The 56,630-nt window shown below is 60.5% G+C and carries 53 protein-coding genes (1 of these 53 running past the window's edge); 28 read left to right on the top strand and 25 right to left on the bottom strand.

Annotation, left to right across the window (positions count from 1 at the left end; all coding sequences use genetic code 11):
* The 3 genes from AC6RA8_RS02945 to AC6RA8_RS02935 form a co-directional block, all read left to right on the top strand.
* Window positions 1-619, top strand: partial view of an acyl-CoA dehydrogenase family protein gene (locus AC6RA8_RS02945; RefSeq protein WP_500350634.1) — the 3' portion only. 542 nt of this gene lie to the left of the window's left edge; 619 of the gene's 1,161 nt are visible here — the last part of the coding sequence; the start codon falls outside the window, past its left edge; the stop codon is at window positions 617-619.
* Window positions 620-720: 101 nt separating this feature from the next.
* On the top strand, window positions 721-2,712 hold the full coding sequence (locus AC6RA8_RS02940; RefSeq protein ID WP_500350642.1) for an acetate--CoA ligase family protein: 1,992 nt from the start codon (window positions 721-723) through the stop codon (window positions 2,710-2,712).
* A gap of 3 nt (window positions 2,713-2,715) precedes the next feature.
* On the top strand, window positions 2,716-3,495 hold the full coding sequence (locus AC6RA8_RS02935) for a carnitinyl-CoA dehydratase (protein ID WP_500350633.1): 780 nt from the start codon (window positions 2,716-2,718) through the stop codon (window positions 3,493-3,495).
* Here AC6RA8_RS02935 and AC6RA8_RS02930 read toward each other — a convergent pair.
* Entirely contained in the window at window positions 3,492-4,799 is a 1,308-nt protein-coding gene (locus tag AC6RA8_RS02930; protein ID WP_500350641.1) for a cytochrome-c peroxidase, read from the bottom strand. The genes AC6RA8_RS02935 and AC6RA8_RS02930 overlap by 4 nt on opposite strands.
* 33 nt (window positions 4,800-4,832) lie before the next feature.
* Between AC6RA8_RS02930 and AC6RA8_RS02925 the strand changes: the two genes are divergently transcribed.
* Complete coding sequence (locus AC6RA8_RS02925; protein WP_500350632.1) at window positions 4,833-5,294, top strand: tetratricopeptide repeat protein; 462 nt, start codon at window positions 4,833-4,835, stop codon at window positions 5,292-5,294.
* Between the two features lie 299 nt (window positions 5,295-5,593).
* On the opposite strand, the gene AC6RA8_RS02920 is transcribed toward AC6RA8_RS02925, so the two are convergent.
* Window positions 5,594-6,358: an isocitrate lyase/PEP mutase family protein gene (locus AC6RA8_RS02920; protein WP_500350631.1), complete on the bottom strand. Its 765-nt coding sequence runs from the start codon at window positions 6,356-6,358 to the stop codon at window positions 5,594-5,596.
* 258 nt (window positions 6,359-6,616) lie between these two features.
* On the opposite strand from AC6RA8_RS02920, the gene AC6RA8_RS02915 reads away from it, so the two are divergent.
* Both AC6RA8_RS02915 and AC6RA8_RS02910 read left to right on the top strand, forming a co-directional pair.
* Window positions 6,617-7,240: a YHYH protein gene (locus AC6RA8_RS02915; protein ID WP_500350630.1), complete on the top strand. Its 624-nt coding sequence runs from the start codon at window positions 6,617-6,619 to the stop codon at window positions 7,238-7,240.
* Window positions 7,180-7,368, top strand: coding sequence for a YHYH protein (locus AC6RA8_RS02910; protein ID WP_500350629.1), 189 nt, complete (start codon window positions 7,180-7,182; stop codon window positions 7,366-7,368). The genes AC6RA8_RS02915 and AC6RA8_RS02910 overlap by 61 nt, the downstream gene beginning before the upstream one ends.
* 116 nt (window positions 7,369-7,484) lie before the next feature.
* Here the strand turns inward: AC6RA8_RS02910 and AC6RA8_RS02905 are convergent, their stop codons facing one another.
* From AC6RA8_RS02905 to AC6RA8_RS02880, 6 genes are all read right to left on the bottom strand, one after another.
* Window positions 7,485-8,543 (bottom strand): TRAP transporter substrate-binding protein, encoded by a 1,059-nt coding sequence (locus AC6RA8_RS02905; protein WP_500350628.1) that lies wholly within the window; start codon window positions 8,541-8,543, stop codon window positions 7,485-7,487.
* Between the two features lie 29 nt (window positions 8,544-8,572).
* Complete coding sequence (locus AC6RA8_RS02900) at window positions 8,573-10,045, bottom strand: TRAP transporter large permease (protein WP_500350627.1); 1,473 nt, start codon at window positions 10,043-10,045, stop codon at window positions 8,573-8,575.
* Between the two features lies 1 nt (window position 10,046).
* A complete protein-coding gene (locus tag AC6RA8_RS02895) occupies window positions 10,047-10,631 on the bottom strand; it encodes a TRAP transporter small permease (RefSeq protein WP_500350626.1) in 585 nt (194 codons plus the stop codon).
* 87 nt (window positions 10,632-10,718) lie between these two features.
* Window positions 10,719-11,228: a flavin reductase family protein gene (locus tag AC6RA8_RS02890; protein ID WP_500350625.1), complete on the bottom strand. Its 510-nt coding sequence runs from the start codon at window positions 11,226-11,228 to the stop codon at window positions 10,719-10,721.
* Window positions 11,228-12,118 (bottom strand): aldo/keto reductase, encoded by an 891-nt coding sequence (locus AC6RA8_RS02885; RefSeq protein WP_500350624.1) that lies wholly within the window; start codon window positions 12,116-12,118, stop codon window positions 11,228-11,230. The genes AC6RA8_RS02890 and AC6RA8_RS02885 overlap by 1 nt, the downstream gene beginning before the upstream one ends.
* Window positions 12,118-13,272 carry an LLM class flavin-dependent oxidoreductase gene (locus AC6RA8_RS02880; RefSeq protein WP_500350623.1) on the bottom strand — a complete coding sequence of 385 codons (1,155 nt, stop codon included), beginning with the start codon at window positions 13,270-13,272 and terminating at the stop codon, window positions 12,118-12,120. Before AC6RA8_RS02880 ends, AC6RA8_RS02885 begins: the two co-directional genes overlap by 1 nt.
* Window positions 13,273-13,373: 101 nt before the next feature.
* Between AC6RA8_RS02880 and AC6RA8_RS02875 the strand changes: the two genes are divergently transcribed.
* The 3 genes from AC6RA8_RS02875 to AC6RA8_RS02865 all read left to right on the top strand — a co-directional run bounded on the left by AC6RA8_RS02875 (window position 13,374) and on the right by AC6RA8_RS02865 (window position 16,142).
* Window positions 13,374-14,084, top strand: a complete 711-nt coding sequence (locus AC6RA8_RS02875; RefSeq protein ID WP_500350622.1) for a GntR family transcriptional regulator — start codon at window positions 13,374-13,376, stop codon at window positions 14,082-14,084.
* The gene (locus AC6RA8_RS02870) at window positions 14,039-15,196 is read left to right on the top strand and encodes a Gfo/Idh/MocA family protein (protein ID WP_500350621.1); all 1,158 of its coding nucleotides are present in this window, start codon (window positions 14,039-14,041) and stop codon (window positions 15,194-15,196) included. The genes AC6RA8_RS02875 and AC6RA8_RS02870 overlap by 46 nt, the downstream gene beginning before the upstream one ends.
* Before the next feature lie 88 nt (window positions 15,197-15,284).
* Window positions 15,285-16,142 (top strand): SDR family oxidoreductase, encoded by an 858-nt coding sequence (locus AC6RA8_RS02865; protein ID WP_500350620.1) that lies wholly within the window; start codon window positions 15,285-15,287, stop codon window positions 16,140-16,142.
* Here AC6RA8_RS02865 and AC6RA8_RS02860 read toward each other — a convergent pair.
* A complete protein-coding gene (locus tag AC6RA8_RS02860; RefSeq protein WP_500350619.1) occupies window positions 16,135-17,460 on the bottom strand; it encodes a GH1 family beta-glucosidase in 1,326 nt (441 codons plus the stop codon). The two genes, AC6RA8_RS02865 and AC6RA8_RS02860, sit on opposite strands and share 8 nt — an antisense overlap.
* Window positions 17,461-17,462: 2 nt before the next feature.
* Entirely contained in the window at window positions 17,463-18,500 is a 1,038-nt protein-coding gene (locus tag AC6RA8_RS02855; RefSeq protein WP_500350618.1) for a LacI family DNA-binding transcriptional regulator, read from the bottom strand.
* Between the two features lie 246 nt (window positions 18,501-18,746).
* On the opposite strand from AC6RA8_RS02855, the gene AC6RA8_RS02850 reads away from it, so the two are divergent.
* From AC6RA8_RS02850 to AC6RA8_RS02830, 5 genes are all read left to right on the top strand, one after another.
* Window positions 18,747-20,105: an ABC transporter substrate-binding protein gene (locus tag AC6RA8_RS02850; RefSeq protein WP_500350617.1), complete on the top strand. Its 1,359-nt coding sequence runs from the start codon at window positions 18,747-18,749 to the stop codon at window positions 20,103-20,105.
* Between the two features lie 120 nt (window positions 20,106-20,225).
* Entirely contained in the window at window positions 20,226-21,461 is a 1,236-nt protein-coding gene (locus AC6RA8_RS02845; protein WP_500350616.1) for a carbohydrate ABC transporter permease, read from the top strand.
* The gene (locus tag AC6RA8_RS02840) at window positions 21,461-22,615 is read left to right on the top strand and encodes a carbohydrate ABC transporter permease (protein ID WP_500350615.1); all 1,155 of its coding nucleotides are present in this window, start codon (window positions 21,461-21,463) and stop codon (window positions 22,613-22,615) included. Before AC6RA8_RS02845 ends, AC6RA8_RS02840 begins: the two co-directional genes overlap by 1 nt.
* Window positions 22,616-22,625: 10 nt before the next feature.
* On the top strand, window positions 22,626-24,281 hold the full coding sequence (locus AC6RA8_RS02835; protein WP_500350614.1) for an alpha-amylase family glycosyl hydrolase: 1,656 nt from the start codon (window positions 22,626-22,628) through the stop codon (window positions 24,279-24,281).
* A gap of 51 nt (window positions 24,282-24,332) precedes the next feature.
* A complete protein-coding gene (locus tag AC6RA8_RS02830; protein WP_500350613.1) occupies window positions 24,333-25,421 on the top strand; it encodes an ABC transporter ATP-binding protein in 1,089 nt (362 codons plus the stop codon).
* Between the two features lie 21 nt (window positions 25,422-25,442).
* Here the strand turns inward: AC6RA8_RS02830 and AC6RA8_RS02825 are convergent, their stop codons facing one another.
* Entirely contained in the window at window positions 25,443-26,645 is a 1,203-nt protein-coding gene (locus AC6RA8_RS02825; RefSeq protein ID WP_500350612.1) for an ROK family transcriptional regulator, read from the bottom strand.
* A 146-nt stretch (window positions 26,646-26,791) separates the two neighbouring features.
* Here AC6RA8_RS02825 and AC6RA8_RS02820 point away from each other — a divergent pair, with 146 nt between their 5' ends.
* The 6 genes from AC6RA8_RS02820 (at window position 26,792) to AC6RA8_RS02795 (ending at window position 31,974) form a co-directional block, all read left to right on the top strand.
* Window positions 26,792-27,811, top strand: coding sequence for a sugar ABC transporter substrate-binding protein (locus AC6RA8_RS02820; protein ID WP_500350611.1), 1,020 nt, complete (start codon window positions 26,792-26,794; stop codon window positions 27,809-27,811).
* 128 nt (window positions 27,812-27,939) lie between these two features.
* Complete coding sequence (locus AC6RA8_RS02815) at window positions 27,940-29,007, top strand: ABC transporter permease (RefSeq protein WP_500350610.1); 1,068 nt, start codon at window positions 27,940-27,942, stop codon at window positions 29,005-29,007.
* The gene (locus AC6RA8_RS02810; protein WP_189370161.1) at window positions 29,004-29,774 is read left to right on the top strand and encodes an ATP-binding cassette domain-containing protein; all 771 of its coding nucleotides are present in this window, start codon (window positions 29,004-29,006) and stop codon (window positions 29,772-29,774) included. Before AC6RA8_RS02815 ends, AC6RA8_RS02810 begins: the two co-directional genes overlap by 4 nt.
* Before the next feature lies 1 nt (window position 29,775).
* Window positions 29,776-30,393, top strand: a complete 618-nt coding sequence (locus AC6RA8_RS02805) for a nucleoside/nucleotide kinase family protein (protein WP_500350609.1) — start codon at window positions 29,776-29,778, stop codon at window positions 30,391-30,393.
* Window positions 30,390-31,304: a carbohydrate kinase family protein gene (locus tag AC6RA8_RS02800; RefSeq protein WP_500350608.1), complete on the top strand. Its 915-nt coding sequence runs from the start codon at window positions 30,390-30,392 to the stop codon at window positions 31,302-31,304. Before AC6RA8_RS02805 ends, AC6RA8_RS02800 begins: the two co-directional genes overlap by 4 nt.
* Before the next feature lie 4 nt (window positions 31,305-31,308).
* Complete coding sequence (locus AC6RA8_RS02795; protein ID WP_500350607.1) at window positions 31,309-31,974, top strand: D-lyxose/D-mannose family sugar isomerase; 666 nt, start codon at window positions 31,309-31,311, stop codon at window positions 31,972-31,974.
* Here AC6RA8_RS02795 and AC6RA8_RS02790 read toward each other — a convergent pair.
* On the bottom strand, window positions 31,961-35,365 hold the full coding sequence (locus tag AC6RA8_RS02790; protein ID WP_500350606.1) for an indolepyruvate ferredoxin oxidoreductase family protein: 3,405 nt from the start codon (window positions 35,363-35,365) through the stop codon (window positions 31,961-31,963). The two genes, AC6RA8_RS02795 and AC6RA8_RS02790, sit on opposite strands and share 14 nt — an antisense overlap.
* Before the next feature lie 124 nt (window positions 35,366-35,489).
* Between AC6RA8_RS02790 and AC6RA8_RS02785 the strand changes: the two genes are divergently transcribed.
* A complete protein-coding gene (locus AC6RA8_RS02785; RefSeq protein ID WP_500350605.1) occupies window positions 35,490-35,948 on the top strand; it encodes an Lrp/AsnC family transcriptional regulator in 459 nt (152 codons plus the stop codon).
* Here AC6RA8_RS02785 and AC6RA8_RS02780 read toward each other — a convergent pair.
* Window positions 35,945-36,835 carry a LysR family transcriptional regulator gene (locus AC6RA8_RS02780; protein WP_500350604.1) on the bottom strand — a complete coding sequence of 297 codons (891 nt, stop codon included), beginning with the start codon at window positions 36,833-36,835 and terminating at the stop codon, window positions 35,945-35,947. The two genes, AC6RA8_RS02785 and AC6RA8_RS02780, sit on opposite strands and share 4 nt — an antisense overlap.
* Before the next feature lie 101 nt (window positions 36,836-36,936).
* Here AC6RA8_RS02780 and AC6RA8_RS02775 point away from each other — a divergent pair, with 101 nt between their 5' ends.
* Together AC6RA8_RS02775 and AC6RA8_RS02770 are read left to right on the top strand one after the other, a co-directional pair.
* Window positions 36,937-37,572, top strand: a complete 636-nt coding sequence (locus AC6RA8_RS02775; protein ID WP_500350603.1) for a YceI family protein — start codon at window positions 36,937-36,939, stop codon at window positions 37,570-37,572.
* A gap of 3 nt (window positions 37,573-37,575) precedes the next feature.
* On the top strand, window positions 37,576-38,316 hold the full coding sequence (locus AC6RA8_RS02770) for an SDR family oxidoreductase (protein ID WP_500350602.1): 741 nt from the start codon (window positions 37,576-37,578) through the stop codon (window positions 38,314-38,316).
* A 127-nt stretch (window positions 38,317-38,443) separates the two neighbouring features.
* On the opposite strand, the gene AC6RA8_RS02765 is transcribed toward AC6RA8_RS02770, so the two are convergent.
* From AC6RA8_RS02765 to AC6RA8_RS02730, 8 genes are read right to left on the bottom strand one after another with little or no spacing between them, the layout of a single operon-like run.
* Window positions 38,444-39,712 (bottom strand): type I glutamate--ammonia ligase, encoded by a 1,269-nt coding sequence (locus AC6RA8_RS02765; protein WP_500350601.1) that lies wholly within the window; start codon window positions 39,710-39,712, stop codon window positions 38,444-38,446.
* 5 nt (window positions 39,713-39,717) lie between these two features.
* The gene (locus tag AC6RA8_RS02760; RefSeq protein ID WP_500350600.1) at window positions 39,718-40,938 is read right to left on the bottom strand and encodes a cytochrome P450; all 1,221 of its coding nucleotides are present in this window, start codon (window positions 40,936-40,938) and stop codon (window positions 39,718-39,720) included.
* Window positions 40,935-41,648: a type 1 glutamine amidotransferase gene (locus tag AC6RA8_RS02755; protein ID WP_500350599.1), complete on the bottom strand. Its 714-nt coding sequence runs from the start codon at window positions 41,646-41,648 to the stop codon at window positions 40,935-40,937. Before AC6RA8_RS02755 ends, AC6RA8_RS02760 begins: the two co-directional genes overlap by 4 nt.
* Before the next feature lie 48 nt (window positions 41,649-41,696).
* Window positions 41,697-42,629, bottom strand: coding sequence for a Bug family tripartite tricarboxylate transporter substrate binding protein (locus AC6RA8_RS02750; RefSeq protein WP_500350598.1), 933 nt, complete (start codon window positions 42,627-42,629; stop codon window positions 41,697-41,699).
* A 35-nt stretch (window positions 42,630-42,664) separates the two neighbouring features.
* Window positions 42,665-44,155 carry a tripartite tricarboxylate transporter permease gene (locus AC6RA8_RS02745; protein WP_500350597.1) on the bottom strand — a complete coding sequence of 497 codons (1,491 nt, stop codon included), beginning with the start codon at window positions 44,153-44,155 and terminating at the stop codon, window positions 42,665-42,667.
* Window positions 44,155-44,895, bottom strand: a complete 741-nt coding sequence (locus tag AC6RA8_RS02740; RefSeq protein ID WP_500350596.1) for a tripartite tricarboxylate transporter TctB family protein — start codon at window positions 44,893-44,895, stop codon at window positions 44,155-44,157. Before AC6RA8_RS02740 ends, AC6RA8_RS02745 begins: the two co-directional genes overlap by 1 nt.
* Window positions 44,892-46,253, bottom strand: coding sequence for an aminotransferase class III-fold pyridoxal phosphate-dependent enzyme (locus tag AC6RA8_RS02735; protein WP_500350595.1), 1,362 nt, complete (start codon window positions 46,251-46,253; stop codon window positions 44,892-44,894). Before AC6RA8_RS02735 ends, AC6RA8_RS02740 begins: the two co-directional genes overlap by 4 nt.
* Window positions 46,250-47,050: an IclR family transcriptional regulator gene (locus AC6RA8_RS02730; RefSeq protein WP_500350594.1), complete on the bottom strand. Its 801-nt coding sequence runs from the start codon at window positions 47,048-47,050 to the stop codon at window positions 46,250-46,252. The genes AC6RA8_RS02735 and AC6RA8_RS02730 overlap by 4 nt, the downstream gene beginning before the upstream one ends.
* An 89-nt stretch (window positions 47,051-47,139) precedes the next feature.
* On the opposite strand from AC6RA8_RS02730, the gene hpaE reads away from it, so the two are divergent.
* From hpaE to hpaH, 5 genes are all read left to right on the top strand, one after another.
* The gene (gene hpaE / locus AC6RA8_RS02725) at window positions 47,140-48,651 is read left to right on the top strand and encodes a 5-carboxymethyl-2-hydroxymuconate semialdehyde dehydrogenase (protein ID WP_500350593.1); all 1,512 of its coding nucleotides are present in this window, start codon (window positions 47,140-47,142) and stop codon (window positions 48,649-48,651) included.
* A gap of 103 nt (window positions 48,652-48,754) precedes the next feature.
* The gene (hpaD, locus tag AC6RA8_RS02720; protein WP_500350592.1) at window positions 48,755-49,735 is read left to right on the top strand and encodes a 3,4-dihydroxyphenylacetate 2,3-dioxygenase; all 981 of its coding nucleotides are present in this window, start codon (window positions 48,755-48,757) and stop codon (window positions 49,733-49,735) included.
* 74 nt (window positions 49,736-49,809) lie between these two features.
* The gene (locus AC6RA8_RS02715; RefSeq protein WP_500350591.1) at window positions 49,810-51,207 is read left to right on the top strand and encodes a pyridoxal phosphate-dependent decarboxylase family protein; all 1,398 of its coding nucleotides are present in this window, start codon (window positions 49,810-49,812) and stop codon (window positions 51,205-51,207) included.
* Window positions 51,204-52,055 (top strand): fumarylacetoacetate hydrolase family protein, encoded by an 852-nt coding sequence (locus AC6RA8_RS02710; protein WP_500350590.1) that lies wholly within the window; start codon window positions 51,204-51,206, stop codon window positions 52,053-52,055. Before AC6RA8_RS02715 ends, AC6RA8_RS02710 begins: the two co-directional genes overlap by 4 nt.
* Window positions 52,045-52,839, top strand: a complete 795-nt coding sequence (gene hpaH, locus AC6RA8_RS02705; protein WP_500350589.1) for a 2-oxo-hept-4-ene-1,7-dioate hydratase — start codon at window positions 52,045-52,047, stop codon at window positions 52,837-52,839. The genes AC6RA8_RS02710 and hpaH overlap by 11 nt, the downstream gene beginning before the upstream one ends.
* Here the strand turns inward: hpaH and AC6RA8_RS02700 are convergent.
* From AC6RA8_RS02700 to AC6RA8_RS02685, 4 genes are all read right to left on the bottom strand, one after another.
* Complete coding sequence (locus AC6RA8_RS02700; RefSeq protein WP_500350588.1) at window positions 52,832-53,767, bottom strand: glucokinase; 936 nt, start codon at window positions 53,765-53,767, stop codon at window positions 52,832-52,834. The genes hpaH and AC6RA8_RS02700 overlap by 8 nt on opposite strands.
* Entirely contained in the window at window positions 53,767-54,513 is a 747-nt protein-coding gene (locus AC6RA8_RS02695) for an ATP-binding cassette domain-containing protein (protein WP_500350587.1), read from the bottom strand. The genes AC6RA8_RS02700 and AC6RA8_RS02695 overlap by 1 nt, the downstream gene beginning before the upstream one ends.
* A gap of 14 nt (window positions 54,514-54,527) precedes the next feature.
* Window positions 54,528-55,793: a sugar ABC transporter permease gene (locus tag AC6RA8_RS02690; protein ID WP_500350586.1), complete on the bottom strand. Its 1,266-nt coding sequence runs from the start codon at window positions 55,791-55,793 to the stop codon at window positions 54,528-54,530.
* 148 nt (window positions 55,794-55,941) lie between these two features.
* On the bottom strand, window positions 55,942-56,630 hold a 689-nt coding region (locus AC6RA8_RS02685), incomplete at its 5' end, for a substrate-binding domain-containing protein (RefSeq protein ID WP_500350585.1).

The following is a 56,630-nucleotide window of genomic DNA, read 5'->3' as shown; positions in this document are numbered from 1 at the left end:
AAAGCGGATCACCACGTTCCTCGTGGATCGGGGTATGCCGGGGTTCGAGGTACGCGATGGATACAACTCGGTCAGCCACAAGGGGTACAAGAACTGCATCCTGTACTTCGATGATTGTCGCCTGCCCGATACGCAGGTTCTGGGTGAAGTCGATGGCGGCTTTGCCGTCATGAACGAATGGCTTTACGCCACGCGCCTGACAGTCGCCGCCTTTAGCGTGGGCCGTGCGCGCCGGTGCTTTGACTATGCCCTGAACTACGCAGCAGATCGCAAGCAGTTCGGCCAGCCCATCGGCAAGTTCCAGGGTGTCAGTTTCCAAATCGCGGACATGATTACCGAGATTGACGCCGCGGACTGGCTAACCCTCGCTGCCGCGTGGCGACTGGATCAAGGGCTGCCGTCGAACCGCGAGATCGCTTCGGCCAAGCTCTACGCCTCCGAAGCCTTGGCGCGCGTGACGGACACCACATTGCAGATCTACGGCGGCATGGGCCTGATGGACGATTTCCCGATCGAGCGGTTCTGGCGCGATGCGCGGGTTGAACGCATCTGGGACGGCACGAGCGAAATCCAACGTCACATCATCAGCCGCGATCTGTTGCGGCCCTTGGGGGCCTGAACTTGGTTTCGTATGAGCAAGGCCCATCCGACCGCGGCGAAGGGTCAGTCCCTCACACTCCACGGGCTTCTTTTCGAACGGAGAAGAAGAATCTCTCGCGACTGTTGCGTCCCAAAACCATTGCCATTGTCGGCGGTGGCCAGTGGTGCGCGTCCGTTATCGAACAGGCCGAGCGCTTCGGTTTTGACGGTGCAATCTGGCCGGTGCACCCGACAAAGCCAATGTTAGCAAACCACGGCGCTTTCCCATCGATCAAAGAATTGCCTGCGGCCCCTGATGCCACATTCATCGGCGTGAACCGCACTGCGACCGTTGACGTTGTGTCCGCCCTGTCCCGCCTTGATGCGGGCGGGGCCGTTTGTTTCGCCTCGGGCTTCGCGGAAGCAAAGGTCGAGGACGAAAGCGCTGCTGACTTGCAGAAACGGTTGGTTCGCGCGGCGGGCGACATGCCCATCCTTGGCCCGAACTGCTACGGTTTCGTCAACGCACTGGACCAGGCCGTTCTTTGGCCGGACCAGCACGGGTGCACGCCGGTAGACAGCGGTGTTGCCATCCTCACCCAGAGTTCAAACATCGCGATAAATCTGACGATGCAACAACGGGCATTGCCGATCGCCTATGCCATCACCTCAGGGAACATGGCGCAAACGAGCCAAGCCGAAATCGCGCTGTCATTGCTTGATGATCAACGCGTCACTGCCATCGGACTGCATATTGAAGGCTTCGGTGATCTGCGCCAGTGGGAAGCTTTGGCCGCAAAGGCATATGACCACGGCGTTCCAATGGTCGCATTGAAAGTGGGCGCGTCAGACCAGGCTCGGCAAGCAGCCATTTCTCACACCGCGTCCTTGGCCGGATCGGATGCGGGCGCGCAGGCTTTTCTCGACCGTCTGGGCATTGCGCGCGTCACCGCTCTGCCCGACTTTCTGGAAACCCTGAAACTGCTGCATCTCCACGGCCCGATGTCAGGAAACGGGATTGCCTCCATCAGCTGTTCGGGTGGTGAGGCCAGCTTGATCGCAGACATGGCGCTGGACACAGACCTGACGTTCCCGGCCCTGACCGACGAACAACAAACCAAGCTGCGCGCATCCCTCGGTCCCATGGTCGCGCTCGCAAACCCATTGGACTACCACACGTATATCTGGCGGGACTCCGACACGATGGCCGATGCCTGGTCAGCCATGACTGGCGAGGGGATAAATATGACCCTGTCGATCGTGGACTACCCATCAACCGATCACTCTGATTGGAACTGCGCAACTGATGCCGCTTTGAAAGTACGTGCGAACACCAAAGCACCCTTTGGCGTCGTGGCCACCCTGCCGGAACTGATGCCTGACCAGACGGCACGGCAACTGGCCGAAGGCGGCATCGTTCCCTTTTTTGGTCTGCGAGAAGCACTGGCCGCCATTGACGCCGCACACCACATTCACGCACCACATGCGTCGCCGGTTTATGAGCCCGGCAAGTCAGAAGCGACCGTAACTCTGACCGAGGTCGAGGCGAAGGCCGTGCTTGCACAGCATGGATTACACGTTCCCAACAATCGTCTTGTCCCAGCCAGAAACGTTGAGCATGAAGCCAGCGACCTCGACGGGCCTCTGGTTATCAAGGGCGTCGGGCTGGCGCACAAGACAGAAGCAAATGCTGTCCATCTCAACGTTGCGATGCCTGACATTGGCACCGTCGCCGATAGCATTGGAACCGAGAGCATCCTGATCGAGGAAATGGTGACGGATGGTGTCGCAGAGTTGCTGGTTGGGATTGTTCGCGATCCAGCGCATGGGTTTGTCTTGACACTTGGCGCAGGCGGAGTGCTTACGGAGCTGATGCAAGATACGCAATCGCTGCTCTTGCCCGTCACTGAGACAGACATTGATACTGCTCTGTCACATTTGCGTTGTGCCGCCCTGCTGCACGGCTATCGCGGCAAGCCACCTGCTAATTGGACCACAATCCGCGACGCTGTACTCGCGATACAATCCTACGTCCTTGCACATGCTGAAACTGTCAGCGAGGTTGAAGTGAACCCGCTGATCTGTACCCCGACACGCGCCGTCGCCGTTGATACGCTGATACGAAAGGCCTGAGCCATGAGCCCCATAAAAATAAGGCGCGAAGGCGCGATACTGGAAGTCACATTGGACCGCCCCAAGGCCAACGCCATCGACCTCGCGACCAGCCGGATCATGGGCGAAACCTTTCTGGCGTTTCGCGATGATCCCGAGTTGCGCGTCGCAATCATTACAGGCACAGGGGAAAAGTTCTTTTCCCCTGGTTGGGATCTCAAGGCAGCCGCTGACGGGGATGCGGTAGATGGTGACTATGGCGTCGGGGGCTTTGGCGGCTTGCAGGAATTGCGTGGTCTCAACAAGCCAGTTATCGCGGCAGTGAACGGCATTGCCTGTGGTGGGGGCCTGGAATTGGCATTGAGTGCGGACATGATCTTGGCCGCCGACCATGCAACATTTGCCTTGCCGGAAATCCGGTCCGGCACCGTTGCTGATGCAGCCAGTATCAAACTTCCCAAGCGCATCCCGTACCACATTGCCATGGAACTGTTGTTGACCGGCCGCTGGTTCGATGCCGAAGAGGGGCATCGCTGGGGATTGATAAACGAAGTTGTCCCCGCGGGGACACTTTTGGATCGCGCCTGGGAACTGGCACACTTGATCGCGTCAGGCCCGCCGCTTGTCTATGCAGCGATCAAGGAAGTCGTGCGCGATGCTGAGGATTCCAAGTTCCAAGACGCCATGAACCGCATCACCAATAGCCAGTTGCCGACCGTCGAAACACTGTACCGATCCGAAGATCAGCTAGAGGGTGCCCGTGCCTTTGCAGAGAAGCGTGACCCGGTTTGGAAAGGTCGCTAGGGGCGGATCCGGGGGTCGACGGGCAAGCCACTTGGGACGGTCTCTGGCACACCAAGCCTATCATCATTCGCAGTTTCGCCTGTCAGGGCATGGAGTAACGCGACGATCTGATCGACTTCACCATTGGTCAGGGGATTGGCCTCAATCTCAACGGCGGCGCGTTGACGGGCCATTTCCCGGCTGTCTTGCCAGACCATGAAATCAATCGCTGCAAGCCATGGGACGGGCGGCAGGGCTGCGGTCTGGGGTGTCCATTTGTCCAATGATGTCAGGGGGTCCAAGTGGTGCCGCACGATCCCTTCCAGCGTTGGGTATGCGCCGTTGTGTCCATAGGGGGCAGTCAGCGCAACGTTTCTGAGCATTGGCGTTTTGAAGGCATAGGCATCTTCGAGCGCATCGCTTTCCCCCATCCGTCCAACATCTCGCACCATCGGATCAAAGCGGCGCGTGCGACCGGGGCCGAAAGGCGGCAAACCCAGAGCATGGAACGCCTGATCCGTCATCAGCGGGCCGCTATGGCAGGTGCTGCACTTCGCCTTACCGTAGAATAGCTCAAGCCCCTGTTTCTGTTGCGTGTTCAAGGCCTCGGCGTCACCTGCAATATAGGCGTCGAAAGGGCTGTCAAAACTGGTCCATTCCCAAATCATGAACGCGCTGAGCGCGTTTGCGATATCGGCAATCGTGATGTCGCTGCCGGTCGTGATATGGTTATAGGCTTCCGTGAATCCCTCCGCGTAAGCAGGGATGTGACGGACCCGATCCGCGAGGATCGGCCATGCGTAGTCCATACGCTGGTGGATGGCGCCTGCAACCTCGTTTTCCTTGGGGTTTCCGGCCATTTCAAACTGCGCGACCAGTGGGAAAATTGCTTGTGCTGCCAACAGGTTATTCAAACCTTCGGGCAACCACTCCTCGGCCGGGGAGTTGAAGTCATTCTCGTAAGTGTCTGCAACGCTGAGACGCCCATCGTGGAAGATGGTGTGCAGATCCTTGGCCCCGAGGTTCCACAGTCCGGGCGCATTGCGGGGGATGCGTTTGCGGATGCGGTCATCGCCCGTCCCAGCAGTGCGTTGAGGACCCAAACCTTCGCCCCCTTCACCGATGCCGAGGCTTAGCCCATCGGCGGTACCAAGGTCCGGGTGATGGCAGGTGGAACAGGCGATGTTGCGGTTGCCCGACAGGATGCGATCATAGAACAGAAGCTGGCCGAGTTTGGCTTGCGCCGGGTCCACGGCGATGAAATCATCCGGCCCAAGAGGACGCGGTACGCCGTCGGCAAAAGCGGGCGTCGCGGCGAGGAGGATGAGATGCGCAAACTTGCGATAGCCCTTGTTTTTATGGCCTTTCCGTTTGGTTTTGCCGCCGTTCCGGCGGGGGCCGAGATCGAGGAAGCGCGCGACCTGATGGAGGCCGGCGCGTACAAAGCGGCCTATGATGCGTTGTGGCCTGCGGCCCGGTCGGGCAATGCGGATGCCGAGGAACTGATCGGTGTCATGTACGCCCTGGGCCTTGGGGTCGAGCGCGACGACGAGCGAGCCTTTGAGTGGTATTTGCGGTCCTCGATGAAGGGGCATCCGGGCGCGCAGTCCGGTGTCGGATGGTATTACGAGGTGGGTCGCGGGATGCCTGCGCCGGACCTTGTCCGCGCCTATATGTGGTACACGTTGAGCGCCATTGGCGGTGACCCCGACGCGGCGATTTCGCTGGAAGAGGTGGTCAAGAAAATGACTCAAGATCAGATTGATCGGGCGCATATTCTGGTCGCTGATTACAAGGTCTGGATGTATCCGTTCCGGTGAGTTTGGCACCGGATTTCGGACTTGGGAAGCCTGATCACCGTACGGTCGCGTTAACGCTGCGTTCGACGATTAAATTCAAGTAAAACGCGCATTTTACGGGAAAAAGTGCACAGTTTGTCACAGGACATCCGGGCCGTTTTCAGCCCCCTGTTCACAACCTGCATATTTTGGGGCCGAAACTGCGCATTTTGAATGGCCGCTGGACGTTAACACCCGGTTCAGAATTGGATGGCGTTAAGGTTTGAAGGCGGCCTTTCACTTTTTGTTAGGGTGTGGCGGGGTGAAACCCCGCCTTACCGTCAGCTTGCTGCCGCAGCACTGTAACCTTCGGCCACCTGTGCCATCGATTGCGCGAAAGGACCCGGGCCATAGCTGGCACGTGCAACCCCCAGCGAGGCTACCTCGGCAATTGAACCAAGGGCACCGCGCATCATCACGTTGACCGGCAGGGACGATGCATCACAGATGTCGCGGATCATGCCATGATCGGTCAGACCGGGGATGAAGAAACCGCTGGCTCCGGCCTCGGCATAGGCGGCGCCGCGTTCTTTCGCTTCGGCCACATGGGTGGCGTGCGTGTCGGGCTTGGATTTCAGGAACACATCAGTGCGGGCGTTGATGAAGAGCGGCACACCCGCCGCATCGGCAGCGGCGCGTATCGCCTTGATCCGGGCAGCTTGTGTATCGATGGGATGGAGGTCGGCGCTGCCGACCACCTGATCCTCGAAATTGATGCCGATGGCGCCGGTGCCGATCAGGGCCGTGATGTTCGCGGCAAGCGGTTCGGGATCGACGGCGTAGCCCCCTTCGAAGTCGATGCTGACCGGCAGGTCCGTGCTGTTGACGATGCGGGTGGCGATGGCCAGCAGGTCATCAAGCGGGATGTTTTCACCGTCGGGGTAGCCCTGCGCCTCGGCCACGGACCAGCTGCCGGTGGCGATGGCCTTTGCTCCCGCCTGCGTCATGGCCTTGGCGGTGCCAGCGTCCCAGATGTTGTAGATCACCACGGGTGTGCCGGGCACGTGGAGGGCGGCGAAGGCAGTGGCTTTGTTGAGTTGGGACATGTCGGGACCTTTTGCGTGACTGAGAGACACCTCCAGCATTGCCCGCACACCCGGCGGGAGCAAGGGGCTGTGACCTGTATACGTATGGGACAGGTGGTTTGGTTTCCGACGCTTCGGACTTGGTTCAAGCCCTTTGGTGGGGGGCCGGGCCGTCCATGGTGGGAGCGTCAGAACGCCGCCCGGCACTCATCGACACAAAGAACGACGGAAACACCGTCTATGCCCGTTTGACTTGTATCCAAGCACTCGGAGGAAACCATGAAGACACTCGGCATCACGCTTGTTCTTGCGTTTTTAACCGGCGGTGCGACTCAGGCGCACGTTACCATTACCGTGGACGGGGATCAGCGCTGTATAACATCCGATGGTGTCCCCGAGCACGATACGGGCACATGGCGGGCCGGGGCCACCGTGGAAGAGCAGGATCACAGGTTTTGCATGGATTCGACGCCAGAGCTGACCGACACCATTACCCGAAATGCGCGGATTTCCGGCATCACACTGACAGGCATTCCGATGCGCCCCGGCACCGCAGAATATTACGATCCCACTTCTGAACGCGGTTATTCAAGCGATCCGTCTGCGGGATGGAATTTAGAAGGCATGGGCGGGCTCATCATGGATGAACAGAACGCGCATGTGGACGGTAGCGGGATGTACCACTATCACGGAATTCCCTCTGCCGTGACGGACGCGCTGGACGGCACGCTTTTTGGCTATGCTGCCGACGGGTTCGAAATCCACTACATGGGTGACCAGATGCAATCGTCCTGGCAGCTGAGCGCACATCCGGTCCAAGTGGCGCGCATGATGGCACCTATGTGCAGGACTACGAATTTATTGAGGGTTCTGGAACACTCGATGAATGCAACGGTGCCATGATCGACGGGCAGTATGTCTATTTCGCGACCGAGACCTACCCGTTCTTCCCGCGTTGTTTCGAAGGAACGGTGTCGGGCGATTTCGTCGGTGGGTGTCGGGACCGGCCCTCGCGCGGGAACGGAGGCTGAAAAGAGTATGCCACTTGAGCCGTTGCAGCACATTCGTATTTTTACCGACTGAGGATGTCGCAAAAAGGCCGCCCCTGACAGGGACGGCCCGTTCGCAACGCGGATCTTGATCCGCTTTAGTTCAGGTCAGCATCCCGTGCCGCGTTTACATCTGCCTCGGCGGCAGCGACCGCTTCTTGCAGAGCCGTCAAGATCTCGCCACCCCGTGCCACGTTGCCAACGAACCAGTCGTTGACTGGCGCAGCCGCCTCGGCGAAGGCTGCTTTCTGGGCAGGTGTAGGCACATAAAGATCACCGCCACCGGCAACGAAGTCTTCGTAGGCCTGGATCGACTTGCGCTTGGGCGAGGCGAAGGTTGCCTGTTGCAGTGCATAGAAGCCGTCGACCACGACGCGGCGCATGTCTTCGGGCATGGCGAGGAACTTTTCGTTCGACATCCACCACAGCGCGCCCATGTAGGCGTGACCATCCAGCGTCACGTATTGCAGGCCCGCGTCGGGGAACTTCATACCCATGATGTCGGTGATGCCATTTTTGGAACCTTCCACAACGCCCGTCTGGAACGAGGTGAAGAGTTCCGGCCACGGGATCGGGGTTGGGGACGCGCCCAGGGCCTTGACCAGCTCTTGGGGCAGGTCCGCGACCACGGTACGGATTTTCAGGCCTTCCATGTCCGATGGTTCTGCCACACGGCGTTGCGTGTTGGCGAAGTTGCGCCAGCCGCCGGTGTTGCCGATTGTCATCAAGCGGATCGCGCCGCCGGAATCCTCAAGCGCCATGTCACGCATTTTGCGGGTGAAGTCGCCCGACAGGACGTGTTCGGCGATGCGGTCGTCGGCCATCAGGTAAGGTAGGTCGAGCACCTGCACGTAAGGAAAGATGCCCGAGGCGCCGCCCGAGGTGGAGATGTAGACGTCAATCGTGCCGTCAGCCACGCCTTGCAGGCATTCCGCGCCGTTCGAGCAGAGTTGCGTGCCGATGAAGAGCTCCACGGCGATGGCGCCGTTGGAGGCTGCTTCGACATAGTTCTTGAACACGATGAGGCCGTCATAATCTTCGTCATTGGTGTTCGAGTTGGCGGTGGCGCGGATCGTGTAGTCCTGCGCCGATGCCATCAGGGCCGAACCGGCGACAAGCGCGGCAGCCGTGAGGGTTTTGAGGGTCGTTTTGAGCATTTGGTTAGGTCCTCCCGTTAAGCTCTAAATTAGTTTGCAAACCCCGTGAGGCGGGGAATGGTCATGGAAATGGCGGGCACGTAAGTGATCAAGAAAATCACCGCGATTTCGATGGCGAGGAAAGGCAGGATCGCCTTGGCGATGGTTTCGACCTTCTCACGACTGACGGCAGCCGCCACAAACAGAACAAGTCCCATCGGCGGTGTTGCCAGCCCCACTGTCAGGTTCACCGACATGATGATCGCAAAGTGGATGGGATCAACGCCAAGGTCCACGAAGATGGGCCCGAGGATGGGCCCTAAGATGATGATCGCGGGGCCTGCGTCAAGGAACATGCCGACGATGAACAGCAGAAGGTTGATCAGGAACAGCAGGACCAACGGGTTTTCCGACAGGGTCAAGATAAAGTCCGCGAGGATTTGTGGTGCGTAGCTGAGCGACACCACCGTCTTGAATGCGAGCGCTGCGCCAACGAGCAACAAGACCACAGCCGAAGTCAGGCCCGCGCGACTGAGGATGTCGGGCAGGTCCTTGAGCGACATGGTGCGCAGGACGAAGAAGGCGACGAAGACGGCGTAGGCCACGGCGACCGCTGCAGCTTCGGTCGGGGTGAAGACGCCGCCGAGGATGCCACCCAGGATCAGCACCGGCGTTTGCAGGGGCACAATGGCGCGTTTGCAGATGGTGCGGAATTCGCTGCTGACTTGGGTGCGCAGGGCCAGCATCAGTGCATGTGCGACAAGGACGGCCACGGCGAATGTGCCCCAGAGGATCAGAGGGGACGTTTCGCCCAAGGGCAGGAAGGCCCAAAGCAGCAGGCCGATGTTCAGGCGCACGAGCGCCCAGGAGACCCAACGCTCAATCGGGCTGAGTTCCACGCCGTCGAACTGCACCTTGTGCGCGGCAGGCAGGTCATAGCGGTCTGCCGTGACGCGGATCATCACCATGAGGCCGACACCGACGAGGATGCCCGGCACAATGCCCGCGAGGAAGAGGGCCGCCACGCTTTCGCCCATGACATAGGCGTAGATGATCATGATGCCAGACGGCGGAATGATCGGGCCGATGACGGATGAGGCCGCCGTGATGGCGGCTGCGTAGCGTCTTGTATAGCCCTCTTTCTCCATCGCGGGGACCAGCATGGAGCCGAGGGCCGAGGTGTCGGCCACAGCGGAGCCGGAGAGGCCCGCGAAGAGGATGGAGGACAGGACGTTCACTTGTGCGAGGCCGCCGCGCAGGTGGCCCATGAGTGCTTGGGAGAACTGGACAAGACGGATCGTGATCCCGCCCTTGTTCATCAACTCACCCGCCAGCATGAAGAACGGGATCGCCATCAGCGGGAAGCTGTCCATGCCGTTGTAAACATTGCGGTAAAGCAGCGTGATGTCGCGTTCCTGCCCGTTCAGGAACAGCAGAATACCCGGCGCCGCGAGCAGGCCGAAAAAGACCGGTAGGCCGATCATCAGGAACAGCAGGAAGAGAGGAAGGAACCAGATCAGCATATCATTCGCTCCCCGCTGCCATATCGCCAAGGTCGAGGTCTGGCAGGCGATCACCGCCGCCCATAAGCTCGACCAGTTTGCGCAGGATCAATTCGACATTGACCATGAGCAGAAGAACTACACCGACAAGCAGTGACAGCATCATCCAGCTGCGTGGCACACGGAACCAGCCATCAAACGTCGGCAGGTAGAGCGACGCGGTGGCGAACTTGCCGCCAAAGCCCGTCACCTCGGAATAGCCGATGGGCAGGGCCACCAGCAGGATCGCGATGGAGATCAGGAGCAGCAACAGCCCCAGGATTGCGGCGGCGGCCCGGGGCAACACGCCCGAGATCATGTCGAGCGCCACGAACCCGCCGCGCCGGAACGCCGTGGGCGCCATGAGGCCGGTCATCCAAAGCATGCAGAAGCGCGCGGCCTCGTCCGGCCAGGGAAGAGCGTTGTTGAACAGATAGCGGGCCACGACCTGAATCAGGATCGCAATGACCATGGCTGCAATCGCCACGATGCCAATGGCACGCCCGATCTTGAGCAAGGTGCCATTCACCCAGCTGATCGGCGCGAGCACCGTCAGTAATAGACCCATGAAGGGCCCTCCCTTTGTCGGTCGCCCGGCGGTTAATCCACCGTGGCCCATTTTCCGCTTTAACCCCGCGGGCGGGTCTTGGCGTCGTTAGTCGACGCTGCCGAACTGGCCGGCAAAGAATGTGAGCGGCTGGCCGTCGCGCATCTCAGTGCGCTGGACCTGGCCCACGATAATGACGTGGTCGCCCGCGTCATGTGCTGCCACCCTGCGACATTCGAACCGCGCAAGGCAATGATCAATAAGGGGAACGCCGTCCGCGTTCAGCGTGTGGGCATGGTCGTTCAGCAAGTGAGCATCACGCGCCGCCAGCTTGCAGATGTCATGCTGTTCAGCCGCCAGCACGTGGATCGCATAGTGGTCCGCTGCCTCGAAATAGGGAAAGCGCCTTGCGCCCCTGTCAACCGACCAAAGCACCAGCGCCGGGTCGAGCGAAACGGACGAAAAGCTGTTGGCGATGATGGCCACCGGACCATCCGCGCTGGGGGCCGTGATCATCGTGACGCCGGTGGCAAACTTGCCGAAGGCGTCGCGCAGTTGGCGGCTGGAATTGGCGTCAGGTGAAAACACAGTAGGTTGGCTCAGCGTTTGCATTGTCATCAGGCCACCTCGTGTCCCAGAGCCGCCTCATAAAGGCGGAACCATGTGGGCCGGTCGAGCGACACCTTTGCAGCATCGCCGATCTTTTTGATCCGGTCGATGTTATTTGTGCCCATCACCGGAATGATATTTGCAGGGTGTGCCAAGAGAAACGCAGTCGCGACCGCGGCGCGGTCCACGCCTTGGGCACTGGCAATCTCATCCATGACGTTGTGCAGCTTTTCACTGCCCGTCATCAGGCCACCGCCACCCAGCGGTGACCACGCCATGAGCAGTTGACCGTGTTGCTGGTGGAAGGCCAGATCGCCGTTGGTGAACGGATTGATTTCGCTGAGCGAGATTTCGATCTGGTTGGTGACCAGCTGCGTTTTCATGCCCGATTGCAGCAGCGTCCAATCCCATGGACGGAAGTTCGACACACCCACGCTGCCGACCTTGCCGCTCGCGACCGCCTCGTCCAGTGCAGCCCCTGTTTCGTGGTGATCCATGAACGGGTCGGGGCGGTGAATCAGCAGCAGGTCGATATGATCAACGGCCATGTCCCGCAGCGAGTTTTCGATGCTCTGCATGATGTGGGCGCGGGAGGTGTCGTAGTATTTAGCCGGCGCATCGGCGTAGCGGCCCACGGGTGCCACGATATCGCATTTGGTCACGATCTCCATTTTGCTGCGCAGGCCGCTATCGGCCTTGAGCGCTTCGCCCAGCACAGCCTCGGCCACGTAGCCGCCGTAGATGTCGGCCTGATCGAATGTGGTGATCCCCTGATCAAGACACGCGTGGATCTTGGCCTGCACATGGCCCACGGACGTGTCGCTGTCATCGGCCAGGCGCCACATGCCATAGACGATGCGCGAAAAGTTCAGAGTGTCGGATAGTTGGACGCGGTCCATTAGCGGCGCTCTCCTGCAGCAAGGGGTGTTGCGGGTGCGGCGGATGGCACCCGACCATAAGCATGGGGCAATGAGCAGGTTTTCAAGTGCGGCATCACGCGCGCGCCGAAGTGTTTCGCTTCTTCCAAGTGTGGGTAGCCAGAGAAGATAAAGGCCCGGATGCCCATTTTCTTATAGTCTTCGATTTTCGACATGACCTGGTCGGTGGAGCCGACCAGTGCCGCGCCACAGCCTGACCGCGCCCGGCCCACGCCGGTCCAGAGGTTGGGTTCGACATAACCGAACTTGTCCGCCAGTTCGCGCGCCTTGGCTTGGTGGGCAACGCCAAGCGAGGTGGAATCCAGCGCTCGGTCGCGGATCAGCTGGCCGTATTCGTCATCGAGCTTGGACACGATGTAATCGGCGTATTCGCGTGCTTCTGCTTCGGTATCCCGCACGATCATGTGCACGCGCAGGCCGTAGTCGAGCGTGCGATTGTATTTCTCGGCAACCGCGTTCACGTCGCGCATCCGCTGGGCGATGTTCTCCTTGGGCTCGGGCCACATCAGGTAAACGTCGCAGTGCTGGCCGCAGAGTTCGAGCGCGGAGGGTGAATAGCCCCCGAAGTAGAGCAGCGGGCCGCCTGTCTGATAAGGGCGCACTGGATCGGTGGTAAGGCCCTGGAAATTATAAACCTCGCCCTCGTAGCTAATTTCGTCCCGTGTCCAGGCCTGCTTCAGGATTTCGACGACTTCGCGAGAGCGTTGGTAGCGGTATTCGCTGTCCGCTTTTTCGCCGGGGAAGTCGGAGGAGATGATGTTTACCGTCAGCCGCCCTTCGAGCATGTGGTCAAGCGTGGCGATGGTGCGGGCAAGCATGATGGGCTGCACTTCACCGCAGCGGACCGCCGCAAGCAGGTTGATCTTGGACGTGATCGGCGCGCAGCCCGCAACGAAGGACAACGTGTCCTGCCCCACCTGATAGGAGGAGGGGCAGAGGATGTTGCGGAAGCCTTGTGCCTCGGCCTCTTTTACGATGTCAGAGCAATGCGCCCAGCTTGAGCGCAAGCCGCCATCGGGCACCCCGAGAAACTGATAATCATCCGAGCACAACGCCGAGAACCACGACACTTCGGCCGCATCAAGGTCAGGAGATGTGATTGGGACAATGGTCATCAGCGCACTTTCCGTTCGGGTCAACTTGGCACTTGCGTAACACTGTCATTGATGTAGATCAATGGTGTATCAATTTCATGCCCTGCAGCTTGTAAGCCCACGTGACAACGCAAAAACAATCCCCTCAGTCGCTGCCCATCTACGTGCAGATTGCCGAGCTTTTGACGCGGGATATCATTTCCGGCCGGTTGATTGATGGTGAGCGTTTGCCGCCCGAACGGGATATGGCAGCCGAGCTGGGTGTGAGCGTCGGCACGTTGCGCAAGGCCCTTCGGGACATGGGCCAAAAGGGATTGATCGAGAGCGTTCAGGGGTCCGGCAACTACATCCGGGCCAGCGGGGACACGGGCACCGTCTATGCCATGTTCCGGCTGGAACTGCTGGAGGGGGGTGGTCTGCCACGGGCGCGTGTTCTGTCGGTCGACTTGATGGACAAGCCCGCCGACCTGCCCGATTTCGGGACTGCGGCACGGGGCACGCGCATTCGGCGGCTGCGGTCCCTGAATGACACAATCATCGCCGTGGAAGAGATTTGGCTGGATGCGGATGCGGGAATCGTGTCGGAAGCGACGATGTCCGAATCTCTTTATGCCACGTACCGCAAAGAGCTGGGTCTGTGGATCCAGCGGGCCGAGGACCGGGTGTCGCTTGGCACGGTGCCGGACTGGGCGCCCGACGCCTATGGCCCGCGTCCCGGCGACACGGTCGGGTATGTCGAACGCCTGAGCTGGGCGGACGCAGCGGCACCCATTGAATTTTCACGCACATGGTACGACCCCGCGCGGGCCGTTTATGTGCAACGCATGAAGTGAAGGAACGCAGGTTGGATCAGGTACGCTATGGCATCATCGGATGCGGGATGATGGGGCAGGAACACATGCGCAATATCGCGCTGCTGCCCGATGCGCAGGTCGTCGCATTCTTTGAGCCGGATGCAGGCATGGCGGCGCGGGCTTCGGCCATCACGCCCGAGGCCAAGTCCGTTGGTTCGGTGCAGGAATTGCTGGCCGTTGAGGAGCTGGATTGCCTGCTGATCGTCAGCCCCAATTTCTGCCACGTGGCGCAGATGGAAGAGATCGCGGCCACACGCCCCCTGCCCCTGCTGGTCGAGAAACCGCTGTTTACCGACCCCGAGGACGCCGCAAAGCTGGCCGCGTTCCGCGACAGCTATCCCTGCCCGATCTGGGTGGCGATGGAATATCGCTATATGCCGGTGATTGCCGAATTCCTGGACAAGGCAGGTGATGCAACGGGTGGTATCAAGCAGCTTTCGGTGCGCGAGCATCGCTTTCCCTTCCTTGAAAAGGTTGGCGACTGGAACCGGTTCAATCGCTACACGGGCGGCACCTTTGTCGAGAAGTGCTGCCACTTCTTTGACCTGATGCGGTTGGCGATGGGGGCGGAGCCGGTGCGCGTGATGGCGTCGGCCACGCAGGCGGTGAACCATCTGGACGAAGACTATGGCGGCGAGGTTCCGGATATCATCGACAGCGGCTACGCGATTGTCGATTTCGACAATGGCACGCGTGCGATGCTGGAGTTGTGCATGTTTGCCGAAGGCTCGGCCTATCAGGAAGAGCTGTCCGCCGTGGGTCCCACCGGCAAGATCGAGGCCTTTGTACCCGGTCCGGGACGGTTCTGGCCAGGACATCTGGGCCCGGCCCCGGTGGCAAAGCTGGTGACATCACCGCGTCAGCCGCAGGGGCCGGTGGCGCATGACATCCCCGTTGATCCAACCCTGCTGGAGGCGGGCGATCACAATGGATCGACCTTTTATCAGCACCAGAAATTCGCCGCCGTTGTACGGGGGCAAGGCAAACCAGAGGTTACGTTGGCTGACGGGTGGGCGGCCGTTGCGATGGGCATGGCTGCGCAGGAAAGCGCACGGACTGTTCAGGCTGTTGATCCACGGCGGTGGATGTGAGCGATCCTTCGCCATCCGGCGGGTTTGACTATCCTTGGCAGCAGGCCCATTGCTGGTTGTATCGAAGTCAGCAAAAGGAGCCCTCCCCATGTCCAAAGTCATTCTGATCACCGGGTGTTCCTCCGGTCTGGGCGTCTCCATTGCCGTTCAGGCCGCAAAGGCGGGCCACACGGTCTATGCCACCATGCGCAACCTGTCGAAACGGGCCGTGCTGGATGAGGCCGTCGAAGCGGCGGGCGTGACGTTGCATGTGGCGCAGCTGGATGTGCAGGATAGCGCGTCGATAGCTGCTTGTGTGGATCAGGTCATTGCCGCAGAAGGGCATGTTGATGTGCTGATCAATAATGCCGGTGCCGGATTTGTCCGCTCAACCGAGCAGGCGAGCGAGGCTGACATCAACTGGGTGATGGACGTGAACTTCATGGGCGTCGTACGCTGCACCAAGGCGCTGATTGCCCACTTCCGCGAACGGCGTGCCGGGCATGTGATCACCATATCCTCGGTCGGTGGGCTCGTCGGGCAGCCGTTCAACGAGATTTACTGCGCCGCCAAGTTCGCGGTTGAGGGGTATATGGAGGCGATGGCCTCGTACATTTCGCCTAACTTTGGGATCAACTTCACGGTGGTGGAGCCTGGCGGGATTACGTCGGAGTTTTCGGCCAACGTTATGAAGCAGGTGGAAGAAACTGGGGGGATGCTGGATGACGAGTACCTGCCGATCTTGCAGAAGTACGTAGGCGGCGCGCAGGAGCGGGCCGCGGTTGGTGACATCTACCAGACTGCTGACGAAGTGGCAGCGGTTGTGATGGACTGCGTTGCGTCTGACGCACCGCCCATTCGGACGCGCACGTCAAAATGGGGCGAAGCGTTTTGCGTGTTAAAGACCGACCTCGACCCGGATGGGAAGAAGCTGCAACAGCAGGTGGTGGAAACCTTCCTCAGCTAGCGGTCAGCATGTTTTTGAACGCATGCCATGACGCTTTGGGCGTACGTTCGAGTGTGTCGAAATCGATGTGGACCATGCCGAAGCGCTTTTCATAGCCGAGCGCCCATTCGTAGTTGTCCATGAGTGACCAGGCCATATAGCCCTGCACTGGCACGCCCTTGGCGATGGCGTCGCGGACCGCTTGCAGGTGGCTTTGGAAATAGGCGATGCGGGCATCGTCCTGCACGGTGCCATCGGTGATCACGTCGGCGTTGGCCATGCCGTTTTCGGTCACGAAAAGCGGGAGGTCACCAGTGTAATCGACTGCTGTGCGCACCAGGAAGTCGTGCAGGCCCTGCGGATAGACCTCCCACCCCATTTGCGTCTTTTCGAGCGGCCCTTCGACCCCGTGGTGGTGGGGCCATGGGCCTTCGTTGGGGGCGATGATCGAACGCGTGTAATAGTTGATCCCGGCCCAATCGAGCGGGGCCTTGATGGTGGTCATGTCGTCTTGCCAGCCGCCCGGCAGGTGTGGGCCGAGGTCACGGACAAGGCGGTCAGGATAGGTGCCTTTGAACGCGCCCGAAACGAAGAAGTGGTTGTAGTAATCATCGTAGAGTGCTGCCGCTTCGGCTGCTTCGGGGCCGTCGTCGGCGGGGGTGGCCCATTCCATGTTGAAGACCGCGCCGAGGTTTACGATCCCCATGCCACGCATCCGTTCGATGGACGTGCCGTGGGCCAGCAGCACGTGATGCATGGCGCGGGCGGTAGCGCGGATGTCACGCAGGCCTGGCGCGTGGTGGCCGAGGAAGTGGGACAGGAAGGACACGCACCAGAATTCGTTAATTGTGGCAACAGAGTAGGTGCGGTCGCCGATGCGGGCCATGACGGCTTCGGTGAAATCCCCGAACCAGCTTGCGATGTCGCGGTTGCGCCAGCCGCCAAGGTCAGCGAGGGCTGAGGGCAGTTCCCAGTGGTACAGCGTGGCGCAGGGTTTGAGGTTCCGGTCCAGCATTGCGTCGACCAGCCGGTCGTAGAAATCGAGCCCTTGGGGGTTCACCGTTCGCCCGTCGGGCATCACCCGCGCCCAGCTTGTCGAGAAGCGATAAGCGTCGAAGCCGCCGTCGCGCAGCAGGTCAAGGTCGGCCTCGTACCGGTGGTAGTGATCGCAAGCCCTTGCGCCGTCTTCGGCCCGGACGACGTTGCCGGGGGTCGCGGCGAAGTCATCCCACATGGCGCGGCCCGCGCCGCCATATTGGTGTCCTTCGATCTGGTATGCAGAGGTCGCGGCCCCGAAGAGGAACCCTTCGGGAAAGTCGGAGCGTTTGTGCGTGAACATGATCAGTCCTTGGATGTGCCCGGAGCCGGGCCGGTCGAGGCGCCCGAGACGAACTCGGCCTCCCAGAGCTTGGTGATATGTGGCGCATGCGGTGCACGGATGCGGTCGATGAGCATTTGCGCCAGTGCCGCCCCTGCTGCCCGCACAGAGGATTGCCATGCGGTGAATACAGGCTGGTCGCCGCCATTGCCGAAATAGCTCAGGCAATCGTCGAACGTGGCGATGGACACATCTTGCCCCACCCGTAGACCGCGTTCATCCAACGCGCGGCGGATGCCTGCCGCACAGATGATCGAGGCCGCAAGGAAGGCGGTGGGCGGCTGATCGAGGTCGAGCATCGCGTTGGCTTGCGTATACCCATAGGCTTCGGTCATTTCGCCGGTGCTCATCAGCGCCGGGTCAATGGCAAGACCTGCAAACCGCAGAGAGGACTCGTAGCCCGAGCGGCGACGGATGGCGAAATCCATCGTTTCTTGCCCATTAATCAGCGCGATGCGGCTGTGGCCAAGGCTGGCGAGATAGGATGTCGCCTCGGAAAAGGCGCGGGTGTTGTTTACGTCAAGCCAAGAATAGGGCGTCTTGATCCCAGTGGAGCGACCATGCACGACATACGGCAGGCCGATCTTATCGAGCAGTTCCAAGCGCGGATCGTTGCGGCGCGGCGCGTGCACGACGATGCCATCCACGGCGCCACGGGCCTTGAGGCTGCGATAAGTGTCTGCCTCGTCCTGTGCGCCGACGCGCGTGACCATCATGTCGTAGCCGTGGGCCGAATAGGTCTCCCCAGCCCCGGCCATGAAGTCACCGAAGATTGGGTTCACCATCTCGGCCGAATCACTGACGGAAATCACGTGCCCGATGCACTTGGAATGACCAGTGGCGAGGCCTTGGGCACGGGTATTCGGGCTATAGGCATGCGCCTGCGCGGCCTGAACTACGCGGGCACGGGTTTTTTCCGACACCTCGGGATAGCCGTTCAGCGCCCGGCTGACCGTGGTCTGGCTCAGACCCAGCAAAGATGACAGTTCCTTAAGATTCACAGGCGGATTCGTTCCAAAGCGCTTTAGATATGACGACGCTAACGGCTGGTTGCGCTAACGTCAAAACATCTCGTACCTCCCGTCTAGCGTGTTAAACTATTTTGCATCGAGGGCCGGACAGCGTTTGACAGAACGTGAAAATTCGGCAACGTTCACGACATCCAAAGCGCTTTGACAAATGTGAAAGCGGGCATGAACTGGTCAATCAGCATGTTGGATTTGAACAAGAATGGGAGGACGACCAGAATGACAACGAAACTTCTGGCCAGCGCCGCGGCGTTGGCTATCACGGCTGCCACAGCACATGCAGACGGCCATTTGGCCTTTGCACCGGGCGAAGGCCCGTTCAGCTGGGAGAGCTATGACGAATGGGCCGAAGGGGCCCCTGACCTGAGCGGTCAGACCATCACCGTGTTCGGCCCTTGGCTGACGCCTGAGGATGGATATCTGAACAACGCTCTGGCCTATTTCGAGGCCGCCACAGGCGCCGATGTGATCTACACCGGGTCCGACAGTTTCGAACAGCAGATCGTGATCGATGCCGAGGCCGGTTCGGCCCCGAACATTGCCGTGTTCCCGCAGCCTGGTCTTGCCGCCGTGATGGCGGGCAAAGGCCAACTGCACCCCCTGCCCGAAGGCATGGGTGACTGGGTCAAGGAAAACTACGCCGCCGGTCAGTCCTGGGTTGATCTGGGCACCTATGCGGATGCCGATGGCAACGACCAGGTGTTTGGCTTTTTCTACAACGTGAACGTCAAGTCGCTGGTTTGGTATAATCCCGAGAACTTCGAGGATGCAGGTTATGACATCCCGGAGTCGATGGAAGACCTCAAGGCGCTGACCGAACAAATCGTTGCAGACGGTGAAACGCCGTGGTGTATCGGTCTGGGTTCCGGCGCCGCGACGGGCTGGCCCGCGACCGACTGGGTCGAGGACATGATGCTGCGCACCGTATCGCCAGACGTTTATGACCAGTGGACCACCAACGAGATCCCGTTTGACGACGAGCGTGTCGTGGCCGCAATCGAGGAGTTCGGCTGGTTTGCCCGTGACGACGCCAAGGTCGCCGGTGGTGCCGGTGCAGTTGCATCGACCGACTTCCGTGACTCGCCCAAAGGCCTCTTCACCTCGCCACCGCAGTGCTACATGCACCGCCAGGCATCGTTTGTTCCCGCCTTCTTCCCTGAGGACGTAGAATTCGGTGTCGACACCAACTTCTTCTACTTCCCCAGCTATGCCGAGAAGGATCTGGGCGACCCGGTTCTGGGTGGCGGTACTCTGATGGCGATCACCAACCCATCTGATGGCGCAAATGCCCTGATGGAGTTCTTCCAGGAGCCAATCAGCCACGAGATCATGATGGCGCAAACCGGCTTCCTCACGCCGCACAATGGTGTGAACCTGGACGCCTACAAGGACGACACGCTGCGTGCGCTGGGCGAAGTTCTGCTGGGCGCGACCACATTCCGCTTTGACGGGTCGGACCTGATGCCTGGTGGCGTTGGCGCCGGTACGTTCTGGACCGGGATGGTTGACTATGCAGGTGGCAAGGACGCCGCAGCTGTCGCTGGTGAAATCCAGTCCAGCTGGGACGCGCTGAAGTAAGCCCAAACCACTCACAAGACCGACCAGTCCGTGCATCTGCGGGCTGGTCAACCAAACCGGCCAACGCCGGTCGCGAGAAACCCGCACCATAATCGGGCCTCGCCATAGGGAGGAAGCCTCATGAACCCTGCACTGTTGGGACTGATAACCATTGCACTCGGCGTGGGTGGATGTGTTCTGTATTTCTGGGGATCGAACCAGATCCTCGACAAGGTGATCTTTCCGGCCAAGGGACCGCAGGCCGGGCAGAACATCAATCGGGCCAATCAAGTGCGCCCGTGGCTCTTCCTTTTTCCTGCCATTTTCGCATTGGGCCTGTATCTGGCCTACCCCGTTTTCGAGACATTGCGCCTGTCGCTGACCGACCGTGATGTGGGCGGCGCCTTTGTTGGTCTTGCCAATTACAACCAGATGATGGCCGAGCCCAAATTCTGGGAAGCACTGCGCAACAACCTTTTGTGGCTGATCGTTGTGCCTGCCGCCTCGACCGCCTTTGGCTTGCTCGCCGCGCAGCTGACTGACCGCATCAAGTGGGGGTCTGCCGCCAAATCGCTGATCTTCATGCCGATGGCGATTTCCTTTGTAGGTGCCGGTGTGATCTTCAAACTGGTCTACGAGGCACGGCCCGCTGACCAGAACCAGATTGGCGTCCTAAACTCTGTCTGGCTGCAGTTTGAGGGCGGCATCGGGTCGTTCCTGTTCCTCCAGCTTCTCCCCGCCATCATGCTTTTGTCCTTCGCCGCGATTGTCGCCTATGTCGGCTGGATTTTCGTACGCCCGATCGCTGAGAGCAAACAGCGTGGCGGAGGGGCCGGATACGTGCCGCTGCGCCTTTTCGTCGGTGTTGCCGCGCTCTACCTTGTGTATTTGTCGCTGTCGTCGCTGATCGGAGTCTTCACCTTCAGTTACCCCTACGGCCAACCGCAGACTTGGCTGACCATTCCGTTCTGGAACAGCTTCCTTTTGATGGTGGTGCTGATCTGGATCCAGACCGGCTTTGCCATGGTTATCCTGTCGGCCGCCCTGCGCGGCATTCCGGAAGAGACAGTGGAGGCTGCCATCATCGATGGTGCCAACCCGTTCCAGATATTCTTCAAGATCAAGGTGCCCCAAATCATGGGCACCATCGTTGTGGTCTGGACCACCATCACTATCGTCGTTCTCAAGGTCTTTGACATCGTGTTCGCGATGACCAACGGCCAGTGGGAGACGCAGGTTCTGGCCAACTACATGTACGACAAGATGTTCCGCGCCAATGATTGGGGCGTGGGATCGGCATCGGCCATCATCATCATGCTGCTCGTGACGCCGATCCTTGTCTGGAATGTCTACAACGCCCGTAAGGAGATGAAATAATGGACAATATTGCAGGTTCCAAATCGTCCCTGGGCTGGGCCGTCAACATCTCGGTCGTACTGCTTGTCGCTCTTTGGGTGTTCCCGACATTCGGTCTTTTGGTTTCGTCCTTCCGGACCGCTGATCAGATCGTAGGGTCTGGCTGGTGGGCATCGTTGTTCCCGTCGGAACAAACTGACCGCTACCGGGCAGCGGACCCTGACGACAACCGAGTGGAGCGCGGCGACCTGTTCGTGGTTGAGGGCAATTTCTTCGGCGACGATGGTGCGCCGGGCGAAATTCAAAGCTGGGGCACGTCATCCCGAGCTGTTGATGCCTATCAGGCAGGTGACGTGGCTGACCTGGGCGATGGTGAGACTTTCTCGGTCGATGCCGACGGCAACTATGTCTGGTCCGGCAATGACGAGCAGATCAGTGGCCGTGGGCAGCGTGCATTTGTCACCGCCGTGTCGCCACCCGAGTTCACGACCGGGAACTACGTGAACATTATGACGAGCGGGGATTCCAACGACAACATGGCCAAGGCGTTCTTCAACACGCTGACCGTGACGATCCCAGCGACCATCATCCCCATCGTTGTGGCTGCTTTTGCCGCCTATGCACTGGCGTGGATGGACTTTCCGGGCCGGGCAATCCTGATTGCATGTGTCGTGGGCCTGCTCGTGGTGCCGCTGCAACTGGCGCTGATCCCGCTGCTAAAACTGCATGTCGGGATTGGCATCGGCAAAGGGTATCTGGGCGTCTGGCTTGCCCATACCGGCTTTGGCCTTCCACTCGCGATATACCTCTTGCGAAACTACATGGTTGGCCTGCCGCGTGACATCATCGAAAACGCCAAGGTGGACGGCGCGACGGATTTCCAGATCTTCACCAAGATCATCCTCCCACTGTCGTTCCCCGCCTTGGCGTCCTTTGCAATCTTCCAGTTCCTATGGACCTGGAACGACCTGCTGGTGGCCAAGGTGTTCCTGATTGATGCCACGGGTCAAACGACAGTGATGACAGACCAGATCGTCAACTTGCTGGGCACCCGTGGGGGCAATTGGGAAATCCTTGCGACGGCGGCGTTCGTGTCGATTGCAGTGCCGCTGTGCGTTTTCTTTGCAATGCAGAAGTACCTGGTGCGCGGTCTGCTGGCCGGGTCGGTGAAATAGGATCTAGTGGATGAACAAGAAAGCGGAATTCGACATGGCTCGGACTCTTGTGGCGGACAAGGACTGGTGGCGCGGGGCGGTGATCTACCAGATCTATCCGCGCAGCTTCCAGGACAGCAATGGCGACGGCATCGGTGATCTGAACGGGATCACCAGCCGCTTGCCCTATGTTGCGTCGCTTGGGGTTGATGCGATCTGGATTTCGCCTTTCTTTACATCTCCGATGAAAGACTTCGGGTATGATGTCAGTGACTATCGCGGCGTCGACCCGATGTTCGGCACGCTGGCGGATTTCGATGCACTGGTTGAGACGGCCCATGCCTTGGGTCTGCGGGTGATGATCGACTTGGTTTTGTCCCACACCTCGGACCAACACCCGTGGTTTGCACAAAGCCACGTAGATCGCACCAACGACAAAGCTGACTGGTATGTCTGGTCTGATCCCAAGCCGGACGGCACGCCCCCCAACAACTGGCTGTCGATCTTTGGTGGTCCCGCCTGGACGTGGGAGCCGCGGCGCGAGCAGTATTACCTGCACAACTTCCTATCGACGCAGCCGGACCTGAACTTCCACAACGCGGATGTGCAGGATGCGTTGTTGGACGTAACCCGCTTTTGGTTGGATCGCGGTGTGGATGGGTTCCGTCTGGACACAATCAACTTCTACTATGCAGACAAGGAATTGCGCGACAATCCGGCCCTGCCGCCCGAACAGCGCAACGCGACCATCGCGCCGTCGGTGAACCCGTATAACCACCAGGAACACCTCTATTCCAAAAACCAGGTCGAGAACCTGGAGTTCTTGGCGCGCTTCAGGTCGCTGCTGGACGAGTATCCCGGCGCGGCTGCCGTGGGCGAAGTGGGCGACGCGCAGCGAGGGCTTGAGATCATGGGCCAGTACACGGCGGGCGATGAGCGCGTGCAGATGTGCTATGCCTTTGAATTCCTCGCTAAGGACCCACTGACAGCTGCCCGTGTGGTCGATGTCCTGAACAAGGTGGACGAGGTTGCCACTGATGGCTGGGCTTGCTGGGCGTTTTCGAACCACGACGTCATTCGCCATGCCAGCCGCTGGAACCTTTCGCATGCCGCCATGCGGGCCTATGCGACACTGATCCTGTGCCTGCGCGGCTCTGTCTGCCTGTATCAGGGCGAGGAACTGGGGCTGCCAGAAGCGGACGTGGCTTTCGAAGACCTGCAAGACCCTTACGGCATTGAGTTCTGGCCGGAGTTCAAGGGCCGCGACGGATGCCGCACACCAATCGTTTGGGAACCGTCGAACAGCCATGGCGGGTTTACCACGGGCGAGCCGTGGCTGCCCGTCAGCCGCGAGCATCTGCACAATGCCGTCACGACACAGGAAAACGACCCAACCGCCCTACTGCACCACTACCGCAAGGCCATCGCCCTACGTCACGCCCACAAGGCGTTGTCGAAGGGTGCGCATGACGGGGTCAAGGCGACTGGCGACGTCGTACACTTCACCCGTTCGTATGACGGGCAGGTGATCTTTTGCGCCGTGAACCTGAGCGACGAACCGGCCACGCTGGACCTGCCCGATGGGGCATGGGTCACCATCGGGTCAGAACTGGGCAGCACCGCCCCCAGCCCCGATGGGCATGTCCATCTGGGCGCGTGGCAGGTGGCGCTGGCCTTGAAGACATAAACGAGGAGAACGGGGCCCGGGCCACCGGGCACCCGAAGGGAGGGACCAAATATGGCCGACTTGAAACTGACAGATGTCGAAAAGACATATGGCGGCACGGTCAACGTGCTCAACAACATCAACCTCGATATCCAGAAGGGCGAGTTGATTGTCTTTGTCGGCCCGTCGGGGTGCGGCAAGTCCACGCTGCTGCGTATGATCGCGGGTCTGGAAAAGATCACTGGCGGTACACTTGAGATCGACGGGACCGTCGTCAACGACGTGCCCCCCGCCCAGCGCGGCATCGCCATGGTGTTCCAATCCTACGCGCTTTATCCGCATATGACAGTACGGGACAACATGACCTTTGCCCTGAAACTGGCAAAGAAGCCTCAGTCGGAAATTGATGAGGCCGTGAACCGCGCCGCGCGCATCCTGCAACTTGAGCCCTATCTGGACCGACTGCCAAAGGCCCTCTCCGGTGGTCAGCGTCAGCGGGTCGCTATCGGCCGCTCCATTGTGCGCGACCCCAAGGTCTACCTGTTCGACGAGCCGCTTTCGAACCTGGACGCTGCCCTGCGTGTCGCCACGCGGATCGAGATTGCCCAGCTCAAAGAATCAATGCCTGACAGCACGATGATCTACGTGACCCACGACCAGGTCGAAGCGATGACTCTGGCCAGTCGTATCGTGGTTCTTGCGAACAAAGGGATTGCGCAGGTTGGATCGCCGCTTGAACTTTATGAACGGCCCGAAAACGAATTTGTTGCGCAATTCATTGGCTCACCATCAATGAATCTGTTGCCTGGCGAAATCATCGAAACCGGTGAGCAAACGAAGGTTCAGATGAAAGGCGGCGGCGTGATCACCTCTGCCGTACCAACTCAGGATGGCGACAAGGGCCTGCAAGTGAATGTCGGTGTGCGGCCCGAGGACATGGTCGAAACCGATGGCGATGCCGTGTTCGAAGGCACTGTTGATTTCACCGAAGCCTTGGGCGAAGTCACCATCCTGTACTTCCACGCAGAAGAAGGCGAACAGGCAGTGTTGGCCAAGATGCCTGGTATCCACAAGGACCTGCGCGGCAAGTCCGTCAAAGTGACCGCTGCGCCAGAGAAGGTTCAACTCTTCTCGAACGGCCAATCGCTTTACTATCGCTAAGGATTTGGGCGCCTCCGCGCCCTACCCCTGATCAAACAGGGCCGCGGACCGATCCAGCAGCAACTGCCCGATGATCGGTCCGGCTGCGGCCCCAATTCCCCGCGCATTCCCACCAATCTGCCCGGCTGCCGTCACCGGCGGGATCAGTCCGCGCATATCCTTGGTCGCAAGTGCTGCACGCGTCATGTCGACCAGCCGCTCTCTTATGCCGCTGGGCATCGCGCCATCAATAACCACAGCTTCGACATCTATCACAGCGCAGGACGCAACGCTGGCCAATGCCAACGCGTCGGCCGCTTGCTCAAGCCATGGTTGGACGAAGGGTTCGAGATGGGTCCAGTCTTGCGGTTGGTTCCACAATTGGCGAGGGTCTTGCCCCGCCTCGATCAGGCGCAATTCAAGCGTGCGGATTGAGGCAAGGTCGATCAGATGTGCTGGCCTGCCTTGCAAGTCCGCCACTGGCATTGTGCCGAAAGCGCCGGCATTCTTCTGATTGCCCTCGAACACGGCATGATCCAACACCACGCCCCCACCGACAAAGGCGCCAAGGAAAAAGTAGATGTAGTCGCGATATTCCCGACCGATGCCAAACACGTGTTCCGCGCGGCACGCAGCAGTGGCGTCGTTGACCATGCCAACGGGCAGGTCAGTAATACGGCCCACTTCGGCCACGAAGTCGGCGTCCTTCCACGCGGCAAACTCCTCGGCCGGGGCGTCGAGCAATTCATGCCAGTTCCAAAGCTCAAACGGAGCTGCGATACCGACACCGCACAAGCGCGCGCGCATGTGGTCGTCCATAGCACCCATCAACGCGGTAAACCCATCGCGCAGAAAACCAAAAACGGTGTGGGGCAAAGGATAGTCATAGGTGTCGCGCAATTGATGCCGAACCTCGCCCAGTGCATCCAGCACCAGCAAGTCCGCACTGCGCCGCCCGATCTTGAGGCCAATCGAGAACACACCGTCCGGGTTCAGCAGATAGGGCACGGATGGTTTGCCCACCTTGCCCTTGACCGGATCGCCCTTGGTCAGCAGCCCATCCTGTTCGAGCTTCCGCAGGATGACCGAAGCCGTCTGGGACGACAGCCCGGTGCGGCGCGCAATATCGCTACCTGGCAGCCCACCATTGCGCTGCAAGATCGACAAGATCAGCCGTTCATTATAGGCGCGCACGCCGGTCTGGTTGATACCGCCGGACAGCTTGCGCACGTGGTCCAAAGTCATCAGACCTATTCCTCCCCCGTTTATGCTACGCTGGGCTATTAATAAATCAAGTTGATTTATAAATTGACAGGATCACAGAATCGCGCTTCCCTTAGGGCAGTCGTGACGCGCACAGCGCTGGTCCGGCATTATTCTGGGAGGATATCATGAAGAAATTTCTACTTGGCACAGCCTGTGCCCTGACCACTATGGCGGGCGCGGCATTTGCAGACGGCCATGCCGTGTCTGCCTGCCTGATTACCAAGACGGACACCAACCCGTTCTTCGTCAAGATGCGCGAAGGTGCGGCAGCCAAGGCGGAAGAGCTTGGCGTCAACCTCAGCTCGTTCGCGGGCAAAGTGGATGGTGACCACGAAACGCAGGTGCAAGCGATCGAGACCTGCATCGCCAACGGTGCGAAGGGTATCCTTCTGACGGCCTCCGACACTGCCAGCATTGTACCGGTGGTGCAGCAGGCACGGGATGCAGGCCTGCTGGTTATCGCACTCGACACGCCGCTCGAACCCATTGACGCCGCTGACATGACATTCGCCACCGACAACTTCCTCGCAGGCGAACTGATTGGCGCATGGGCTGCCGCCACCCTTGGGGACGCAGCCGCAGACGCGAAGATCGGGATGCTTGACCTTGCCATCAGCCAGCCCACCGTGGGCGTGCTGCGCGATCAGGGTTTCCTGACTGGTTTCGGCATCGACATTGGCGATCCGAACAAATGGGGTGACGAAACCGATGGCCGTATCGTTGGCAACGACGTCACTGCAGGCAACGAAGAAGGCGGTCGCCGCGCGATGGAAAACCTGCTGGCCAAGGACCCGTTCATCAACGTGGTTTACACGATCAACGAACCTGCTGCTGCAGGAGCTTATGAAGCGCTGAAAGCCATCGGCCGCGAAAACGACGTGTTGATTGTGTCCGTCGATGGCGGCTGCCCCGGCGTGCAGAACGTGGCTGACGGTGTGATCGGCGCAACCTCGCAGCAATACCCGCTGCTAATGGCGTCCCTTGGGATCGAGGCAATTGCCGCATGGGCCAAGGACGGCACGAAGCCTGCCGCCACCGAAGGCAAGGCGTTCTTTGACACCGGCGTGGCCCTGGTCACCGACAAGCCTGCCGATGGGGTCGAGAGCATCTCGGTCGCGGAAGGCAAGGACCTTTGCTGGGGCTGATCCGCGGCCGCGGATCAGATTGTGGAGCGCCGGTGCCTGATCGGCCTCCCCATACCACCGAAAACTAAGCTACACTTGGGGCGGGCAAGTCGCCTGCCCCATTTCATTGCCTGACATCGGGACCACCCATGACCCAATCGGACAATTACGAAGCCGCAGCCTCCTCTGCTGACGCAACGGTCGCAGAGTTCGAGGATCATCGTCGTGGCCTTGTCGGACGCGTGCAGCACACGTTGCACCAGACACCGTCGCTGGTGCCGCTCATCGTGCTGATCTTTTCCGTTGCACTGTTTGGCATCCTTCTGGGATCGCGCTTTTTCTCGCCCTTTGCGCTGACACTGATCCTGCAACAGGTGCAGATCGTGGGGGTTCTGGCCGCGGCGCAAACCTTGATTATCCTGACGGCAGGCATCGACCTGAGCGTCGGTGCCATAGCCGTTCTGTGCACCGTCGTTATGGGAAAAGCATCCTTCCAATACGGGATCCCACCCGCTGTGTCCGTCGCCATCGGCCTTATGGTCGGCACGGCACTTGGGGCCATCAGTGGCTGGCTGGTCAGCCGTATGAAACTGCCACCCTTCATCGTTACGCTGGGCATGTGGCAGATCGTGCTGGCGGCAAACTATCTGTATTCTGCCAATGAAACCATTCGGTCGCAGGACATCGAGGCAGAGGCATCCTTTCTTCAGTTCCTCGGCACCAAGATTCAGTTTGGCGGTGCGACGTTCACACTTGGAGTGCTGGGTATGATCGCCCTGTTCATCGGGCTGGCCTATGCCTTGCGATCTACGGCGTGGGGGCGGCATGTCTACGCTGTCGGGGATGACCCCGAGGCGGCGGAACTGTCGGGCGTGGATGTCCACAAGACCTACATGTCCGTCTACATGGCCGCCGGCTTCATCTGCGCGCTTGCGGGTTGGGTGATGATCGGGCGGTTCGGGTCAATCTCTCCTTCCGCAACGACTGGGGTGATCGGCAACATCCAATCCATCACCGCCGTGGTGATTGGCGGCATCTCTCTCTTTGGCGGGCGTGGAAGTATCGCAGGCGCGCTCTTCGGTGCGCTCATCGTGGGCGTGTTCGAACTGGGCCTGCGCATGGCCGGGGCGGACCCCCAATGGACCTTTATGCTGATCGGTATGCTGATCATCGCGGCTGTGGCTGTGGACCAATGGATTAGAAAGGTGGCGGCATGACCGAGCCCATTCTCAAGGCCCGCAATCTCGTCAAACGCTATGGCAAGGTCACGGCGCTCGATCACGCCGACTTTGACCTGATGCCCGGTGAAATCCTGGCGGTCATTGGCGACAACGGGGCGGGCAAATCCTCGATGATCAAGGCGGTGTCGGGGGCGATTGCCCCGGATGAAGGACAGGTCTGGCTGGATGGGCGCGAGGTCAATTTCCGCTCTCCCATCGAAGCACGCCAGCACGGGATCGAAACCGTGTATCAGCAGCTTGCCATGTCCCCGGCCCTGTCGATTGCCGACAACATGTTCATGGGGCGCGAACTGCGCAAACCCGGGATCATGGGCAAGGTGTTTCGCCAACTCGACAAGCCAGCCATGCAGAAATTCGCCCGTGAAAAGCTGAGCGAGTTGGGGCTGGCCACGATCCAGAACATCAACCAGGCGGTCGAAAGCCTGTCTGGCGGTCAGCGTCAAGGTGTGGCCGTAGCCCGGGCTGCTGCCTTTGGCTCCAAGGTGGTGATCCTTGATGAACCGACGGCGGCGTTGGGTGTTAAGGAAAGCCGCAAGGTGCTGGAACTGATCCTGGATGTGCGGTCACGGGGCATCCCGATCATTCTGATCAGCCACAACATGCCGCACGTGTTCGAAGTGGCCGACCGCATCCATGTGCACCGCCTGGGCAAGCGTCTGTGCGTGATCGACCCCAAAGATCATTCGATGGCCGACGCCGTGGCCTACATGACCGGCGCGGCGGTTCCGGAGATGGCAGCCTGAGATGACGCTTGATCAGATCTGCGCGCAGATCCTCGCTCGCCCACCGACGCCACACAGGCGGTTGGTTGCAGTGGCGGGACCACCTGCCAGCGGCAAAAGCACATTGGCCGAAGATATTGCCGCCGCCCTGCGCACGCAGGGCGAGACGGCAAGCGTTGTGCCCATGGACGGCTTTCACCTGGACGATAGACTGCTTGAGGTGGATGGCACCCAGAACCGCAAAGGTGCCCCGCATACCTTTGATGCTGACGGTTTCGTCCGGTTGATCATGGCGCTGCAATCGCAGGAACCTGTCGTATTTCCGGTTTTCGACCGAGATCGCGAGATCGCCATCGCCGGGGCTGGTCGCGTGCCAGCCGCCTGCAAAACAGTTGTTGTCGAGGGCAACTATTTGCTGCTCGACAGCCCGCCATGGGCCGGGTTGCGCGACAAATGGGCATTCTCGATTGCCCTGCATCCACCCGTCGAGCTTCTGGTCGACCGGCTCAAGGCCCGTTGGACTGAACATGGTAAACCGGATGCGCAGGCATGGATTGACACCAATGACATGCCGAATATCACCACGGTTCTAACGCAGTCGGCCCCTGCCGATGTTACACTATCGGAGACACCTACATGATCCTCTGCGCAGGCGAGGCCCTGATCGACATGATCCCGAATGCTGAAGGCGCCTATGTGCCACATGTCGGCGGCGCGGTTCTGAACACGGCTGTCGCCTTGGGCCGCCTGGGCGAGCCTATCGGACTGATCACCGGCCTTTCGTCGGACCCGTTCGGCGCGATGATCGAGGATCACCTGACCGCCAGCCATGTGTCCACAGACCACGCCGTGCGCAGCGACCGCAACACGACGCTGGCGTTCGTGCATCTGGACCAGGGCAATGCCACCTACACGTTCTACGACGACAAAACCGCGACGCGGAGTATCCAACCTGTTGATATTGATGCTGTCCCCGCGGGGACAGAGGCGTTGTTCTTCGGCGGCATCTCCCTTTGCAACCCGCCGGTCGCCGATACCCTGCTGGACTTGGCCCTGTCTCAACCCGCTGATCGGTTGGTGATGACGGACCCGAACATCCGCCCCGGTTTTGTCTCGGATCAGGATGGATATCGCGCCCGGCTGACCAGACTGATTGGGCGGGTCGATATCGTGAAACTGTCGGATGACGACATCGGCTGGCTGATCCCCGACGGCGATCTGAACGCCAAGGCGCAGGCTATTCTGGGCATGGGGCCGAAATTGCTTCTGTTGACCGAAGGAGGCGATGGGGCAACGGCACATCTGTCAAATGGCATACAGGTGCGCGTCGCCGCAGAACAAGCGCAAGTGGTCGATACCGTTGGCGCGGGCGACACGTTCAATGCAGGTTGCCTTGCTGCCCTGCGCCGCGCTGGCGTGTTGTCGCCTTCCGCGATTGCAGCACTGGACGAAGGCACGCTGACCGATATGCTGACCCTCGCCGCCCGCGCTGCCGCCATCACCGTCTCCCGCGCCGGGGCAAACCCGCCTTGGCAAACCGAACTGGACTGATCCCATGAAACGATCCCGCGTGAATGACATCCTGGCCGAAGGGGCCGAATTCTTTACCAAGCACGGCTGGACGGTACCGCCCTTTGGCGGCTGGACCCCGGACGAAATGCGCAGTGACAAGGCTGCCCATATCCGCGATCGCGGACTGGGCTGGGACATCACGGACTACGGACAGGGTCGCTTTGACGAGATGGGCCTGTTCCTGTTCACCATGCGCAATGGTGATCTGACTGAAATGGGCCAGCAGGGCGCGATGCTTTACGCCGAAAAGCTGATGATTTCGCGCCGGGACCAGCTGTCACCGATGCATCGCCATGTGCTGAAGACCGAAGACATCATCAACCGCGGTGGCGCCACCTTGGTGCTGGAGCTTTTCACTTGCGATGCCGAGGGACAGATGGACCGCAAGGCGAACGTGCAGGTGCTGACGGACGGCGTGCCAGTCACGTTGCCTGCCGGTGGGCATTTGAAGTTGCCTGTGGGTGCGTCGGTGACGCTGACCCCCACGACTTGGCACGCGTTCTGGGGTGAGGGCGGCGATTGCCTGATCCACGAAGTGTCGACGGTAAATGACGATTTGACCGACAACATCTTTGCCGAACCGATTGGGCGATTTTCGGACATCGAAGAGGATGTGGCCCCGACCCACCTACTGGTCAGCGACTACTAGCTTTCGCCAAGGCCGCATCAGCACCCGGTTTAAGCCGCGCAACAGCATCGGCTTTGACCGGACCAAAACCGCGAAACTCCAGCGGAGCGCCCAGGAATACACGGGCGGCGTCTGGGTCAGCGATATCGTGGCTGAGGCGTTCGAGGCCCGAGACATACCATTCGATCAGTGCCCGCTCCTCGCGCCGTTCTGCTGTGTAGCCAAACGGGTCGAACGCGGTGCCTCGAAGACGTTTGCCTTTTGCCAGCGCAACCAACGCGCGTGCCATCCATGGCCCAAAGCGGCGCTTTACCGGGCGGCCGCGTGCGTCCGTTTTCCATGACAGGACAGGTGGGGCGAGGTGGTGGTGCACTTTGAAATCTCCCTCGAACTGCTCTGACAGGCTTTCAGCAAACCCCGTTTGGGTGTGCAGTCGGGCGACCTCGTACTCATCCTTGTACGCCATCAGCTTGTAGAGAGACTTGGCGGCAAGGCTCTGACTTTCACGGTCAAATCCGGCGGTATACCGGGCCAGCGTGTCCCGGTAGCGCTGCGCATAGCTCTCATCCTGGTAGGCCACCAACAACGCGGCGCGATGCGCGATGATCTCATCCACGGTTTGTGGCACCGGCGGATGGTTGGGGACCGCGAGGATTGACGGATCATGCACCCATACGCGCCCCATCTCAAAGGCGCGCGTGTTCTTATCCACGGCAACGCCATTGAGATGAATGGCCTGTTTCAAGGCCATCTCGCTGACCGGAACGAGGCCCTTTTGCCACGCCATCCCCAGCAGCATGACGTTGGCAAACACGCTGTCCCCCAGCATGCGTTCGGCCAGCGCATTCGCGTCACAGGTGGTCAGGTTATCCGCACCGATCACCCCCGCAATCGCCGCTTCACGGTCATCGACGCGCAGGCTTGCATCGCGGTGCAGCACCAGATCGCCAGTTGGCATTTCAGCCCGGTTCAGCACCATGCGGGTGCCTGGGTGATAGTGGGCGGATGCCTTGGGCGCGGACGACACCACGATGTCACACCCGATGACCGCATCCGCCGCAGCCTCTTCGATGCGCAATTGGTTCAACGCATCCGGTGTTGCCGCAAGCCGGATATAGCTGAGAACGGTGCCGAATTTCTGCGCAAAGCCGGTGAAGTCGAGCACGGAAGCACCGCGCCCCTCAAGATGCGCTGCCATGGTGATGAGCGCGCCAACGGTCACAACACCCGTTCCACCCACGCCAGTGACCAGTAGGTCAAAGGGATTGCCCAGCTTCGGGAGGGTCGGTGTGGGGATGGCTTCGAGGGCAGCATCCACATCGAAAGCGACAGCCTTGGGTGCTTTCCGCGTCGCGCCTTCGACCGTGACGAAGCTGGGGCAGAACCCGTTGAGGCAGGACATGTCCACATTGCAGGTCGATTGGTTGATGCGCCTCTTGCGCCCCAAAGGCGTTTCCAGCGGCTCCACGCTCAGGCAATTACTTTCGACCGAACAATCGCCGCACCCCTCGCAGACCTCGGGGTTGATCACGGCAAAGGTCGACACAGGCGGTAAGCCCCCCCGCTTGCGGCGGCGGCGTTTTTCAGTGGCGCACGTCTGTTCATAGATCAGAACGGTGACCCCCGGCACCTCGCGGAGCTCGCGCTGTACGGTGTCCAGCGCTCGCCGGTCATCAAAGCTGGTGCCCGGGGGAAAGTCGGACCGTAAAAACTTGGCAATGTCGTCGGACACCAATGCAATCCGGTCAACACCCTCTGCCCGACTGGACCATGCAATCGCCGCAGCACTGACCGGGCCGTCAACCGGCTGCCCGCCCGTCATGGCCACGGCATCGTTGTAGAGTACCTTGTAGGTGATGTTCGTCCCCGCGGCGACGGCCTGCCGGATCGCCAACGACCCGGAGTGATACCACGTCCCTTCGCCAAGGTTCTGGAAGATGTGTTTGCCTCCGTTGAACTTCGAGGCAGCAGCCCAGGGCACACCCTCGCCCCCCATTTGCGCGTAGCCGCCCGTCTCCCGGTCCATCCAGGACGCCATGACATGGCAGCCAATACCCGACGCAGCCTTGGACCCCTCAGGCACTTTGGTCGACGTGTTGTGCGGGCAGCCCGAGCAGAAATATGGGGTGCGCGTGGCCCCTTCGACATTCAGCATCTTGGGAGGCGTTTGTAGAGCCTTGGCGCATGCGGGCAGGTCCAGATCCGGGACAAATGGGTGCAAACGCTTGGCGATCAGGGGGGCAAGCAGTTTGGGGCTCAGCTCCCCGGTCCACGGAACCAGGGGCGCGCCCGTTTCATCATGCTTACCAACCATACGCTCTGGTATGTCACGCGGCAGATCGTAGAATGCTTCCTTGAACTGGCTTTCGATGATCCCTCGCTTCTCCTCGATCACCATGACCTCGCGCTTGCCCCGGACAAAGGCGCGAGCGTCGCGCAGGGCCAGCGGCCAGACCATGCCAATCTTGTAGATGTCAATGCCTCGAGCACGGCACGTCGCTTCATCGAGGCCCAGCAGGCGCAGCGCCTCCATCAGATCCAGATGAGCTTTGCCGGTGGTCACAAAGCCGAAAGGCGCGTTGGGGACATCATAGATGCGGTGATCAATAGGGTTGGCCTCAGCAAAGGCCTGCACCGCGTCCAGCTTGTGCCCGATGCGCACCTCGATCTCGGGGCTTGGCAGATCAGACGGGCGGATATGCAGCCCACCGGGCGGCGCAACATAGTCCGGTTGAGCAAAGATTGGATCAGGCGGTAAGACCACCGACGCCCCGCTTTCTACGGTTTCGGAAATGGCCTTGAACCCAACCCAAGTCCCCGAAAAGCGGCTGAGCGTAAAGCCCCATGCGCCGAAGGTCAGATACTCGGCCACCGAGGCCGGATTCAGCGTGGGCATAAACCACGTCATGAAGGCGACGTCGGATTGGTGCGGCATGGAGGATGAGACACAGCCATGGTCGTCTCCTGCCACAACCAAGACCCCACCCAAGGGCGACGATCCATAGGCGTTGCCATGTTTCAGCGCATCCCCGGACCGGTCCACCCCCGGTCCCTTGCCATACCACATGGAAAAGATGCCATCGTGTTTGCAATCGGGGTCCAGTATGGCCTGTTGCGCACCAAGGACTGCCGTCGCCCCGAGGTCTTCGTTCACGGCGGGCATAAAGGTGATGCCCGCCGCATCCGTTCGCTGCTGTGCCCGCCAAAGCTCCAAATCGAAGCCACCCAATGGCGACCCGCGATAGCCCGAGATGAAGCCAGCCGTGTTGCGCCCCGCTGCGCGATCCCGTCGCGCCTGATCCAACATGATGCGCAGCAGAGCTTGCGTTCCAGTCAGGAACACGCGTCCTTCTATTCGATCATAGCGGTCGTTGAGAGCATAGGTATCAAAGCGATGGCGTGGGTCCGACATGTGCGGCCTCCTTTCCATCAGTATCGGGGGTCTTGCGTGGGAAAGGATTTCAGTTTCTCGGCCAGCGGGCTAATATGTGAAAAATCCTACCACCTTTGGCTCACCAAACGGATAAATCGCCCATATGAAGATGGATCACCGCGACCACATCCTTTTGAAGCATCTTCAAGAGGACAGCCGTATCTCGAACGCGGACCTGGCCGATGCGGCTCGCATGTCGCCATCCGCGTGCTGGCGACGGGTGAAAGCGCTGGAAGAGGCGGGCATCATCGACCGCTATGGCGCGGTTGTGAATCCGGCTGCGGCCGGCCTGACCTTTCAGGCGATTGTACATGTGCAATTGGCCCGCCATTCAGAGGATGAGTTGAACGCCTTTATTCAGGCGGTGTCGACCCGGAACGAAGTTGTGGAATGCTATGCCACGACGGGGCAATCCGACTACCAGATGCGGGTTCTTTGCCGCGATCTGGACGCCTACAACGCCTTTCTGGAAACCTTTCTGTTCCGCCTGTCTGCTGTCGCCAGTGCGCAGACCAACGTTGTTCTGCGCGAGATCAAGCGCAACACAGGGATCGGTTTCTAGCGCAGCCGGGCGCGCAGGAAGTCGATGACAGCGCGCACCTTGGTGGGCAGGTAAGTGCGGCTCGGGTACAGCAGCCACGCGCCTGTGTCGAAAGTCGTCGCCGTCACGTCATGGTTCGGGAACAGGTCCAGCAGAGTGCCTTGTTCAAGGTCAGCATCTGTCATCCAGTCAGCCAGCAAGGCGGGTCCTAATCCGTTTCGTGCCGCAGCGCGCAAGGCCAGAGCGTTCGATATCAGGATCGGGCCTGTGATCCCCACAACCGTCTCTGCGTTATCCCGCCGAAACCGCCACTCGGTCCGGTAGTCCGGCAATGTCATGCGCAGGCACGCATGGTCGGCCAAAGCCTCAGGGTTTTGCGGCGCGCCATGTTGATCTACGTATTTGGGGGCGGCCACCACGCGATAGCGCGTTGACCTGAGCCGCGTGCTGATCAAATCGCCCTTTGGGGCTGGGGCAAGACGGATGGCAATGTCGATCTGTTCGGCGACGAGGTCGACAGTCTGGTCATTCAGAATAAGTTCAAGCTCGATCTCGGGCAGTTCTGCACGCATGGCGGCGAGGTGAGGAACGATCACCTCCTGCCCGAACGCGACCGAGGCCGCGAGCCGCACGCGGCCTGATGGTCGCGTGCTCACCTCAGCCGCCGCATCCCGGGCCAACTCCAGATCATCGAGCAGCGGGCCGATCCGCGCCAGATAGACCGAACCGGCCTCTGTCAGTGTGAGTTGTCGGGTGGAGCGTTGGAACAAGCGCAGTCCAAGCTGCGTCTCTATTCCGGCAACCGTGCGGCTTACCGAACTGGGATCAACATCCAGCACACGGGCTACGGCGGCAAAGCTTTGGTGGTGCGCAACCAATTGCAGGGTGCGAAGGGCGGCAGTGTCCATTCGTGCAATTTACGCACGAATAGGATGCACTCAAGTCCATTTTTTGCGAATTCAGCATCCTTTAGCTGTGACTCATCCGATCCGAAACCTGGAGACACGACATGTACCGTACATTGCCACTAGCCGCCCTTTTGCTGGGTGCCCCACTTGCCCAAGCCGCCCCAGCCGAGTGGACACTTGATCTTGGCCACGCCCATATTGGTTGGGAAATCAATCACATGGGCCTGAGCCGGACGGTGGGCCGCTTCAACAGTTATGACGGCACCTTCCTGATTGATGAAGAGAACCCGGCCAATTCCCAGATCAGCTTCACTATTGATGCGGCCAGCATCGACAGCAATCACGAAGCCCGCGACGGTCATTTGCGACACGCGGACTATCTGGACGTGGACAACAACCCACAGATCACATTCACCTCAACAGACATCTTGATGCTGACACCCACAAGCGGAAAGCTAACGGGTGATCTGACGATGCGCGGCCAGACGGCACCGGTGACGCTGGATTTCACCATGGTGCGGGATCGAGCCTATCCAGATTTCATCCCGAACTATGACGAGGTGCGCGTGGTGGGGTTTGAGGCCACGGGCGAGATCCTGCGCCTTGATCACGGGATGGATTTCATTGCCTTTCTCGACAGCCCCACGGGCCTGAGCGTCGATGTCGATCTGCACTTTGACCTGGTCCAGTGCGTGGGCGCACCCGACAGCAACATCCCCTGCTCCTGGGGTCGATGAGCCATGGAGCATGTGAGAGGGAAAACCGTCGTCATCACGGGTGCCAGCAAGGGGATCGGGGCTGCCACGGCCCGGATCCTCGCCGGACTGGGTGCGCGTGTTGTTCTAGCCGCGCGGTCCGGTGATGCTCTGGCTGCGTTGGCACAGGAAACCAGTGGCATCGCAGTGCCTTGCGACGTGAGCGACTTTGCACAAGTGCAAGCCCTGATCGAGCAAGCAGGCGATGTGGACGTACTGATCAACAACGCCGGTCTGATCGACCCGATTGCGCGCATCGCCGACAGCGATCCAACCGCTTGGGGGCAAGTTGTCGATGTCAATGTCAAAGGCGTCTACCACGGTCTGCGGGCGGTCTTGCCCGGCATGATCGCACGTGGCTCGGGGACAGTTATCAACATCTCGTCCGGGGCAGCCACAAGCACGCTTGAAGGCTGGAGCCACTACTGCGCAACCAAGGCGGCAGTCCTGTCCCTGACCCGCGTGGCGGACAAGGAAGTGCGCGACGCGGGTGTCCGGGTGATGGGCCTGTCACCGGGTACCGTAGCAACGGACATGCAGCGCGAGATCGCAGCATCTGGCATCAATCCGGTCAGTCAGTTGTCGTGGGACGCCCATATCCCACCCGATTGGGTGGGGCAGGCCATCGCCGTTTTGATGGGCCCTGAAGGGGATGCGTGGTGCGGGCAGGATTTTTCTCTCAAGACCGAGGCGGGGCGCAAGGTCGCCGGATTGCCCCCACTTTAGGGCCGGGGCGGACGACGCGTCCGCCTTACAGGTTTGGCGCGTAAGGCGCAGCTTGCTGCGCCCGCGTGGCGGAGGACACCTCCGCCTTACGATGATCCACCCTGTAAGGCGCACCTGTTGGTGCGCCCTAAACGAAGGGCAAATAGTAGTCCCGCACCTGATCGACCGACTTGTCCTTGAGCCGTTTCCATTCGTCCTGTTTGAGAAAAATCAATGCATCGCAGATCGCTTCACCCACCGCCATGCGCAAGGATTTGTCAGCATCCAGCGCCTCCAGCGCCTTGTCCAGTGCCGACGGCACATGGCGCGTTGCGCGAATGTTTTCCAGCCCGTCCAAATCCTCCGCCGGGTCCAGCGCGTAACCACCACTCACACCCAGAAGCGATGCCTGCAGCACGGACGCAACCGCAAGGTACGGGTTCGTCGCGCAGTCCGCCATGCGATGCTCCAACCGGGCAGAGCGCGGCGAGGTCACACAAGACCGCGTCGTCACAAGCCGATGGTCATCCGCCCAATTGGCCCAATACCCGGCCATGGATGCTGGACCGAGACGGTCATAACTGTTCACCGTCGCAGCCAGCAGACCGGCCAAACCCTCGTGATGGTGGATGAGCCCAGCCATGCATCCCTTCGCAATATCAGACAGCGCACCGTCAGGCGCGATCACATTGGCCCCTTGCGCGTCCGCAAAACTGAAATTCACATGCAGGCCGGATCCGCCCCGGTCTGGAATGGGCTTGGGCAGGAAGGTCAGCAGCAGCCCCATCTCTGCCGTGACCTCTCGCGCCATTGTGCGAAAGAGAAACGCGTTGTCGCAGGCTGCAACCGCTGTTTCGAACTTCATCGTCAGTTCGAACTGACCATTGTCATATTCACCGTTCATCGACTCGATGGGCAGGCCAGCCGCATCCGCCGTGGACCACAGCGCATCCATCAGACCTGCCGGGTCATTTTGCGGCCCCGTGCCATACACGAACGCACCCGGCGTATCATAAGGCGTCCACACCCCGTCAGCATCCTGCTGGAAAACATAGGCTTCCATTTCAAGGCCCACCATCGGGGTCAGCCCCTTCGCTTCCCACGCGTCAACGGCAGCTTGCAGGCGCCCACGCGCACATAGACCAAATGGCGAACCATCTACGTGCAAGGTACCCAGTGCGATTTCGCTACCCCGCTGCCAGTCAGGGCGGCGGTCACCATCCAGCACCAGTTCCATGTCCGGAATACCGTCGAACACGCCTGCCCCCGGGACCGGGATCAGGTCACGGTCAAACGTCGTGCCAAAGACACCGCGGGCAAAACCGATCTTGCCGCCCGCAGCGACATCCGGTGGCACGAACTTGCCCCTCGGCAGGTTGAGCAGATCACAGAAAAGGGTGCGGGTGCGGTTCGTCATGGTCGTCACTTCAGCGTTGGGCGGACAGTCAACGCTTTGACCCCGCAGATAAAATTCGAGCGTGTCCAGGTGGGTGCATCCACAGCCTCAAGCGCGTGGATACGGCCGGCCAACTCGTGCAGCACGCATTTCAACTCCAGCTTGGCCAGCCACATGCCCAAACAGACATGCGGTCCACCCTGCCCGAAAGCGACGTGGCGGTTCGGGCTGCGACCCAGTTGGGCAACATGGGGATTGTCGAACATGGCCTCATCCCGGCTACCCGACACGAACCACATCAATACCTTGTCACCTTCGCGAATGGTCTGGCCGTGCATCTCGACATCTCGCGTTGCGGTCCGGCGGAAATGCAATGTGGGCGAGGCGAGGCGGATGAACTCATCGGCGCATGTTTCCCACACCTGCCCGCTCTGCAATGCCCCAAGCAGGTCCTTTTGCTGTGTCAGCAGATGCAGCGCCATGGCGATCGAATAGCGAGTCGTGTCATTGCCTGCCGCGACCAAGAGACAAAAGAAGTTCTTGAAATCCTGCCCGGTGATGGCGCCGTCTTCGCTACGCAGCACGCGGGCGAGAATGCCCTTGCCGTCCACGTCACGTGTGCCGTTCAGGATTTCATCGGCATAGTCGTACAACTCCACCCCGGCAGGCGAGCGGAAGGGCATCATGCGGTAGGCGTCGGTATCCACCTTATCGATGACCGTATCGGTAAAGTCGGGATCGGTATTCCCGATCAATGCGTCGCCCCGTTCCACGAGCCAATCCAGATCAGCATCCGGCACACCGAGTATGCGCCCCAGCATCAGCATGGGCAGGCGTTTGGCGATCTTGTCGACGGCGTCGAATTCGGCATGATCCAAAGCCTCTGCCACGATGTCATGTGCCAACTCGCGGATCAGCGGCTCAAACTGCGCAACGACCGGCTTGGCAAAGGCCGGGTTCACGGCCCGCCGGGTCACGGTGTGCTCTGGCGGGTCCGTTTCCTGAAAGGTGCGGCGGGCAAGGTATTCCTCGCGGCTCTGATCTTCGATCCGTATGCCTTGGGCGCTGGAAAAGGTGTTGGGGTCCTTTTGGGCCGCCATGATGTCGGCATAGCGGGTGAGAGACCAAAACCCCTTTTGCCCGCCAAACGCCTCCGTCCAGTGCAAAGGGGCCTGCGCCCGCATCTGCGCAAACGTCTCATGCGGCACGCCATCGACAAAACTGTCGTGATCAGCGAGGTTTTTCATGGCGTGCCTCCGAAAAAACGGGTGGACCAGTCCGCGAAGAGTGGGCCGTCATTGGTGCGGTTCAACGTGGCTTCCGCCTCAGCCACCTCCTCCGGGTTCAGGTGCGGTTTGGTGTAGTCCAGCACACAGCGCATGAACGGGTCGGAAAATTCCGGGTGTGCTTGGGTGGTGAAGATATGGTCGCCTTTGGCAAAACCAGCCACCGCGCATTTGGGCGATGTGGCCCATGGCGTGCACCCATCGGGCAAGACCATCACCGCGTCATGGTGAAATTGGTATAGACCGATGGACGGCGCGGCGGGCTGCATCCAAGGCAAGGTTTCGGAGACGTCGATTTGATCGATCCCGATGTTCCAATCCTGCCGTGCCACCGCTCCGCCCAACGCCTTGGCAATCGCCTGATGTCCGAAACACGCGCCCAGCAAGGGCTTCTTCGCGGCATCGCAGGATCGGATGAAATCGTAGAGCGGTGGCAGAAAGGCCAGGTCATCCAACACGCTCAGCGGTGAACCTGTGATCAGATACGCATCCTGCTCCTCTACATCCTGCGGCACCTCGCCCCCGATGGTCATGTAGACGCGGTAGGTGAACCGCTGTTCCTGCGCATCGAACAGATCGCGGAAGCGGTGCGCATCGTCGGGAAAAGCATCGCCAACCTCGACCGACCGGTCATGGTTCACTTGCAGGATACCGAGCTTCAGGCGGGGCATATGTGTTCTTTCCAAAGGCGGGGACGGCGCGAACCGCCCCCGGCTGGTTCAGCGACCGAGGATCTCGTTGATCTCGGCTGACTTGGCACGGTCCGCTTCGATGCGCGCCTGCGCCTCGTCCTGCCCTTGCCAATAGACAGCCGCCCCCGTCTCGGCCATCAGCGCCTGCGCCTCATCCGAGGCCATGGTCTTGGCCGCGACTTCGGCAATGGTGTCGATCACCTCTTGCGGTGTGCCCTTTGTCACGAACAGGCCGTTCCACAGCTCAACATCATTCACGCCGGATTGGGCCGCGATGGTTTCAACGCCTTCCAGCTTGGCGATGGGTTGCGCACCGATATTGCCCAGCACGTTGATGTCATCCAGGCAGGGTTCGATCAGCGCGAGCGTTGTGTTGATCACATCGGCATCGCCGGAAGACAGCGTGTTGCAGTCCAGCAAGTCAAAGGCGCTGTCATCCGCGAACTCGAACCCCATCTTGGCCGCTGCCGCCATGGACACGGCCGTGGGCGTCAAACCCGCGCCGAAATGGCCCAGAACAACATCGTTATCCTGCGCATGTACGGCCAGCTCCGCCATGTTTGAGTAAGGCGCGTCACCCGATGCTGCCAGCACGAACGGGTAAGTCAGAAAGATACCGACAGGAACAAAGCTGTCTTCTTCGATCCCGATGTCGATCTTGGGTCCGACGATCGGCACCCCGATCACAAAGGACCCGATGACCGACCCGTCATTGGGCGCATTCAGCACTTCCAGCGCACCGGGGAACGGACCATCGCCGCCGCCGGGACGATTCACAACCGACGCAGGTTGCCCCGTCGCTTCGGCCATGTCCGCAGCAATCATGCGCGTCAGGACGTCCTCGAAGTCACCGGGGGGCCACGGGACAATGAACTGCACCGGGCCGGTTGGGTACTCGGCCAACGCCGGGCCAGTGAGGGCGGCCAACGCAAAGGCCGCTGAGGTCAAAAGCTTTTTCATGTTACTCTCCCTGAGTTTGTTTTTTGCTTTTGTGGTTAATGTTCGAACCTCTTCGTGCGGAGGCTTTGGGCGATCGTGACACCAATCACGATCAGGATGACAACAAAAAGTGTGCCCGACACAGGCCGGTTGACCAGATCGAAGACGGTTTTGATCTGTCCCGCGCCCGCCGTCAGCTTCTCGATCATGATGGAGCCGAGGACGAGGCCCAGCACGATGGGCACCAGCGGCCAATCAAGACGGCGCAGGATAAAGCCCAGATACCCGAAGCCAGCGGCGAACATGCAATCGGCAAAGGAGTTGCGGATGGAAAAGACGCCAACGAAGGCAAGGATCAGGATGAACGCGCCCAGCAGGCGGTTCGGAACATAGATGATGCGCGCAATCCATTTCGTCGACATCAGCAGTGTCAAGATGACCAACAAGTTGATGATCAAAAGCGCGATAAAAAGGGAAAACAGAAAGTCCGGGTTGTTTTCGAAAATGTCAGGGCCGGGTTTGATGCCCGCGTCAAAGAAGACAACCATCATCATGGCTGTCAGCGCCTCGCCCGGCACGCCCAGCGCCAGAAGGGGCACCATGGCGGCGGCGGGCACAGCGTTGTTGCTGGCCTCGGACGCGATCAGCCCATCGGGCGCCCCCCGCCCGAACTTACCCGGCTCTTTCGACATGGCCCGTGCTGTGGAGTAACTGAAAAACTGCGCCACGAACTCGCCCACACCCGGGATGATGCCCATGATCGTGCCATAGCCCGCGCTGATTGTGGCCACGGCCGGATGTTTCTTCAGCTCTCCAAACCCACGCAACAACCCACCTTTCAACCGTGCCTCGGGCGGATCAGCATCCTTGCCCGTCAGCAGGAACAGCGCTTGTGAAATGGCAAAGATACCGACGATCACGACAATCAGGTTGAAGCCGGGATACAGGTATTCGACGCCAAAAGTGTAGCGGTCGATCTGCTTCAAAGACTGCCGCCCCACCAGCGCAATGAGAAACCCAAGTCCAAAGAGCAGCGCTGCTATGCCCATCGTCTTGCGGTGCGCCGCGATCAACAGAACGGCACCCAAGGCGGCCGCCATAAAGATATCGCGCTGCCCAAAGAGCGCGCCCAGATCGCGCAGGTATGGGCCAAACAGCATCAATGCCCCCAGTCCCAACAGGATGGAAAAGCACCCGCCAAAAAACGATGCAGAATAGGCCAGCGACAGGCCCCGTGCCGCCTCGCCCCGACGCGTCATGGCATAGCCGTCATAGGTGGTCAGCGCATTTACCGGCGTGCCGGGCGTGTTGATCAGGATGGCTGGGATCGCGCCGCCATACATACTCGACCCATAAACACCCAAGAGAAGCACCAGCGACACCAGATCATCCAGAAACACGGTTGCGGGCAGAAGGATCGCAATGGCGATGGCTGGACCAATCCCCGGCACGGCCCCAATGGCCAGCCCACCGACCGACCCGATCAAGATCGCCACCAGCACGGGAACGCTGGCAAGGTTATCGAGACCGGCCCAGAACGCCTCCATCAGAACCACACCTGCATGAAGGTCTCCATGCGCTGCGGCAGCAGATCATAGAGCCAGATATTCACCGGGGTCTTGATCTGCAGCCCGGTGCGAAAGACTAAAACTATGGCGAGGCTCGCCGCCAGACAGATGCCCATCCAACGCGCGCCGCGATAGCCCAGGCGCCACGGCAAAAGCGTGCCAAGCAGCAGTGTCGATACCAAATAACCCAGCACTGGCACAAGCAGCGTGTAGGCCACGAACCAAATGACATATTCCAGCGCGCGCAGCCACTGACCCAGCTCATAGGCCATGCCGGTTGGCTGCTTGAACCGCTGCCGCCACACCTGTGCCCGCCACGCCCCGCGCAGGTTCCATAGGGCGGCGGGGACCAAAACCGCCAGACACATCAATGGTGCCACCCAGCTTTGCTTGAGGATGCGGCCCAATCGCGCCGTCCGTCCCTCGGGCTCGGTTACACCGAACTGGTCCATCCAGTAGCGCGCCATGTTCTGCGGCAGCTTGCGGTCCTCCCACCCTGTCTGGGTGAAAAAGAACACAAGGAAAAACAGGGCCAGCGCGGCCATGAACAGGGAAAAGATCAGATCCCCCCGCCCACGCCGGAAGTCCGTGATGTCGGTGACGTTGATCTTGGTGTCCGGCGGGCACGCGCTGGCAAAAGCGCGACCCGTGGTGTCTGACCGGATGGGCCGCACCACCGTTGCGCTGCGTGGCGCTGGGGATGCGACCCGAGACTTCAAGCCGCCTCGGCCATGGCCTTCAGGCCGGTTTCAGTGGCGGACAAGATTTTTTGCACATGCCCCGCATCAATGACCAAGGGCGGAGAGAAGATGGCGTTGTTGCCGGATACCCGGATCATCACGCCGTCCTCGTAAGCTGCCTTCTGGAACACCAGCGGCAGCGTCTTGCCCACGGGGGTCTTTTTGCCACGATCACTGACAAGTTCGATGGCACACATCAGCCCCTCGCCACGGACGTCCCCGATGTGATCATAGCGATCAGCAAGCGCACCAAGCCCCGCCTTCAACTCCGCCCCACGCGCGCTCGCGTTTTCCCATGGCCGGATGCGGATCGTCTCTTCCACCGCCGCAACGGCGGCGGCGGCCCCAACAGGGTGACCGGAATAGGTGTAGCCGGAATCAACGGACCCGACCCCGCTTTCATCATCTTCAAAAACCGCCGCGACGTGGTCGGCGATCATCACGGCACCAAAGGGGAAATAGCCGTTTGTGATCGCCTTGGCCGTACACATCAGGTCTGGTTGCACAGCCCAGTGGCGCGATCCTGTCTCGTCCCCTGTGCGCCCGAATGCGGTGATCACCTCGTCCGCGATCAACAAGACGCCATGCTTGTCGCAGATGTCCCGCACCATCGGCATGAAGCTGGGATGTGGCGGGATCACTCCCCCTGCCCCCTGCACCGGCTCCATCACAAAGGCTGCGATGGTGTTGGCGCCCTGAAAGGCAATCTCTCGCTCCAGCATACCTGCGCTCAGGCGCGCCAGCTCAGCCGGATCATCAGTGCCGAAAGGATTACGGTAGAGATACGGGCCCGGAATGTGAAAACAGCCGGCCATGAGCGGCTCATACGAGTTGCGGAACTTGGCATTGCCATTGACCGAAGCGCCGCCAAAGTGAGTGCCGTGATAGCCCTTGTCCAAGCTGATGAACTTGGTCCGTGCCTCATCTCCCCGGATACGGTGGTATTGCCGGGCCAGTTTCAGCGCGATCTCGATACTGTCGGACCCGCCGGAAGTGAAGAAGCTGCGCGTCATGCCATCAGGGCCAAAAAACTCGGCCAGCAGGTAGGCCAATTCAATCGCCTTGTCGTTCGAGGTTCCGCGAAAGGTCGAATAATAGGGCAGCGCATCCAACTGCCCCGCAATCGCGTCCTTCACTGGCTGACAGGAATAGCCAAGATTTACGTTCCACAGACCACCCACCGCATCAATGCTGCGTTGACCATCCACATCTGTGATATAAACCCCCTCGCCCCCCGTCAGGATCGTGGGCGGATTTGCCATGCTGTCGGCCGGATGTGCCATGGGATGCCAGAACTGGCGGGCATTGTGTTCCTTCAGAAAGTTGCTGTCTTTCATGAGGCGGCCCTTTCTTGCGCCGGGGTCCAGAGCTGGACGATATCAGGCGGAACGGTGCCACCCATGGCCTGGCTGATCTCTTCCCCACGCGCCATCAAAAGACGCGCCAGATGCGCTTCGGTCCCTTTGCCACCGCGGCCTGTTGGGTAGGCGATGGAACAGGTCGCAAAGGCCCGGCTGGCGCCGTCAAAAAGCGGAATGGCGACAGATGATACGCCCAGGCGCAATGCATCACGGTTGCGGGCATAGCCGCGCTGCGCGATCTGCTTCAATTCCGTCTCAACCTCCATCCGGTCGGGCGCCGGTGCCCCCGGCAGCCGCGTCCGCGGGTCGGCCAGGGCAAGATCCAGCAAACCACCGGGTGAGAACGCCAAGTATGCCTTGCCCGATGCGGTCGCAAACAGCGGTGGCAGGCCATACGCATCAAAGCTGACGCGCACCGGATGATCATGTTTTTCGGCATGATGAACGTGGACAAGGTCGAAACCCTGCAAACGGCTCACATGCACCAACTCACCCGCATCGCGGCTGAGGTCATCGATGACACTGCGCAGCATCTCGACCTCGGGCACAGTGCGCATACGCATTCCCGCCAGCCGGGTCACAGCAGGTCCAAGGCGATACGCCCGCGTATGTACGTCCTGCTCAAGAAACCCCGCCTGCTCAAGCGCGACAAGATGACGGTGGACAGTCGCCTTGTCCCGGCCCGTCAGCCGCTGCACATCCGTCAGCCCCAGCGCAGGCTGCGCATCACTGAACAGATCCAAAAGGCCAAGGGCTTTCGCAATGGTCGACATAGGTTGGAGCTTGACGCACCCGGAAACGCCTTGCAATATATTTTTGCATCCCGTGGTTCATTATTTGAACCTCTGCTCAGAAAGTGACCATGTCCGACCTAAACGAAAACATCGCGAAACTTGCGCCGTACCTGACCCGGATTGGCGAGACTGGCATCCTGAACCACATCAACGGTCAGGCAGTGCCATCTGCATCAGACACCTGGTTCGACACGACCTCTCCAGTGGATGACAGCGTGATCGCCCGCGTTGCGCGCAGCGACGCCGAGGACGTCAACGCGGCCGCCAAAGCCGCCAGGGCCGCCTTCCCCGCATGGCGCGATATGCCAGCGGCCGAGCGCAAGCGCATTCTGCATGCCATCGCCGACGGCATCGAAGCACGCGCCGAAGAAATCGCGCTGTGTGAATGCTGGGATACCGGCCAGGCCCTGCGCTTCATGTCCAAGGCTGCCCTGCGCGGCGCCGCCAATTTCCGCTTCTTTGCCGACCGTGCGCCAGCCGCCCGCGACGGCCAAGCACTGCCATCCCCCACGCTGATGAACATCACCACTCGCGTCCCGATCGGCCCAGTCGGCGTGATTACCCCTTGGAACACTCCGTTCATGCTGTCGACCTGGAAGATTGCCCCTGCCCTCGCCGCCGGTTGCACAGTCGTCCACAAACCCGCCGAACTCAGCCCTTGGACCGCCCGTATCCTGATCGAGATCGCGGAAGACGCCGGTCTGCCCGCCGGCGTTTGGAACCTGGTCAACGGGATGGGCGAGGACGCAGGCCGCGCACTGACAGAACACCCCGACATCAAGGCCATCGCCTTCGTGGGCGAGTCGAAAACCGGGTCCGCCATCATGGCCCAGGGCGCACCTACGCTAAAGCGGGTGCACTTTGAATTGGGCGGTAAAAACCCCGTGGTCGTGTTTGACGACGCCGACCTGGACAGTGCACTCGACGCCGCCATCTTCATGATCTACTCGCTCAACGGCGAGCGCTGCACATCGTCCTCACGCCTGCTCCTGCAAGACACCATCGCCGACGACTTCGAGGCAAAGCTCGCAGCGCGCGCAAAGGCCATCAAGGTGGGCCACCCACTGGATCCGGCAACCGAAGTCGGACCCCTGATCCACGAAGGGCACAGGGCCAAGGTCATTGCCAGCTTCGACACAGCCACAGCCGAAGGGGCAACCATCGCCGCAGGCGGCACGCGCGTAGGTGACACCGGTCAATTTGTGGCACCAACCCTGTTCACGAACGCCACCAACGATATGAAGATCGCCCAAGAAGAGATCTTTGGCCCGGTCCTCACCTCCATCCGCTTCAAAACGGAAGAGGAAGCGCTACACATCGCCAACGATACGGCCTACGGTCTGACCGGCTATGTCTGGACCGCCGACGTCACCCGCGCCATGCGGTTCACCGATGGGCTCGAAGCGGGCATGATCTGGGTGAACTCCGCCAATGTCCGGCACCTGCCGACACCGTTCGGCGGCATGAAAGCCAGCGGCATCGGGCGCGATGGCGGCGACTGGTCATTCGAATTCTACATGGAACAGAAGCACATCGGCATCGCCACAGGCGACCCGAAAATCCCACGTCTCGGTGCCTGATGCTTCTTCTGGCTCCAAATATCTCAGGGAGTTTGAGGGACAGCGTCCCTCATTCCCAAAAATGAATCGCGCGCGGCGCAGCCGCCCCATTTAGGAACAGCCGATGCCGATCCCCCCGCCCGAGCTTTATCCGCCCTTCAATATCGTGCGGCTCAGCCACGTGGAATACAGGGTGACAGACCTCGCAGCCTCGCGCGCCTTTTACGTGGATACGTTGGGCCTGCAGATCACCCACGAAGACGATCAAACGATCTACCTGCGCGCGATGGAAGAACGAGGACACCACTGCATCATCCTGACCCAAGCGCGCAGCGCCAATGTCGCAAGGCTCGGCTTCAAACTCTACGACCAACCCGATCTCGACAAGGCCGAAGTATGGTTCCGCGAACAGGGCCGCCCCACGGACTGGATCGACTGCCCCTTCATGGGCCGCGTCCTGCAAACCACCGATCCCTGGGGTGTGCCTCTCGAATTCTACGTTCAGATGGACCGTCTGCCGACCATCGCGCAGAAATACGCACTTTATCGCGGCGTCAAACCGCTGCGCATCGACCACTTCAACCTGTTTTCATCCGATGTGGATGGAGCGGTCGCGTTCTACACGCAAATGGGGTTCCGCACGACGGAATACACCGAAGACGCAGAGACCGGTAAAACATGGGCCGCGTGGATGCACCGAAAAGGCGGCGTGCATGACATCGCCTTCACAAACGGCACCGGCCCGCGCCTGCACCATTCGGCTTTCTGGGTCCCCAACCCGCTCAACATCATCGACCTGCTCGACCTGATGAGCACGACCGGCTACCGCGAAAACATCGAACGGGGTCCGGGGCGGCACGGCATCTCGAACGCCTTCTTTCTCTATGTCCGCGACCCCGACGGACACCGGATCGAAATCTACTGCTCCGACTACCAGACCGTGGATCCCGACCACGAGCCGATCAAATGGGACCTCAAGGATCCCCAGCGCCAAACCCTTTGGGGTGCCCCCGCCCCGCGTAGTTGGTTCGAAGAGGGCAGCCTGTTTGATGGCGTGGACACCTCCGACCCCCTTCTCAAAGCACAGCCCATCGTGGCACCCTGACCCTGGCGGAGGACACCTCCGCCTTACCCCCGTAAGGTGCACGTGCCGTGCGCCCCGCCCGAAAGGACGAGACCATGAGCTGGGACGATTTCGCCAAACACGCCAAGGATGCAGCAGATTGGGGGGTAGAGTACCACACCACCCTCCGCGACCGCCCGGTACGCGCGCAAACAAAGCCGGGAGAGATCGCCGCACAGCTTGCAGACGCACCGCCGGAGGATGGCACCGATCTGGCGGCGATCATGAAAGACTTCGAACGCATCGTGATGCCCGGCATCACCCATTGGCAGCACCCGCGCTTCTTCGCCTATTTCAACTCCAACGCCGCGCCCGCTTCTGTTCTGGCCGAATTCCTGACCTCCATCATCGCGCCGCAATGCATGCTCTGGCAGACCTCTCCTGCCGCGACCGAGATGGAGACACGCATGATGGACTGGCTGAGGCAGGGTCTTGGCCTGCCGGATGACTATCAGGGCGTCATCCAGGACAGCGCGTCATCCGCCACGCTCGCCGCCGTCCTGACCATGCGCGAACGCGCGCTAGAGTTTCGCGGCAATATCGAAGGGCTGCACGGGCAACCCCAACTCCGTATCTATTGCTCCGATCAGGTACACACCTCCATCGACCGGGCCATCTGGGTCGCGGGCATCGGGCAGGACAATCTGGTCAAGATCCGCACGACAGGCGACCTGCGCCACATGGACCCGCTCGACCTGGAAACGGCCATTGCCGAGGACAAACAGGCGGGGCGCATCCCGGCGGGGATCATTGCGGCCACGGGCGCCACCGGCATGGGCGCCTGTGATGATCTTGAAGCGGTCGCCGCCGTGGCCGAAGAACACGGCATCTACACCCATCTCGATGCGGCATGGGCCGGTACGGCCATGATCTGCCCCGAATTCCGCGCCCTTTGGACCGGAGCCGACCGCTTCGACAGCATCGTCTTCAACCCGCACAAGTGGCTGGGTGCGCAATTCGACTGTGCCGCCCATTTCCTGCGTGACCCGGACCAACTGCGCCAAACCCTCGCCATCCGCCCCGAATACTTGAAAACCCACGGGGCCGAGGACATCATCGACTATTCCGAATGGTCCATCCCGCTCGGCCGCCGCTTCCGTGCGCTCAAATTGTGGTTCCTGATGCGGCACTACGGAATGGACGGTCTGCGCGGCCGCATCCGCAACCATGTCAAATGGAGCCAGGCCCTGTGCGAACGTCTATGGGCGGAAGATGATTTCGAGATCGTGACCGAGCCGATCCTGTCGCTCTGGACCTTCAAAGTATTAGGCGCATCAGACGACGACACCCAGCGCCTTGTGGATGCCATCAACGACGACGGGCGCATCTACCTGACCCAAACGCTCGTGGATGGGCAGAAGGTCATCCGCTTTCAGGCTGGGCAGTTCGATTGCGAGGAACGCGATTTCGACACGGCCTTCAACGCGATCACCGAAATTGCGAGGGGTCTATGAAATTCGCCACCTACACGACGGCAGGCAGCCAATACTATGGGGCCGTGACGGATGACGGGATGATCCCCCTGTCGCCGAATTTCCCGCAATGGACCACCTTGCGGAACGTGATCGAAAATGATGGGCTGCACGCGCTCGCGAAAGCCGCGCAAGGCTGCACCGCCACACATCACGATGTCACATATGACATCCCCATCCCCAACCCGGAAAAGATCATCTGCGTCGGCGTGAACTTCCCAGACCGCAATGCCGAATACAAGGACGGGCAAGAGGCGCCGCCCAACATGTCCCTCTTCCCCCGCTTCCCGCGCAGTTTCACCGGGCATAACCAGCCCGTCATCCGCCCCCCGGAAAGTGAGAGGCTGGACTATGAAGGCGAGATCGCCATCGTGATCGGCAAAAGTGGACGACGCATTGCCGAAGCCGACGCTTATGACCACATCGCCGCTCTCACCCTTTGCAACGAAGGCACCATTCGAGACTGGGTCCGCCATGCCAAGTTCAACGTCACGCAAGGCAAGAACTGGGACGCCTCCGGGGCCATGGGCCCGTGGCTTGTACCCTTTACGGCGGCCGCCCAATTGGACGACATTCGACTGACAACCCACGTGAACGGCGAGCTCCGGCAAGACGACCGCACCAGCCGCATGCTCTTCCCGATCCGTCGCCAGATCGCCTACATCTCGACCTTCACGACACTTGTTCCCGGCGACATCATCGTGACCGGTACACCCACAGGCGCAGGGGCACGCTTTGACCCGCCCAAGTTCCTGAAACCCGGCGACGTGGTCGAAGTGACCGCCGAAGGCATCGGCACCTTACGCAGCGAGGTCGCGGATGAGAGCTGAAGACCACCAGGCCGCGGCACAGGCGCTCATCAAAGCGGAACAAACCGGCGAACAAATCGGCCTTCTGTCCGTTGCGCATCCAGACATCACGATGGACGACGCCTATGCCATTCAAGGCGAAGTCGTTGCAGCCAAAGTCGCCGCGGGCGACCCGGTCATCGGCTGGAAAATCGGGTTGACGAGCCGCGCGATGCAGATGGCACTGAACATAGACATCCCCGACAGCGGTGTGCTCACTCGATCCATGCAGTTCGACACCGGCGCGACCATTCCAGCAGGCCGCTTCATCCAACCGCGGATCGAGGCAGAGATCGCCTTCGTCATGAACTCAGACATTGGTGGCGAACACGTGACCCACGAAGACGTGCTGACCGCGACAGACTACGTGGCCCCGGCACTCGAAATCCTCGACACCCGGATACTGCGCGCCGACCCAGATACCGGTCAGCCACGCAAGGTGTTCGACACCATTGCCGACAACGCCGCGAATGCGGGCATCGTCATGGGCACCGACCGCTACCCGCCCGAAAACCTGCGCTGGGTGGGTGCCATCGTGACAGTGGGCGACACGGTCGAGGAAACAGGGCTGGGGGCAGGCGTTCTGAACGATCCGGTGGAAAGCGTGGTCTGGCTTGCGCGGCGCATGGCGCTCTATGGCAACGCGATCAAGGCAGGTCAGGTGATCTTGTCAGGCAGCTTCATTCGGCCCATCGAATGCCCATCCGGCACCGATATCGAAGCGGATTTCGGCAGCTTCGGACATGTCGAACTGAGCTTTAGCTGACCCGCGCCAATAGCCGCGCGGCACAGCCACCCAAGGCAACCGTGTCCGACACGAACAGGAAGGCGGGGATGCGGGCAAACTGCCCGTCAAAGCTGTCGTCAGCCCGCAAAGGCGCCAGCACACGTTCGCGCCGCTCAGGCTCCATCAGGAACTTCGCCAGCGAGCCGTTGAAATAGAACCCCGCGCGCGGGAAGTACGAATACGCCAACTCGCGCACCATCAGGCCAAAGGCTTCGGTACACGCATCCAGCGCCTCCAGCGCGCGCGGATCGTCAGATTTGGCCAACTCCTCGGCGCTGTCCACGTCGACACCGATGACATGAGCCAAACGCAAAAGACCCACACCGGAAAACAGGTTCTCGACACTGTCGAAACGCGATGTGTCGGGCATGTGCGCCTGAAGAACCGACATCACGTTCGCTGGCAGGCTTGCATGACCCTGTTCCGAGGTAAACACCGTCCCGCTTTCCATATTCACGGCCGCCACGTTGAAGCCGGTTCCAAGGCCAACAACAAGCGCCTGACCACTGCCACCCAATGCGGCACCGTCATGCAACGGTTCGACGGCGTCTTGCGCCACGGTCGGAACCGCCTGCCCCAGTGCTTCAAGGTCGTTCATTAGAACCACCTCGTCCGCCCCAAAGGCCGCAGCCAACGCACCGGCATCAAAATCCCAGTTCCGGTTGGTCAGCTTCGCACGGTCGCCAGCCACCGGACCCGCCACCGCGATCACTACCCGCGACGGCACAGACCGCCCATCCAGATAACTGGTCGCAAGATCAAGAAAGCTACCAAAGTCAGCATTGGGGCACTTCACGACCGTGCCCGCGATCACTCCATCGCGGTCCACGAACGCCAAGCGTGTATTTGTCCCACCAACATCGGCGACCAGGCCAATGGCCTGATCGAGCTTCCCTGTGTATTGCATTACGATTCGCCCGGTTTCTTACCCAAGATGATCATTCCGAGCAGGTCATCGTCCGTCACGTCGGCAACGTCAACAGTCCCAACCAGCTTTCCGTTCTTCATCACGGACGCCCGGTCACACAGCTCCATCACGTCATGGATATCGTGGCTGATGAGGAAGATGCCGATGCCCTCGGCCTTCAACTGCTGAATCAATTCCGACACCATCTGTGTTTCATGCGGACCAAGGGCGGCAGTCGGCTCGTCCATGATCAAGATGCGCGCGTTGAAGTACACGGCACGCGCAATCGCCACCGACTGACGCTGACCACCTGACAAGGCACTTACAGGGTCCTTGAACTTTTTGAAGTTCGGGTTCAGCCGCGCCATGATCTTGCGGGTCTCGGCCTCCATCGCGTCGTCATCCACGAACCCGGTGGGACCCACCAACTCGCGCCCCAGAAACAGGTTCGATGCAGCATCAAGGTTATCGGCCAGCGCAAGCGTCTGGTAGATCGTCTCGATATTGTAGGTCCGCGCGTCACGCGGGTTGTTGATGGTCGCTTTTTCGCCATTGATCCGGATTTCGCCCGTATCCATGGCGTAAGCACCCGACAGGATCTTGATCAGCGTCGACTTGCCCGCGCCGTTATGACCCAGAAGGCCCACAACTTCGCCGGGCTTCAAGTCAACCGACACGTGGTCGACCGCCTTGATCCCGCCAAAGCTGATCGAGATGTCCTTCATTTCGACAAGAGGTGTTGTCATATCAAAGTCCTCCCTCAGACGCCTGCGCGACGACGATAAACGATGTCGACCCACACGGCGAAGACCAGCACGAAGCCAACGACGATGTTCTGCAGCGGCGCGTCCACTCCGACCGAGGCCATGCCCGACTGCAGCGACTGCATGATCAGCGCACCGATCACGGCCCCATAGATCGTGCCCGCGCCACCTGACAGGGCCGTTCCCCCGATGACCGCAGCAGCAATCACGCGCAGCTCGTCCAACGTGCCAAGACCCACATCAACCGCATTCAGGCGGGCGGATGCGATGATCGACGCAATGCCGGTCAGTGCACCCATCAAGGCAAAAACCTTGACCGTCAACAGCCGCGTGTCGATGCCCGACAGCGACGCTGCCTCCGGGTTGCCGCCGGTGGCGTAGACATAGCGACCAAAGCGGGTGCGCGTGGCGATGATGGTCATCACGATGGTGACTGCCAGCAGGATCACAACCGGAATGGCGACACCATGGTTCCATACCATGCCATCGGTCAGTTCGATACCACGGGCTTCGGTCATGCGGCGCATGGCGCCACGTGGGATAGGATAGCTGTTCATGATCCAGACAAAGGCGATGATCAGTCCAGCGGCCATGGCCATCAGGATCCCTTCGGCCCAGACCGGTTTGACGGTAAAGCCATGGGTGGCCTTGCGACGGCGGCTCATCAGCATGATGCCCACCGCAACAAGCGCGGCGATGGTGCCGAATACCCAGCTCAGCGTCTCGCCCAGCGTCCCTTCGGCCCCGCCACCCAAGAGGCGGAAGACGGGATCAAGCGGCGCTTGTGTCTGGCCCTTGGTGACCCACCACATCGCACCGCGATAGATCAGGAAACCACCCAACGTCACGATAAAGGCGGGCACAGTCAGATAGCCGATGACCCAGCCCTGCATCGCGCCCAGAACAGCGCCCATCAGGATGGCAGCGATCACGCCGATGACCCAGATCATCGGATGACCCAGCCCCAGCATTGATGGCAACCACTGCACCTGCAGAGCAGCGACTGTCATGCCGATAAAGCCCAGAAGCGAGCCCACGGACAGGTCGATATTGCGTGTGACGATCACGAACACCATGCCCGTCGCCATCACGGCAACGGACGCGGTCTGAACACTCACGTTGAAAAAGTTGCGCGGGGACAGAAAGCGCCAGTCGGTAAAGAAACCGAAGACAAGCCAGATGACGACAAGCGCCCCGATCATCCCCAAAAGCCGGGCATCAAGGCCCAGCTTGTCCATCATTGATTTGGCCTGGTCTTCCATGTGCCCTGCCCTTTGTTACCCGGTTGCGGTGGCACAATCCCTCTGTCGGCGGGCAAGCCCCCCGCCGCGATGTGCCGAAATGTCTGATGAGATTGGTTGTGTACCGCCCCGATGCGAAACCACACCGGGGCGCCAAAGTCTATTGCTCTTACTGGCAAGCGGCCAGCGAGGAGCCCGCGCACAGCGCGTCTTTTTCGATCCAGCCTGCGTCCAGAACAACGTCCAGGTTGTCTGCTGTTACCGGAACCGGCTCAAGGAAGATCGAGGTCATTGTGGTGCCACCGGGCGATGTCCAATCGGCTGCGCCGGCAACATCTTCACCCTTGGCCAGCGACACGGCAATCTCACCTGCGGCTTTGCCGAGTGCGCGTGCGTCTTTCCAGACGGACACGGTCTGCGTGCCGGTTGCAACGCGGTTCAGAGCGGCGTGGTCACCGTCCTGGCCGGACACTGGAATACCTTCCATGCCCTGCGCAGTCAGAGCCGCCACAACGCCACCCGCGGTGCCGTCGTTCGACGCCACAACGGCATCAACCTTGTTGTCGTTGGCGGTCAGGATCTGTTCCATGTTGCGCTGCGCATTCGCGGGCACCCAGCCATCGGTGTAAGCTTCGCCAACGATGGTGATGTCACCGGCGTCGATGGCCGCTTGCAACACCTCTTGCTGACCGCCACGCAGGAAGTCCGCGTTCGGGTCGGTGGGCGATCCCTTGATCATAACGTAGTTGCCCTTGGGCTGTGCAGCCAGAACGGCGCGGGCCTGCATGCGGCCAACTTCAACGTTGTCGAAGGTCAGGTAGAAGGCGCGCGGGTCTTCGATCAGGCGGTCATAGGCGA

The organism is Tateyamaria sp. (genome assembly GCF_059783535.1).
The sequence above is the reverse complement of the archived record's forward strand: the minus strand, read 5'-3'. Positions and strand labels throughout refer to the sequence as shown.

What these genes read in the sequence shown, in the direction of transcription:
- AC6RA8_RS02760 (WP_500350600.1), bottom strand. Translation starts at nt 40,938, where the DNA reads ATGAAAAACCTCGCTGATCACGACAGTTTTGTCGATGGCGTGCCGCAT.
- AC6RA8_RS02890 (WP_500350625.1), bottom strand. Translation starts at nt 11,228, where the DNA reads ATGACAATGCAAACGCTGAGCCAACCTACTGTGTTTTCACCTGACGCC.
- hpaH (WP_500350589.1), top strand. Translation starts at nt 52,045, where the DNA reads ATGAGAGCTGAAGACCACCAGGCCGCGGCACAGGCGCTCATCAAAGCG.
- AC6RA8_RS02790 (WP_500350606.1), bottom strand. Translation starts at nt 35,365, where the DNA reads ATGTCGGACCCACGCCATCGCTTTGATACCTATGCTCTCAACGACCGC.
- AC6RA8_RS02815 (WP_500350610.1), top strand. Translation starts at nt 27,940, where the DNA reads ATGACCCAATCGGACAATTACGAAGCCGCAGCCTCCTCTGCTGACGCA.
- AC6RA8_RS02735 (WP_500350595.1), bottom strand. Translation starts at nt 46,253, where the DNA reads ATGAAAGACAGCAACTTTCTGAAGGAACACAATGCCCGCCAGTTCTGG.
- AC6RA8_RS02700 (WP_500350588.1), bottom strand. Translation starts at nt 53,767, where the DNA reads ATGCAATACACAGGGAAGCTCGATCAGGCCATTGGCCTGGTCGCCGAT.
- AC6RA8_RS02780 (WP_500350604.1), bottom strand. Translation starts at nt 36,835, where the DNA reads ATGGACACTGCCGCCCTTCGCACCCTGCAATTGGTTGCGCACCACCAA.
- AC6RA8_RS02750 (WP_500350598.1), bottom strand. Translation starts at nt 42,629, where the DNA reads ATGAAAAAGCTTTTGACCTCAGCGGCCTTTGCGTTGGCCGCCCTCACT.
- AC6RA8_RS02710 (WP_500350590.1), top strand. Translation starts at nt 51,204, where the DNA reads ATGAAATTCGCCACCTACACGACGGCAGGCAGCCAATACTATGGGGCC.
- AC6RA8_RS02695 (WP_500350587.1), bottom strand. Translation starts at nt 54,513, where the DNA reads ATGACAACACCTCTTGTCGAAATGAAGGACATCTCGATCAGCTTTGGC.
- AC6RA8_RS02805 (WP_500350609.1), top strand. Translation starts at nt 29,776, where the DNA reads ATGACGCTTGATCAGATCTGCGCGCAGATCCTCGCTCGCCCACCGACG.
- hpaD (WP_500350592.1), top strand. Translation starts at nt 48,755, where the DNA reads ATGCCGATCCCCCCGCCCGAGCTTTATCCGCCCTTCAATATCGTGCGG.
- AC6RA8_RS02845 (WP_500350616.1), top strand. Translation starts at nt 20,226, where the DNA reads ATGAACCCTGCACTGTTGGGACTGATAACCATTGCACTCGGCGTGGGT.
- AC6RA8_RS02830 (WP_500350613.1), top strand. Translation starts at nt 24,333, where the DNA reads ATGGCCGACTTGAAACTGACAGATGTCGAAAAGACATATGGCGGCACG.
- AC6RA8_RS02915 (WP_500350630.1), top strand. Translation starts at nt 6,617, where the DNA reads ATGAAGACACTCGGCATCACGCTTGTTCTTGCGTTTTTAACCGGCGGT.
- AC6RA8_RS02715 (WP_500350591.1), top strand. Translation starts at nt 49,810, where the DNA reads ATGAGCTGGGACGATTTCGCCAAACACGCCAAGGATGCAGCAGATTGG.
- AC6RA8_RS02900 (WP_500350627.1), bottom strand. Translation starts at nt 10,045, where the DNA reads ATGCTGATCTGGTTCCTTCCTCTCTTCCTGCTGTTCCTGATGATCGGC.
- AC6RA8_RS02860 (WP_500350619.1), bottom strand. Translation starts at nt 17,460, where the DNA reads ATGTTCACGCACAAACGCTCCGACTTTCCCGAAGGGTTCCTCTTCGGG.
- AC6RA8_RS02825 (WP_500350612.1), bottom strand. Translation starts at nt 26,645, where the DNA reads ATGACTTTGGACCACGTGCGCAAGCTGTCCGGCGGTATCAACCAGACC.
- AC6RA8_RS02690 (WP_500350586.1), bottom strand. Translation starts at nt 55,793, where the DNA reads ATGGAAGACCAGGCCAAATCAATGATGGACAAGCTGGGCCTTGATGCC.
- AC6RA8_RS02865 (WP_500350620.1), top strand. Translation starts at nt 15,285, where the DNA reads ATGTCCAAAGTCATTCTGATCACCGGGTGTTCCTCCGGTCTGGGCGTC.
- AC6RA8_RS02770 (WP_500350602.1), top strand. Translation starts at nt 37,576, where the DNA reads ATGGAGCATGTGAGAGGGAAAACCGTCGTCATCACGGGTGCCAGCAAG.
- hpaE (WP_500350593.1), top strand. Translation starts at nt 47,140, where the DNA reads ATGTCCGACCTAAACGAAAACATCGCGAAACTTGCGCCGTACCTGACC.
- AC6RA8_RS02870 (WP_500350621.1), top strand. Translation starts at nt 14,039, where the DNA reads ATGGTACGACCCCGCGCGGGCCGTTTATGTGCAACGCATGAAGTGAAG.
- AC6RA8_RS02775 (WP_500350603.1), top strand. Translation starts at nt 36,937, where the DNA reads ATGTACCGTACATTGCCACTAGCCGCCCTTTTGCTGGGTGCCCCACTT.
- AC6RA8_RS02800 (WP_500350608.1), top strand. Translation starts at nt 30,390, where the DNA reads ATGATCCTCTGCGCAGGCGAGGCCCTGATCGACATGATCCCGAATGCT.
- AC6RA8_RS02755 (WP_500350599.1), bottom strand. Translation starts at nt 41,648, where the DNA reads ATGCCCCGCCTGAAGCTCGGTATCCTGCAAGTGAACCATGACCGGTCG.
- AC6RA8_RS02840 (WP_500350615.1), top strand. Translation starts at nt 21,461, where the DNA reads ATGGACAATATTGCAGGTTCCAAATCGTCCCTGGGCTGGGCCGTCAAC.
- AC6RA8_RS02765 (WP_500350601.1), bottom strand. Translation starts at nt 39,712, where the DNA reads ATGACGAACCGCACCCGCACCCTTTTCTGTGATCTGCTCAACCTGCCG.
- AC6RA8_RS02795 (WP_500350607.1), top strand. Translation starts at nt 31,309, where the DNA reads ATGAAACGATCCCGCGTGAATGACATCCTGGCCGAAGGGGCCGAATTC.
- AC6RA8_RS02835 (WP_500350614.1), top strand. Translation starts at nt 22,626, where the DNA reads ATGAACAAGAAAGCGGAATTCGACATGGCTCGGACTCTTGTGGCGGAC.
- AC6RA8_RS02895 (WP_500350626.1), bottom strand. Translation starts at nt 10,631, where the DNA reads ATGGGTCTATTACTGACGGTGCTCGCGCCGATCAGCTGGGTGAATGGC.
- AC6RA8_RS02745 (WP_500350597.1), bottom strand. Translation starts at nt 44,155, where the DNA reads ATGGAGGCGTTCTGGGCCGGTCTCGATAACCTTGCCAGCGTTCCCGTG.
- AC6RA8_RS02885 (WP_500350624.1), bottom strand. Translation starts at nt 12,118, where the DNA reads ATGGACCGCGTCCAACTATCCGACACTCTGAACTTTTCGCGCATCGTC.
- AC6RA8_RS02925 (WP_500350632.1), top strand. Translation starts at nt 4,833, where the DNA reads ATGGCCTTTCCGTTTGGTTTTGCCGCCGTTCCGGCGGGGGCCGAGATC.
- AC6RA8_RS02785 (WP_500350605.1), top strand. Translation starts at nt 35,490, where the DNA reads ATGAAGATGGATCACCGCGACCACATCCTTTTGAAGCATCTTCAAGAG.
- AC6RA8_RS02850 (WP_500350617.1), top strand. Translation starts at nt 18,747, where the DNA reads ATGACAACGAAACTTCTGGCCAGCGCCGCGGCGTTGGCTATCACGGCT.
- AC6RA8_RS02810 (WP_189370161.1), top strand. Translation starts at nt 29,004, where the DNA reads ATGACCGAGCCCATTCTCAAGGCCCGCAATCTCGTCAAACGCTATGGC.
- AC6RA8_RS02905 (WP_500350628.1), bottom strand. Translation starts at nt 8,543, where the DNA reads ATGCTCAAAACGACCCTCAAAACCCTCACGGCTGCCGCGCTTGTCGCC.
- AC6RA8_RS02920 (WP_500350631.1), bottom strand. Translation starts at nt 6,358, where the DNA reads ATGTCCCAACTCAACAAAGCCACTGCCTTCGCCGCCCTCCACGTGCCC.
- AC6RA8_RS02820 (WP_500350611.1), top strand. Translation starts at nt 26,792, where the DNA reads ATGAAGAAATTTCTACTTGGCACAGCCTGTGCCCTGACCACTATGGCG.
- AC6RA8_RS02880 (WP_500350623.1), bottom strand. Translation starts at nt 13,272, where the DNA reads ATGACCATTGTCCCAATCACATCTCCTGACCTTGATGCGGCCGAAGTG.
- AC6RA8_RS02935 (WP_500350633.1), top strand. Translation starts at nt 2,716, where the DNA reads ATGAGCCCCATAAAAATAAGGCGCGAAGGCGCGATACTGGAAGTCACA.
- AC6RA8_RS02730 (WP_500350594.1), bottom strand. Translation starts at nt 47,050, where the DNA reads ATGTCGACCATTGCGAAAGCCCTTGGCCTTTTGGATCTGTTCAGTGAT.